Raw genomic sequence first — 56,402 nt, 5'->3', positions numbered from 1 at the left:
GATTGAAAAGATTCAAGACACTGTGCTGCAAAATCTGTTGCTCGAAGACCTGTCACACAGGCTCGGCATGAACAGCGCAGATGATCTGAAGAAAAAGCTGGGATTCAAGGGCCCCCAAGGGGTTGCCCCCGCCCGGCATAAAGCGCTTAAGGGCCGGGGTACACCGCTGCGACTCGCCATCGCCTTGCTGGTACAACACCCACAGTTGGGGCTGAATTTGATCCCCCAACCGGCTCTTAAGCATTTACAGATGGCCGGCATAGACTTGCTGGTCGAATTACTGGATTTGACTCGTGCCCAGAAGATGAACAGCGCACAACTACTTGAGCAATTCAGGGATACGGACGAATTTTCCGCCCTGAGAAAACTGGCCCAATGGGAGCATCAAGTGGCGGATGAAAACCTGGAGCAAGAGTTCAAAAAATCCCTGGTATGGCTGAATAATCAATACATTGAGCAGCGCTATCAGGAATTAAGTCTGAAACAGACCCATACTAAAGAAGAGAAAATACAGCTTAAGAAGCTAATCGCGGCCATGAAAAGCCGCCAATGAGCTCTCTCAATTTATGGGTCCGGTCGCCGGACTAGCACAGGGATGCGCACATGGCTATAATTGACGATTTGTGCGGCAAGAGCCCAAGGCCGCTGCCCATCGTTGTAACAGTTACCCAACTTGGATGATATCTATGGATCAAACTCCGCAGTCGCAACTTAAACTGTTGCTCGCCAAAGGCAAAGAGCAAGGTTACCTAACCTATGCAGAAGTGAATGACCACTTGCCTGCAGATATGGTCGATTCCGACCAGATCGAAGATATTATCCAGATGATAAATGACATGGGTATCCGAGTGTTTGAAGAAGCACCGGATGTCGATGACATTATGATGTCGGAAGACAGCACGGATGAAGATGCCGCCGAGGAAGCCGCCGCCGCCCTGGCCTCAGTCGAGAGCGAGCTGGGCCGCACCACAGACCCAGTGCGTATGTATATGCGCGAAATGGGTACAGTGGAACTGCTGACCCGCGAAGGCGAAATTCAGATCGCCAAGCGTATCGAAGAAGGCATCAATACGGTACAGAGCTCTGTCGCCGAGTACCCACAGGCGATCGCCATGATCCTCGAACAGTTTGATCAGTTCGAGGCCGAAGAGATCCGCCTATCCGACATTATCTCTGGATTTGTCAATCCCGACGAAGACGATGTAGGCCCAAGCGCCACCCATATTGGTTCTGAATTGTCCGATGATGATCTGGATGATGAAGATGATATGGACGATGATGACGAAGATGACGACAGCGATTCCGAAGATGAAGGCTCCAAAGGCCCGGATCCGGAAGAAGCCCGTGAGCGTTTCGGCCAACTGCGTGCCGTCTATGAAAACTCACTGAAGCTCATCGAACTCAAGGGGCGCGATCACCCCGAGTCAGTCGCGGCTCTGTTCCACATCGGCGAAATTTTCAAAGAGTTCCGTCTGGTGCCCAAACAGTTTGACCGTCTGGTCAAGAGCATGCGCAGCATGATGGACAAAGTGCGGGTTCAGGAACGCCTGATCCTCAAGCTTTGTGTTGAACAGGCCAAAATGCCGAAGAAGAACTTTGTTAAGCTCTTCACCGGCAACGAAACAGATATCAGCTGGTTCAACGCCGAGATGAACTCCGGCAAGCCATACGCCGAAGGCCTGAAAATGGTCGAGGAAGACGTGCTGCGTTGCCGCGCCAAGCTGGAAGCCATCGAAGCCGAAACCGGCCTGTCTATCGCCTCAATCAAAGACATCAACCGCCGCATGAGCATAGGTGAAGCCAAGGCTCGCCGTGCCAAGAAGGAAATGGTTGAAGCCAACTTACGTCTGGTTATTTCTATCGCCAAGAAATACACCAACCGTGGCCTGCAGTTCCTGGATCTGATCCAGGAAGGCAACATAGGTCTGATGAAGGCAGTAGACAAGTTTGAATACCGTCGTGGCTATAAGTTTTCTACCTATGCTACCTGGTGGATCCGTCAGGCCATTACCCGCTCCATCGCGGACCAGGCCCGTACCATACGTATCCCGGTACACATGATAGAAACCATCAACAAGCTCAACCGTATCTCGCGGCAGATGCTGCAGGAAATGGGACGCGAGCCTTCTCCGGAAGAGCTGGCCGAGCGGATGATGATGCCGGAAGATAAGATCCGCAAAGTGCTGAAAATCGCCAAAGAGCCTATCTCCATGGAGACCCCTATCGGGGACGATGAAGATTCGCATCTGGGGGATTTCATCGAGGATACTACCCTCGAGTTGCCACTGGACAGCGCCACCAGCGAAAGCCTCAAGAGCGCCACTCATGAAGTGCTGGCAGGCCTGACAGCCCGTGAAGCCAAGGTCCTCAGAATGCGTTTTGGTATCGACATGAACACTGACCACACCCTGGAAGAAGTGGGCAAGCAGTTCGACGTTACCCGTGAACGTATTCGTCAGATTGAGGCCAAGGCACTGCGTAAGCTGCGTCACCCGAGCCGCTCGGAAATCCTCAAGTCCTTCCTGGACGAGTAAGCAAGCTTTTGTACAAAAACCCCGCTACGCGGGGTTTTTTATTGCCGTTATGCCTCAAGTCTGATTAACAGATAACCACTTGAAAGCAATGACATCAATAATGCGCAAAACACGGGTGACAAGCACGATTAAACTTCGTATACTCTGTCCCGCTTCTGGTGATGACGATTGCCTTAAGCTGGCCCCTTAGCTCAGTTGGTTAGAGCACACGACTCATAATCGTTAGGTCCCCAGTTCGAGTCTGGGAGGGGCCACCACTTTTTCGAAGGCTTAGCTAACTCAATTTAGCTAAGCCTTTGTGCTTTCTGGGATACTGGGTGCTGTAGTATTCAAACTCGCATTAGAAAAGATCTTGCTAACTCATCATCTCGTCTCTCCTTGGGTATTTCTCACAAAATGATTAACTTATTTCTTCCTTGCCATAGGATAAGGGCATATCATTGCAACCATTAAGTCCAATAAAAGACATAGGAAGTGTTAAAAATGAATAAGTTATCGATTGGTTGCGCAATCATTTTTTCTTTATTAGTTTCAGGCTGTACTGTTCGTGTCGCAGATCTAACAGTAGGCAGCACGAAGAATGTTAATTTAAATTCTGGCCAATTAGTAAAAGGTGAGCGAGTAACAGGGGAAGACTCCTATGGTGTGTTCCTATTTCCATTTGGCATCCCTAATGTTAAAACCGCTATGGATCGTGCTATTGAGACAAACAAGTGTGCAGTTGGCCTAACTGATGTTGTTGTAACTCAGCTTAATCACTCGTTTATTATCGGCACTATCGGTTTAAGGGTTGAGGGCGATTTACTGATAGATCAAAGTAAAGAAGGTTGTAAGAAATCTATCTAACTTTCTGAAAGTCCCCCTTGAACTTAGAAAATACTGCATAGCCAATACTTAGTATTGGCTTTCTTCTTTGATGTAAACATATCCTTTTTATAGAGTAAGAAAACTTGCGTTAAAGGTGTCCGAAAACTCCTCTAGCTATGTCAAATACGAAGTCGAGCTATGGCGTGAACACTACAACCACGTTCGCCCACATAGTTCGCTGAACTATATGCCGCCTGTTAAGTATGCCAAGCAGGCAGCATAAGCTGGAAAATCTCATCAAGAGATTGGTACTAATCTCGGGGAAAGGTCAGAGCTTATAATTACGTATATACAGTAAGACTTACACTGCGACAGTGGCAAAGTATCGCCAGCTATGCTTGTGAGTCGGAATACGCTGAAAACCTGCTATAGAGAGCCCATATGGAACAGAAATGGAGCTTGTTTATCCCCTCGCTGAGTGCAAACCGTCAATTGGGGATTAGAAAGCCAGGTCCAACTGCTGCAAAGCTTCCTCTGCCGGTGAGTGGCTGTCATCTTGGCTGACCAGCCCGGCAGCCACCCCCAGCAGACGGATGCCACGGCCGTTGGCTCTTTGCAATGCCTGGGTCAGCAAGTCATCCAGCAGGCGCACAGATAACTCACTCGAGCGGGTTTCTATAGTGGTCTGTTTAAAGTCACTGAACTTGAGTTTGACCACCAGCTTATGAATTTGCCTGTCTTTGGCTCCGCGCTCCAGACGGCGGGCCAACTCCTGCACCAACTGTGGCATTACCTGGCGACACTGGGCCAGGGTATGAATATCCTCTGCCAGCGTGGTTTCTACCCCAACAGACTTGCGCTCTCGGTTGATGGTCAGTTCACGCTCGTCTATCCCCTGAGCCCTTTCATAAAGCAAGGTACCAAACTTTCCAAACCGCTGTTGCAACTTGGTCAGCGGCACCTTTTGCACATCCGCGCAGGTATGCAGCCCCATATCGGCCAGCTTCTGGGCGGTGACCTTACCGACGCCGGGGATCTTGATAAGCGGCAGGTTTTTTACAAACTCGGGCAGTGCCTGTGGCGTGACCACATACTGGCCGTTGGGCTTGTTGAGATCCGATGCCACCTTGGCGAGAAACTTGACCGGGGCGATACCTGCCGAAGCCGTCAGGCCGGTTTCCGCCAGGATATCGGCGCGAATAGCCTCGGCAATTAGGGTGGCCGAGCCTTGGTATAACGAGCTATCGGATACATCCAGGTAGGCTTCATCCAGCGACAGAGGTTCAATCAGTGAGGTATAGCGGGCGAAGATGGCCCGGATCTCTGCCGAGACTTCCTTATAGACAGACATGCGCCCGGGGATCAGCAGCAGATCCGGGCAAAGCTTTAACGCATAGGCCGAGGCCATGGCAGAACGAACGCCGAATTTACGCGCCTCATAATTGCAGGTGCTTATCACCCCGCGTCTGTCACTGCTGCCGCCGACGGCCAGAGGTCGGCCACGATATTCTGGAAAATCACGCATCTCCACCGCGGCAAAATAGCAGTCCATGTCGATATGTATGATCTTTCTCAAGCTTGCTTTCCGGATCTCAAAGGGCTCGGTCGAGCCGGACACAAACAGAGTACTGTATAAAAAAACAGTTAACAAGCCAGGATAACGAAAAAGCAGATCAATCGAGAGCAAAAAAGGAGAGCCAGGGCTCTCCTTAATGGATTTAAAGCTCGTCTTAATCGATGCGGAACTGACCTATGTTACGCCCCAGAGCCGTGGCCAACTGTTGGAATGCCTGCATCTGATGTGACAGCTCTTCGCTGGCGCTCAGGGATTCATCGGAGCGGCCACGGACATTTTCAATGTTGCAGGCCACTTCTTCGGCCACCACAGCCTGCTGGCCTATAGCCGCAGTGATCTCCATGGTTTGCAGCTGGATGGCATCCACTGCCGCAGTTATTTCTGTCAGTGCCCTCTCCACTTCCAGAGTCAGACTTTGGCCCTGGTTGGCCTCCATGACTCCGGCTTCCATCACCTGTTCGGCTTGTTGTGCCTGTTGCTGCAGAGTCTGAATAATGCCCTGAATATTGGTCGTGGAGTCCTGAGTGCGGGATGCCAGGGTACGCACCTCATCGGCCACAACCGCAAAGCCCCTTCCCTGCTCGCCGGCGCGGGCCGCTTCAATGGCGGCGTTGAGTGCCAGCAGATTGGTTTGCTCGGCAATGGCGCGGATCACACTGAGCACCTCGCCTATTTCCTCTGAGCTGCTTCTGAGCGCCCGAATAACCCCGGCGGCTTGGTTGACCTGAGTAGAAAGTGAGTGCATTCCCTGACTGGCCTGCTGCACCACATCTGCGCCGTTTCTTGACTGCAACAGCGCCGTCTCGGCAAACTCGGCGGCTCGTTGGGCGCTGGTCGCCATCTCCTGGCTTGTGTGGGCCATTTCGGTAGCGGCTGTGGCCACTGAGGCAATTTCCTGTTTCTGGGCGCTGACAGAGGCCAGTGCGTTGTCACACACTTCAGCCGCGGCGGCAACCCCATTATCCACCCGACCACTGAGTTCACGGGTTTCCAGCAACAGACTCTGCACCTTGGCGGCAAAACGGTTGAATGCCGCGCCGAGACGCCCAAGTTCATCGGCGCGGTTGATTTCAATGCGGCGTGACAAGTCGCCCTCACCCTCGGCGATATCTTCCATGGTGTGCAGCAGGCTATTGAGATTACGCCGAAACGGCAACATCATCAGGAAAACGGTTAACGCCACCAGTAAAATAATCCCCACTGAGACCAGGCTGGTTTGCCAAAGGCTTTGCTTCACCGGTGCCTGAAACACTTCATTGGGCAACATGAACCCCAAATACCAGCGCACTTTGGGATAGTCACCGCGAATGGCAATGTAGCTCACCCGCTGCAACTCTCCCTGATAAGTGACTTCGGCAATACCGGCATCCCGGGTTTGCATTTCACGTTTCAGTTCACTAAAACCCTGATTGTCGCCGCTGAGATTGTCAATAACGGCCGCATCAGAGCCGGCGGGGAACGTTTGATTAAAACCCGGGAAGTAAACCAGCTTTCCCTGCTCCGTCATCAAAAACGCCTGGCCTTCGCCCCGGTATTTGATTGGCGCCAGCAGGTTTTTACCTATGGTATCGATGAGAATATCCATACCGCCTATGCCTATCAGGCGACCATTGGCATCCTTGACTACTGTCTTGACCGTGGCCGAGATTGAGCCGTCGTTGGCATCCACTGCCGGGTCGCCGACAAACAAACCATTTTTGTCTATCGCCTCCTGCCACCAGGGACGTTTGTTGGTGTAGTAGTCGGGATCGCCATCGTAACGGCCATTGAGATCAAAGTACTCGAAGGTATTGGCCGAGCCGAAGAACACCGACTTGATCTCCTTGTCCTGCTCGGAGAAAAAGTGGAAGTAATCCACCAGCTGTTGATAGCCGGGATCGAGGCTGAGATCTGAGCCACGGCTATGGTATTTGGCAAACCAGTTATTGATGGCAGGGTTAGCAAAGACAGAGTGAATAATCTGCCCCTTGGCGTAGAAGTAATTGCCGATTTCATTGGCCTTGAGGGTGATCAGCGCCGATATGTCCTGATCTATGCGGGCACGGGTATCGTCGCTGCTGCTCTTGACCATCACGACGGCCACTATAGACAACAACAGCGCCAGGGCACCGACGATAGCCAATACAAGTTGCAAACTGAGAGAACGTCTTATCTGCTCCATTGCGAGTCCTATTTGTTATATTTTTATTTAAGGAAACCAGCAATGTATCAGAATCTGTTAACAATTTTGAATACTAAATGACAAGAAACAATATAATTTTCTATGTAAACAATCCCCTGCACCAAACCGAAGCAATTCAGTGCCTTATTGCCCAACTCAAGTGCATTCAAATTTAACTCAGGCTCAATGCAACACCAGATAGCAAAAGAGCCGCAATAGCGGCTCCTGTCGTGACGGCTTTGATACCGTTACATCTTGGACTGGATGTAATTCTGTAACCCAACCTTGTCGATAAGGCCCAGCTGTTTCTCCAGCCAATACATGTGATCGTCTTCGGTTTCTTCCAGCAATAGCTCCAACAACTCCCGGCTCTGATAGTCCTTGAGTTGCTCACACAGGGTGATGGCTTCTCTCAAGTTGGCGGCAACCTTATATTCATATTGCAAGTCGTTGTGCAGCATCTCCTGCACATTCTTGCCTATGGTGAGGGCGTCGCGACTGGCAACATCCGGAGTGCCTTCCAGAAACAGGATCCGTGCAATCAACTTGGCGGCATGCTCTCTTTCATCGTCCGACTCATGCTTGATCCGCTCATAGAGCTCATTCAGCCCCCAGTCTTCATACATATGAGCATGCACAAAGTACTGATCCATTGCCGACAGTTCCCCGGTCAGCAGCTTGTTGAGCACATCTATGACTTGCTGATGGCCTTTCATACCTGTCTCCTTATTCTTTCTCAATCTGTGACTGCAGATAGTTCGCCAGTCCGGTCAGGCTTATCAGCTCAAACTGAGCTTCCAGCCAATCCAGGTGTTCCTCTTCATCTTCCAGCAGATCCTCGAGGATATCGCGACTGACATAATCACGCTCAGTCTCACACAGGGCAATGGCATCTCGCAGCACTGTCAGTTGCTCTTCCAGCATCTGTTTGTCACAGGCCAGCATCTCTTCGCTGTGTTCACCTATGCGTAACTTGTCCAACTGTTGCAAGTTGGGCAGGCCTTCGAGAAACAACACCCGCTCGATAAGCTTGTCGGCGTGCTTCATATCCTGAATCGATTTCTTGTAGGCTTTGTGGTTGAGTCCTTCCAGGCCCCAGTTCTTGAACATGCGGGCATGAAGGAAGTACTGATTGATGGCTGTCAGCTCACAGGTCAACACCTTGTTGAGCTGGGACACCACTTTGGGATGACCTTTCATTATCTCGTCCTTTAGCTTTGATTAAACTTGATCCAAGTCAATGTTTCCAGCCTAGCCCAAAGCGGGACGCATTACAAATTAACCTTTAATTTCACAAACTTACAAAAGATAACCATTATCATTTTAACTAAGGTTAGCAAGCTGATTTTAAGCACAAGTGATTAAAAAAGCTCGATATCATCTTCTATCTGTGGCCCCTGGAGCTTGCCTTCTTCCAACAGTTGCCCATAAAACGCCACTTGGTTGCGACCATTGCCTTTAACAAAATACAGTGCGTTGTCGGCCTGATTGAGCAAGGTTCCGGGCTCAACCCGGGGATCTATCCCCACAATGCCCATAGAGATGCGGATCCCGCCCAACCGCTCCTGCTGCAATTTGGCCAGCCTGTGGGTAAACTCCTGACACAGCTTAAGCAAGGCACTGCGGGTACGCGGCGCCGGCAGGATAACAAACTCATCACCGCCAAAACGGAACATGAGATCCTGAGGGTTAAACACCTGCTTCATCAGCGCCGAAACCTGCAACAGGACTTCATCGCCATAGAGGTGGCCGAAGGTATCGTTGATTTTCTTGAAGTAGTCTATATCGAAAATGCAAATCCACAGCTTGAGCTCCTCTTCGGCGTCCATACTCGCCTGTTCCTGCTTGAGTTCACAGGCAATTTCCACCGAACTGTATAACTGTGGCAAAAAGGCTTTACGGTTCAATAGATTGGTAAGGCTGTCGGTTTCACTCTCCACCACTATGTGGAAATAGTTCTCATAGACTTTGGCAAAACCTCTGAGCAAAACCATATCTTGCTCAGTCAATAAAGGCGCGCTGACCAAGAGCACCTTGGTGAGTTTATCGTTGATGATGATGGGAACGGCCAACTCCTGGTGCAGACCGTTGGAGAAACAGATCTCCCTTTGTTGTTCGATACAGAGTTTGACCGATACAGCCAAGGTGGCGCCGTTAACATTGCGCTGGCCATCCAGGCCCCCTTTACGCTTGGTGAGCTTATCCACATCCAGGATACACACCTCATCTATGTTGAGCATTTGCGATACTGTGGACACCAGGCTCTCGGCAAGAGAATCCAACTGCCGCTGCTCGGTCAACTGTACCACTGAATCGAGAATAGCTTCCGGCTCTCTGCTCATCGGCATATCTCCTCTACAGAGCGCTTGTCCATGCCACAGAGTGTAGTACAGCAGGAATTAACGGGCGGAGCGGGCGAAAAAAAGGCCTCCGAAGAGGCCCTTTTTCAAATAATTCTATCTTTGGTTAAACGCTCGCGCCGGGCTTCTTCAGCCGCTTCACGGGCCTTGCGTTTATCGCAGGGCTCATCACAGTCGCAGGCCTTTTCTATGCCCAAGACCCCGAGGCCACCACAGCTGCCCTGTACCGCCTTGCGCTTGATTAAATAACCCACAGACATCAGCAGGAAAAACGCCAGCAGAATCACAAAGGCCGCAATAAAAGTACTCATAAAGGCTCCAATTACTCTAGTGGACGAAGGCTTTAAACGCAGAGCTATAGTATACCTTAAACCCTTGGTCCTGTTTTTCAATCAGCATGATGGCCAGCTTTTCCTTTTCGGCCAGGGCCAGCGAGGCTTCTGTGCCCATCACCATCATGGCAGTGGCAAAACCATCGGCCGTCATACACTCAGGGTGCAAAACAGTGACAGAGGCCAGTCTGTGCTCTACCGGAAAGCCACTGCGAGGGTCGATAATATGAGTGAAGCGCTGTCCGTCCTCCTCATAGTAGTTACGATAGTCGCCCGAGGTAGCCATGGCCATGGTGCCCGGCTCTATCACCTGTTGCACCGCCCGGCCATTATCCGCCGGCTGCTCTATCGCCACCCGCCAGGGTTTGCCATCGCCTTTGCTTCCCTTGACACTGATCTCACCGCCAATCTCCACCAGATAACCTTTGGGCTGATACTTATCCAGCAAACGAGCCACTTTATCGACCCCGAATCCTTTGGCTATGGATGACAAGTCCACATAGACGCTGGACTGACTCTTGCTGAGCAGGTCCCCTTCTATCTGAATGGCATCTATCCCCATCCGCGCCTTGGCTTCGGCTATCTGCTCGGCAGAAGGCACTTCCAGAGGCCGTTTGTCCGGGCCAAAACCCCACAGGTTGACCAAGGGCCCCAGGGTGATATCGAGTGCGCCGTCAGTGAGCTGATATAACCTGATACCTTCACGGATATTGGTAATGGTATCGGCTGAAACTGTCAAACTCTGGCCTTGCTTGAGCTGATTGAAACGCGAAAGCTCGGAGTCGGGTCTGTAGGTCGACATCTGATCGTTCACCTGCTCCAGTGCCATATCGATTTCAGCCTGCAACAACTGGGCATCCGGCAAACCTTTGCTGTTAACCACCTTAATATGATAAGTGGTGCCCATGGTGCTGCCGGAGAGCGCAATCACTTCATCCTGACTGCTGCAACCAGAAACAAAAAAGGCCAATCCCATAAGGACCAGCCAATTTGCCAGCGTTGTAAACTTAGCGGTCTTGAACTGCATACTATGAATTTCCCTTACAAACTGGCACTGCCAAAAGGCAGTGCCAGGGAATGAACTAATGCTTAGCCACCGAAGTCATCCAGAAGGATGTTTTCATCTTCAACGCCAAGATCTTTCAGCATAGCAATTACCGCTGCGTTCATCATTGGAGGTCCACACATGTAGAACTCACAATCTTCAGGGGCGTCGTGCGACTTGAGGTAGTTCTCATAAAGCACGTTGTGAATGAAGCCTGTGTAGCCATCCCAGTTATCCTCAGGCTGAGGATCTGACAGGGCCACATGCCAGACAAAGTTATCATTCTCAGCCGCCAGGCCATCGAAATCTTCAACATAGAACATTTCGCGCTTGGAACGGGCACCGTACCAGAAACTCATCTTACGCTTGGACTTAAGACGCTTGAGCTGGTCGAAGATATGAGAACGCATAGGCGCCATACCTGCACCACCACCGATAAAGACCATTTCAGCATCGGTATCTTTGGCAAAGAACTCACCGAATGGGCCGGAGATAGTGACTTTATCACCTGGCTTGAGACTCCAGATGTAAGACGACATCTTACCACAAGGCAGGCTCAAATTCCGTGGTGGAGGCGTAGCAATCCGCACGTTCAGCATGATAATGCCAAACTCTTCTGGATAGTTGGCCATAGAGTATGCACGAATGGTTTCTTCATCAACCTTGGATTCCAGGTTGAAGAAACCAAAGTGTTCCCAGTCACCACGATACTCTGCTGGAATATCGAAGTCTTTATACTTCACATGGTGAGCCGGGGCTTCAATCTGAATATAACCACCGGCACGGAAAGGTACTGACTCGCCATCAGGGATCTGTAGCTTAAGCTCTTTAATGAAGGTTGCCTTGTTATCGTTGGAGATAACAGTACATTCCCATTTCTTGATGCCGAAGATCTCTTCATCCAGCTCAATTTCCATATCTGACTTGACGTTAACCTGACAAGACAGTCGGCACCCCTTACGGGCATCACCCTTGCTGATATGATCCAGTTCGGTTGGCAGAATATCGCCGCCACCGGACTTAACGTTGACACGACACTGACCACAAGAGCCACCGCCACCACAGGCAGATGACACGAAAATACCGTTGTTGGCCAAAACGCCCAGCAACTTGCCACCGGCAGCAGTAGTAATCGCCTTCTCTGGGTCACCGTTGATGCCAATAGTAATATCACCGCTGGAGACCAACTTGGATTTGGCGAACAGGATCACCAATACCAGGATCAGAACTATCGCGGTAAACATACTCACACCGAGGTAAACCTCGAGTGGAGTAGACTTAAAAATACCAAGAATATCCATTAACTTATCCTTAGAGGTTCAATTTCGGAAGCCGCTTGGTGTCCCTTAAAGGGACACACCAGAGAACGACATGAAACCTAAGGCCATCAGACCCGCAGTGATAAAGGTAATACCCAGACCACGCAGACCATTAGGCACATCAGCATACTTCAGCTTCTCACGGATACCGGCCAACAGGACGATAGCTAATGCCCAGCCCAAACCGGAACCGAAACCGAACACCAGGCTCTCACCCAGGTTGTAGTCACGTTCAACCATGAAGGATACCGCACCGAAAATCGCACAGTTTACTGTGATCAGCGGCAGGAAGATCCCCAGGGCGTTGTACAGTGGCGGGAAGTACTTATCCAGAGCCATTTCCAGGATCTGAACCAAGGCTGCGATAACACCGATAAAGGTAATGAACTTAAGGAAGCTCAGATCGGCATCCGGTACACCGGCCCAAGCCAATGCACCAGGAGCCAGGATACCCTGATAGATCATCTGGTTAACTGGTACTGAAATAGTCAGTACCACGATAACCGCAACCCCGAGACCCATGGCCGTCTTCACTTTCTTGGAAACGGCCAGGAAGGTACACATCCCCAGGAAGAAGGCCAGTGCCATGTTTTCGATGAAAACAGAGCGAATTAACAAACTGATATAATGTTCCATCGCGCTTACCCTTTTGCTTCTACTTGCTCTGGCTTATAAGTGCGGATTATCCAAATCAGAATACCGATCAGGAAGAAGGCACTTGGCGGCAGCAGTAACAGGCCGTTGGGCTGATACCAGCCACCGTCTGAGATTTTGGAGAGTATCTCAACACCAAACAGCGAACCGTTACCAAAGAGTTCACGGACGAAACCTACGCTCATCAGCACCAGACCATAACCCAGGCCGTTACCTATACCATCCATAAAGCTCATCAGTGGTGGCGTCTTCATCGCATAGGCCTCGGCACGGCCCATCACGATACAGTTGGTAATAATCAAACCAACGAATACCGACAGCTGTTTGGAGATGTCGTAGGCGTATGCCTGCAGCACCTGATCCACCACGATTACCAGCGAGGCAATAATGGTCATCTGCACAATAATCCGCACGCTGGCAGGAATATGGTTACGTATGATGGAGATAAACAGGTTGGAAAACGCTGTTACCGCCGTCAGTGCTATGGTCATCACCAATGCGGTTTCCAGCTTACTGGTTACCGCCAAGGCACTACATACCCCGAGGATCTGCAGCGCAATAGGGTTATTGCTGACTATAGGTCCGGTGAGAACCTGTTTGAGTTCTTTACTGTCGGCCATTAGCTCAATCCTCCATTGCGTGCTTTTTCAATAAAGCGAGCAAAACCTTCATCGCCCAGCCAGAATGTCAGCGAGTGCTGAACACCATTACTGGTAAGGGTCGCGCCGGACAAGGCATCAACACCATGGTCTGTCTCGGCTACGGCTGGGTTTTTAGTCACTGTGATAGCTATGTTGCCCTGCTCGTCAAACAGCTTCTTGCCCTGCCATTTGGCTTTCCAGCTTGGGTTTTCAACTTCGCCGCCCAGTCCAGGGGTTTCACCTTGGTTGTAATAAACCAGGTTCTGGATGGTGTTCATGTCCGGTTCCAGCGCCAGGAAGGCGTACATGGTTGACCACAGGCCATAGCCATGAACCGGCAGGATCACGCTGGTCACTTTACCGGCATCATCACGCACCAGATAAACCACAGCATTTTTGGCAATCCGCTTAACCGAAGCAATGTCATGCTCAGGCACCACAGAGGTGGCTGGATCACGAGAGGCTTTCTGTTGATCATAGGTATCGCCGTTGATATCGGTCACTTCGTCACCGGTTTTCAGCTCGATAACCTTGGCTTCAACATACTTTTTGTAAGTTTCCAGAACCACATCTTTGCTGACCTTGCCGGATTTGGTGTCGATCAGGTTGGCGGCTTCCAGAATAAACTTCTGCTTATCCAGCAGTTTGTTTTCCTGCTGGGTTGGCTTGAGCAGTACTGCTGCGGTCGATACGAAAATCGAGCAGATAAGACACAGGCCAACGACGACAAATAGTGTTCTTCCGAACGAATCCTTATTACTAGCCACGAGCAATCCTCCGCTTGATGTTTGCCTGGACTACAAAATGGTCAAACAGTGGCGCAAACAGGTTGGCAAACAGAATCGCCAGCATCATGCCCTCTGGGAATGCAGGGTTGATAACACGGATAAACACTGCCATGGCACCTATCAGGATACCGTAAGCCCATTTGGCCTGGTTGGTGAAGGAAGCCGACACAGGGTCAGTGGCCATAAACATCATACCGAAGGCAAATCCACCCAGAACCAGGTGCCAGTACCAAGGCATGGCGAACATGGGGTTGGTTTCAGAACCGACCTGGTTCAGCAGCAGTGACACGGCAATCATACCAACCATCACGCCGCCGACGATGCGCCAGGAAGCGATACGGGTATAGATAATAACCAGACCACCGAGCAGGATAGCCAGAGTGGAAACTTCACCGACAGAACCAGGAATAAAGCCGAAGAAGGCATCCCACCAGTTCTGGTTGAAGGCATAGTCCAGAGTACCTGAAGCCGCTTGGCTCAGCGCAGTTGCGCCGGAGAAACCGTCGGCAACCACCCAGGAGTTGTCACCGGACATGTTCAACGGATAGGCAAAGAACAGGAAGGCACGACCGGCCAGTGCTGGGTTGAGGAAGTTACGTCCGGTACCACCGAACACCTCCTTGGCGACAACCACACCGAAGCTGATACCCAGTGCCACCATCCACAATGGGATAGTTGCAGGCAGCGTCAGGGCAAACAGCACTGAGGTCACGAAGAAGCCTTCGTTGACTTCATGGCCACGAACCGAGGCGAACAGCACTTCCCAGATACCACCGACCGCGAAGGTTACGGCATATATAGGCAGGAAGAAACAGGCGCCATACCACATCAAGGTGGCCCAGCCGGAATCGGCTGTCAGCTGAGTACCGAAGAGTTCAAACAGACCCACCTGCCAAACATCGGGAGTACCGAAGCCGGCGGCCAGGGCGATTTGCGCCTGCAGACCCACGTTGTACATCCCGACAAACATGGCGGGGAAAGTACAGGCCCAGACGGTAATCATCATGCGTTTCAGATCCAGGTTATCGCGCACATGGGTCTTGCCCTTGTTCACTTTACCCGGGGTGTAAAAAATGGTCGCTGCGGCTTCATAGAGCGCATACCACTTCTCGTATTTACCGCCCTTTTCAAATTGCGGTTCAATACGCTCAAGAAAATCTTTCAAGCTCATAAGCCTTCCCTCTCGACGGTCTCCAAGCAGTCACGCAGGTATGAACCATAGTCATACTTACCGGGACATACGAAAGTACACAGTGCCAGGTCTTCTTCATCCAGCTCCAACGCACCCAATGCCACGGCGCCATCGGTATCACCGGAGATCAGATCACGCAGCAACATAGTGGGCAGAATATCCAGAGGCATCACCCGCTCATAGTTGCCGATAGGCACCATGGCCCGCTCGGAGCCACCGGTACTGCTGGTCATATTGAACAGACGGGAAGGACTCAAGTGACCCAGGAAAGCACGGGTAATGGAGAACTTATCGGCTCCAGGCATTACCCAACCGAAGAACTCTTTCTCTGTGCCTTCTTCAATCAGGGTCAACTGCTGGAAGTAGCGTCCCATATAAGCATGGGGACCTATTGCAGTACGGCCGTTGAGCACAGAACCTGAGATAACCCGAACTTGGCCATCGGCTTCGTCTTGGGTCAGGGCCTGAGTGCTGGCACCCAACAGAGTGCGTACCAAGCGAGGGTTCTTGGCTTTAGGGCCAGTGATGGCCACAACGCGCTGGTTGTTCAGTTCACCTGTGGTAAACAGCTGACCTATCGCGATGACGTCCTGGTAACCCAGGTACCATACGCTGCGACGGGCAGAGGCAGGCATCAAGAAGTGGATATGAGTTCCAGGCAGACCCGCTGGATGGGGACCGGCAAACTCTTCCACTTGGGCATTACCCGCTGGAATGTCTGCTCCTGGTGCTTTACAGACGAAGACTTTGTCTGTCAGTCGGGCCAGTACTTTCAGGCCGTTGACAAAATCGTCTTTATGCTCAGCGATAACAACTTGAGGATCGCCAGCCAGTGGCTGGGTGTCCATGGCTGTCACGAAGATAGCCGCTGCTGTCGCATCCACTGCCGGCACCTTACTGAAAGGACGGGTGCGCAATGCGGTCCACATACCTGATTCAATCAGATTGTCGCGAACCTGCTGCGGTTCCAGAGTATCCAGAGCCTGGGCATCATACTTGGCAAAAGAGACGGCTTCGTCCCCTTCGATCTCTATGACGACTGACTGCAGAACACGTTTGGCGCCGCGGTTGATTTCTAATATTGTGCCACTGGCCAAAGCCGTATATTTGACGCCAGGATTCTTTTTATCTTCAAAAATCACCTGACCTTTTTGCACTTTATCGCCCACTTTGATCTTCATCGTTGGACGTAAGCCAATATACTCTTCACCCAAAGTAGCTACGTGTTTAATGGCTGGGCCATCATGGATAACTTGCTTTGGTCCGCCTGCTAGAGGCAAATCCAATCCTTTCTTAATTGTAATCATATCCACATGCACTACGTTTTGAAGGAAAGACAATGCGCCGCGTTCCTGCTAACCCCCGACTCTCACACAAAAAATCGAGCGTTGAGCTAGCGCAGATTTATCACAGAAATGCGATCGCAATCACGCTGGTCGCGCGCATTTTACCCCAATTGCAACGCTATCGCCACGAAAATTGTAGTGTTTTAACCTGCTTTCAAAGCGACCAAGAGAGAATCGAGCGGAGTTGAACAAGCGGAGATAGCGGCAAGCGGGCGAAAGGCAGGATTTTGTCCTGACTCATAAAGTTATACTTTTCATTTTTAAAGAATTAATCAACCAAATAGTCGAAAATACTTATTTCACCTCCCCGGCCTTACCGGGGAGGCTCTGCTTCAAAATTTCATCCGGTAGCCCAGCTGTAAACGTCGGCCAACACTTGCCAACAAGCCGGTGTCATCTTCACGTAACAGGCCCGCGTCATCGAGCAGATCCTCGGCGCGAAAATAGAGCTGATGTTTTGAGTTGAAGTCATAACTCAGCAGCAGATCCAGTTGCATGCTGTCCTTTGCCGTCACCTGAGGGGTAAGGCTTGCCACTTCTGAACGATATATGCCCTGAGCCCTGGCCTTAAAGCCGTCCCACTCCAACCCAACATGAAGACTCAAGGCATGCTCGGGCAACCAGGGCAACTGCTTATCGGCCATCAGGCAAGGTCCGCTCAGCATAAGACAACCCGAGTGCTGCGCCTTGGCTTGGGTGTAATGGTACTTGAGTCCCATGGGCCAATTGACAGTGCCTGAGTCAAGGCTGTAGTCGAGCGCCAGTTCGGCGCCTTTGACATCCACTTCCCCGAGATTGTATTGATTGAGGCGCAGCGCTGGGTCGCAGAAGCTATTTGCCGTGCAATCAAAATGCAGATTGTCGAAGTCTCGCTGGTAAAGGCTCAGTGCACTTTTCAGCCTACCTGACTCAAAGCGGCCACCGAGTTCATATTGCCAGGCTTGCTGGGAGCGTTGCCCCTGGTTGCCGGGGCTCGCCGCCGCCCAGGCTCTGCCGGCACTGATGAACAGGCTCAGTGCCTCCCCTCGCCAACTGAGCTTGGCCGTGGGTAACCATTCACTTTCGGAGAAATCCGCGGCTGAAAGCGGCACGGTTTCGCTACTGCGCTCCAAGCTGACATCTTCATAGCCGACGCCGAGTTCCAGAGTCACGGCCGACCAGTTGAGCTCAGCCGTCACCGCCGAGCTCCAGACACTGGCCTTGTCATCAATCCTGACACTCAGACTCTGCGCGGTATCACTCAGCAGTCCATCCTGCCACAGCCAACTCCCCAGGCCGGGTGTCAGCTCGGCCTTGTCTCTGTGCCAGCGGGCACTGTAACTCACCTTGTGGCGACCATAGTGAGTAATGGCCTGAGTCTGGAGCCCCATAGCCTCGAAGTCATCATCACGGCGAAAGTCGACCAATGAAACCGCGCCGATAGCAGCGGCATCCAAGGCCGCCAGTTGCTCAAGCGCGTCACCTTGAATAAAGGCGCCATCGGCAAAACTCATCTGCAACTGCGAGCTGTGATGGCTATGGTAGTAAAGCTCGGTAAACACCCGGGAACCGGCAGTAGGCTCAACGCGGTGTGACAGCTGATATCTGTGGCTGCGGCTCTTGAGTCTATCCTGCGTGGCAGCGCCATACACCAACTCAGGATTCAGTTGCCAATCGGCAGCCGTCAGCCCCATTCCCGGCAAAAACTGCCGCTGCTGTGAATACTGATACTTGAATTCAGTATGTTGCCGACTGCGGGCACCCGGCAAGCTGTTGGCCGCTATCTTGAATAGGACCTTGGTCTGACTGTCGTCTTGCCCCTGCTCGGCGCTTCTCGGCTCCTGCCAGGGTTGCTGGCGCCTGTGGCTCGCCTGCAGCAATACCTTATAGTCATCGGCATCAATCAAACCGCGGCCCTCGGCGCCCCAACCTTTATCCTCATTGCCCTGAAGCCGCACACTCTTGCCCGGAGTATCATGCAACCCCAGGCTTTGCGTTTCCAAAACACCAAAACTGCCGCTACCGCCATAGAGCAAGCTACCGGCGGCATTGGCCGAACTGGCAACCAGGGTATCGGGATCCGGCAGTTGCCACAGATAAGGCGCAGAATAAGGTGCCGGCGCCAGATTGACCCTGTCTTCGATAATCGCCATTCCGGAATGGCCGCTGCCACCGGCGCCGCGGATACTGAAACTGCCAGGCAGGGTTGGGATAAGCTCGCCACCGGCGGTCAATTGCCGCTCGGCCGAGTCATAGTACATGGCATTGATTGCTGCGGGCTCAAAAGCCGGATGATCAGCAGCCAAAGGTTCGGAAGCATGCGCCCACGGCCCGGCCAAACTCCCGCTCACCAAACCGGCCACGGCACTCACCTTAAGCAAGCCACGCCTCTGACTCATATCCCAATCCCCTATCAGCAGTTACCGCATATTTGATGTTATATTTTTGTAAACTAACTGATTTGCGGACAAAAAAAAAGCGACTTGAGTAAATATCAAGCCGCTTGATTGAGCGAGGTAAGCCGGGCGGGATTAGAGCTGCTTCAGCAGTTCCTCACTCAACTTGAGATCGTCGTTGCGGTTAACGCTGACACCGGCGGCAATAATATTGCGGGCAATATCCTGCGCCTGCTCCAGAGAATGCATCTGATAGGTACCGCACTGGTATTCGTTCAGCTCAGGAATAGCCTTTTGATCTTGTACCTTGAGCACATCTTCCATGGCTGCCAACCAAGCATCGGCAACCCGGCCTTCTGCCGGTGTCCCGATAAGGCTCATATAAAAGCCGGTGCGGCAACCCATGGGTGAAATATCTATGATCTCCACTCCGTCACCATTGAGATGATCGCGCATAAAGCCGGCAAACAGGTGTTCCAGAGTATGAATGCCACGCTCGCTGAGAATATCCTTGTTGGGCGCGCAAAAACGCAGGTCAAATACCGTAATGGTATCGCCCTTTGGTGTGCTCATGGTCTTGGCCACCCGCACTGCCGGTGCCTCCATCTTGGTATGGTCCACGGTAAAGCTGTCTAACAATGGCATGGGTATTCTCCCTTGGATGGCAAGCTGGCTTGCACTGTTAAATGGTTTCGCGTCTCAAAGCGCTATTATTACAGCGCCAAAACACAAATGCAGCCCCTGTAGGCGGTTTATCAAGCCAGGACTTTTAACCACGGCACTTGGGCGACTCAGGCACGGCGCTTTGAGCATCCCATTCGGCCTGAGTATAAGTATGCATGGACAGAGCATGCACGCCATTGGCCAGTTCTTCCGCCAAGGCCTGGTTCACTTCTCTATGGCGAGCCAGCAGACGCTTGCCATCAAAGGCTTCACTGACAATGATCACCTTGAAGTGCGTCTCTGAATTAGGCGGCACATGGTGATTGTGGCTCTCGTTGATGACTTCTATATGACTCGGTGTCAGGGCAAGGCGCAACTTCTGCTCTATGGTCTGGGCAACGGACATGGTAAAACCTGATATAAGCTGTTGGGATTGGCGGCAGGTTACTGCGTCGGCGAACAAAGATCAATCCGACAATTTTCAACCACCAGGGGGATGAAAACCCGGTTTGAGCCGCCGATAGGTGAGATTGAGCCTGGGCTCTGTGAGTTTCAACCTTCTTGGCAATGCATGTTGCCACTCCTGCTGCATCGGCCAGCGCATCAACAAGAGATCGCCCGGGTTAAGCCTCAGCCGCAGCTTCTCGCCGCTTTGCTTGTGTCTCAAATCAAAATCGCGCCCGGCGCCCAGACTGATTGAAGCGATATCAGCCCCCTCAGCCAGCTCAGGTTCATCGTCGCTGTGCCACCCCATGGCGTCGCGGCCATCGGCATAACGGTTTACCAGCACGCCGTTGCTGCCAAGCTGCCAATCCCGATCCAGCTTTTGCCTTAGCCGTAACAGATATTTGGGCCAGGGAAGCGCCCGGACCAATAACCCTGAGTAGCGATAATCACAGCCGGGATCGCCAAACCACACCTGAGTACGGGGAATGGCGTGACGCTTACCGAATATCTCAAGCTCGGGGCGAGTCAGGGGATAATGCTCCGCCTCGCGCCAAATGGCATCCTGCTGGGCTGGATTGAGATAACCGCGCACCAGCAACATAGGCGGCTGCTCAAACCGCTGCACGCCTGTTGCCGACTCAGCAGATGACCCAGGCTCAAGCGCAAACAGCGACTGCTGTATCTCTTTTGAACTCATATTTGAACTCATATTTGAACTCATGGCATTGTTTCTCTGTGGCTTATTGCCCGGCTTAAGCCTTCTCTATTACATAATGACCAAGGCAGATTTTCGCAAATATCGCCTTGAGCGCCAGTATTTGCGATAATCCGCGCAAATTCGTCCTTTAAGCCCAGTTATATGACCAGCCAGTTCTCAGCCGCTGATATTCAGCTCACTCTGCACCGCTATCCCGAAGAGCAGGAATCCAACCTCCAGGCCTGGGATGCCGCCGATGAACACCTGCTCAAACAGCTCGCCGAGGAAGAGGCGCCTCAATCTGTGCTTATTATCAACGACAGCTTTGGAGCCCTGCTGTGCGCCATTCGCCAAGGTTACCCAGATGCAAAGGTTCACTGGAGCTCGGATGCCCGCACTTCCCACCTTGGCGCTCGACAGAATCTTGAGAAAAACCATCTCAGCGATGCCGACATTCACTGGCTAAACAGTCGGGAAATGCCTGCTTGTGTACCCGATACCATATTGCTGAAGCTGCCCAAGAACCTCAACTTTTTTGCCTGGCAGCTGACCCTGCTGGCCAATATGCTTCCCGCCGGTACCCGGGTATTGATTGGCGCCAAGGCCAAATCCATCAATCAAGCCTTGTTGGCCCTGATTGGCAAACATCTGGGCCAGGCCAGCGCCAGTCTGGCATGGAAAAAGACCCGGGTGATAACCGCCTTCGCCGATGGCCAGGCACGCGAATTGCCTGCCCCCAGCGAGTGGCCCCTTGGCGAATTCGGCCTCAATATCTGTAATCTCAGCAATGTATTTGCCGCCGGCAAACTGGATATCGGCGCCCGTTTGATGTTGGCCAACCTCCCCGAAGGTGAGTTTAGCTCTGTGGTGGACCTGGGCTGCGGCAATGGCGTTTTGGGGCTGGCAGCGGCCAAACGTTATCCCGAGGCGAGCATTCACTTTGTCGATGACTCAGAGATGGCCGTGGAAAGTGCCAGGCTCAACTGGCAGGGCAATGGCTTTGAAGCCGAACGCGGCCACTTTTATTGGGACGACTGTCTGAGTCATTTGAGCGCTGGCGTCGCACCGGATCTGGTGCTCTGTAACCCACCGTTTCATCAGGGAGAGGCCATCACAGATCATATTGCCTGGCAGATGTTCCTCGATGCCAGACGGCGTCTGGTGAACGGCGGCATACTGCATGTGGTCGGCAACCGTCACCTGGGCTACCACATCAAGCTCAAGCGCCTGTTCGGCAACTGTAAGACCATAGCCTCCAATGGTAAGTTTGTGATCCTGCAAGCCTCCAAATAAAAGGCCAACAAGAGTAAACCTTGTTGACCCATTCCGGCCCCCATTGGGAACCCGGAAAAAACAGGCCGGGAGAAACCCCGGCCTGTGTAGTTAAATTTTGTAATTTCAGGCGGCAACTTGGCCGCGTCTGTAACGCAAACCGCCAAGCAGTACCAGACTTGCGAGCGCCACCACTGACAGGCTGCCACCGGCATCGACTATCACGGTCGCGCCATCATCTCTGTCCCATTCGCGACTCTCCAGCGGCAAGGCATAGAGGCTATTGCTTTCATAAGAACTTATGGTCGCCACTATGTCACTGTAACCGGGTTCATAGAGGTCGATCAGCACATCATAATGATCGCTGGGGTAGCCGCTCTCCAACGTGGTGAGCACTTCAAAGTCATCCTGGGTACTGTCTCCCTGAATGTAGAACACCTCAGTGCTGTAGTAATGCTCCCAGTCACCGCCGTTGCGGCTCAGATAAAGCTCGGCATAAACGGGCACAGACTCGGCCGGATCATTACCGTAAACATCGGCATCAAAGCGCACCGCAAAGCTGCGATAAAAGCCATCAGAGTCATAATCGTCATAAAGGTAGCTGGCCGCCTCATAAAAGCTGAACTCATGGTAATAGCTGTGGGCCGCCATGGAGACCATCCGCTGCGGCGCGGCTTGGCTCTCGGGCAGTTTCTGTTTCTTGGCAATCATCTGCTCGCGGGTCATGCGCTCACCGGAAACCTGAACTCCGGTAGATTGCCACTCCTGCTGCAGTTGCTTAAGCAACTGCCTGTGTTGTGCCGCCCGTAGCTCGGCGCTTGAGTTATCCTGTTCATCGCTCGGTTGCTGCGCTTTTTGGCCGATGGAGGCTTGTCCGCCGACAGGCTCCTTGGCATAGGCTGCAGGCAGAGCCCCAAACAGAGCCAAAAACAGCGACAGGCTAAATACAGTGTAAGATAATAATTTCATAGTGCTTCTCCACAGGGCGCATCCCGCGCTTATTCGGGTTGTTGGCATTATTAAAAGTCAGCCTGGGTGAACATGAGATGAACGGTTTCTGTCAGCCGATGTTCATCTTGGAAGGAGTACAACTGACCGGGCCTGAGCGAATACCGGGGGAAGGACAGATAGAGAGTGAAGACCCGGCTGGCTATTTCATCCACCGCGGGGATCTTTTACACTGGGCCAAGCGATTCCAAAAGGGCAAAACCATGAAAAGGGGCAGTAAAATCAAGCATCAAGCTTATCACTCAAGCGGAATTATCGCGGCAATCATGCTATTGCTGTCGCTGGCTTTCGCTCAGCCCCTGCATGCCGGCCCCTTTGCCAAGCCGGAACGAACGACTCAGGGCCAGGAGGCCAAGCTGAAAGTCCGCAGCGGCGATGAAGCCGCCAGACTGGTGAAGCAGGCTTATGGCGGCAAAGTACTCAGGGTGCAGTCTGTCAGGGTCAACGGCAACCCGGGTTATCGGGTCAAGCTGCTGCAGGACAGCGGCCGAATTGTCTATGTCTCTGTGGATGCCCGCAGCGGCCGCCTGCAGGCAAACTGACAGGAAATAGCTTATGCGACTGTTATTGGTAGAAGATGATGCCGCCTTACAGGCCAACTTAACACAACATCTGCAAGAGGCAGGTTTCAATCTGGATACGGCGTCAGACGGCGAAGAAGGCCTGTTTCTGGCGGCGGAATATCCCTATGATGCCGCCATTATCGATATCGGCCTGCCCAAACTCAGCGGCATAGCACTGATTGAACAGATGCGTGCCAAGGGACTGGATTACCCTGTGCTGATCCTCACCGCCAGAGATGGCTGGCAAGACAAGGTGGAAGGCCTGGATGCCGGCGGTGATGACTACCTCACCAAACCGTTTCACCCCATGGAACTCACCGCCAGGATCAAGGCTTTAATCCGCCGCAGCGCAGGTAAGGCCAGCCCCTTGCTGCAAAGTGGCCCTGTCACCCTGAATACCAGCAGCGGTGAAGTGCGACTCGGCAAACACAGCGTCAGCCTCAGCGCCTCCGAATACAAATTGCTCGAGTATCTGATGCTGCATCAGGGCGAAGTCACTTCCAAGAGTCTGCTTATCGAGCATATCTATGATCAGGACTTTGATCTGGACTCCAATGTGATTGAGGTATTTATTCGCCGTTTGCGCAAGAAGCTGGATCCCGAGGGCACGCTTGGGCTTATTGAAACCCTGCGTGGTCAGGGGTATCGCCTCAATGCACTTCCTGCCAGAGATAATCCCTGATGAAGCCCTTGCCTGCAAGGCTTTTGCCCGGTTCACTCAAGGGCCGGCTGGTGATCAGCGCCCTGCTGCTGAATCTGGTGCTCTTGCCGCTTATCGGCGTGACCCTGAGCGATGCCTTTCGTGCCCAATTGGCCCACGCGGTAAAAGATGAACTCAGCGCCGCCCTTTATGGAGTATTGGCATTGGCAGAAGTGGAACAGGGCGAGCTGGTTCTGCCGGATCAATTACAGGACAAACAGTTCAACATAGATCAATCCGGGCTCTACGCCCTGGTCAGCAGCCAAGGCAAACTGGTATGGCATTCACCTTCCTTTATCGGTATGCCGCCTCCGGGCAAGCTTCCAAGCCCACCACTCGGAGAAGGCCGCTTTGGCGAAATGCTTCTCCTGGGCAAGCCTCACTTCAGTTACAGCTTCAGCGCCAGCTTTGCCTCGGCCTCGAATAATGGCCGGGATATTCCCTTTACCGTACACATCATCAAAGATCAGACCGGCTTTGAGCAAATCCAGGGCGCCTTCAGCCGCCAGCTCTGGCAATACCTGGGACTTTTGATGCTGTTCCTGTTACTGGTACAAGGAGGCTGGCTCTGGTGGACACTCAAACCACTGGCGCGCTTTCGGGCCGAGCTCGAAGCGGTTGAGCAAGGCAAACGGCAACATCTCGGCAGCGACTATCCCAAGGAGCTGCAACAGGTCGCGACCCAGCTCAATGCCCTGATAAGCAACGAACAGCGCCAACGCCAACGTTATCGCAACGCCTTGTCGGATCTGGCCCATAGCCTGAAAACACCGCTGGCGGTACTGCAAAGCCTCAAGTCTTTGCCGAGCGATGCCCAAGAGCCCATCAGCCAAATCAACGCCAGCATAGGCCACCAGTTGAAACGGGCCCAAAGTGCCGGCAGCGGCGCTTGGCACCAAGGGGTGAACAGCAAAACCGTGGCCGACAAACTGCTGCGAACCCTTGGCAAAATTTATGCGGACAAGGCGCTGGAGTTTGAGGCTGAGCTGGCAAAAAATGCCCTGTTTTACGGCGATGAAGCCGACCTGGCCGAACTCCTCGGCAATCTATTGGATAACGCCTGCAAGGCAGCAAACAGCCAGGTCGTACTCAAAACCTGGGTAAGCGAAAAAGGGCTGAACATCTGCATTGAAGACGATGGCCCGGGCATAACAGAGCAGCAGAAAACCCAGCTGTTCGAGCGCGGTGTCAGAGCCGATAACTACCAACAAGGTCATGGTATAGGGCTAGCGATAGTCAAAGATCTGCTGCAGAGCTACCAAGGCCAGTGGCAAATAGATCAATCTCCCCTAGGCGGCGCCCGCTTCACTCTGTTTTTACCCAGAAGTTGAGATTGGGAATAGTACATTCATTCCCCTTACCGATTTCAAACAAGGCTAATCTTGCCAAATGGCGATAATGCCACCCTTGATGCTGCCAATAAGCACAGCCCAAGTTTCCGGCAATGGATGTTTCTGCCTACCGCTGGGATGGCACGAAGCCCAAATGCAGTGAAGAACAGGATGTCCGAGACGAACTTTCGCACAGACAATTCCGTGACACGGCGAGAGTTGAGCAGCAACATGCTTTCGAGCGCAAACCAGGGATGGTGAGCTGGCCGTTGTGCATGAATGCATTTGTTCCACGACGTTAGGCCACTGGCACAGTGGCTAGCATTGCTTCAAGCCAAAACTCACCAATGAACTTGATCCTAGCGGCTAGCTAAGTTGTGGCCAATCACCTGCGGTGCGCCTTTCGCACAGGCGATCCTGTGACACGCTGCGAGTACGTCCCTGTAAGCTCTGCCTCGCCATCCCTGGCTCGGAAGGTCACAGTTCCGTCTGTGCCTGAAAAATAGGTGTGTGTCTGTAGATCTCTCAAATATTTCAAGCTCTTTAGGACTAACAGAGTTGCACCAACTCCCCCCCCTCGGTGTCGCCGAAAGCCGTTGGCACAAATAACATTGCAGAGAGACGCCCCCTCAGGAAATAATCGCTTCCCAAAGTAGCGTTGATAGCCTATATGCGAAAGCTGTTGGTTATGTTCAATACCATGATGAAAAATCGAACCCAAATGGGACGAAAGCTATCACAATTAGCGAAATAACTATTGACGGAATGCCACTGTCACTTGTTATGTTTCAATGCCTCGTTCCTTAAGCATATTTTTAAAAACTATTTGAGCCCATTTAATTACTATTTCAGAATTCCCAAGTTCATCCTTATCCAGGTAAGAGATGAGGACAGGATATCCTCCGTTGGGACAATACTTTGAATGTTCGAATCCATCCCATTTCAAACCCAACCCACGAACAGGTATGCTGGGGTCTCCGTTAACCCAGTAACTTACTTTTTCAAAATATCCCGAAGATATCAGGGATTCCCCCATGTTTATGGCTTGTTCTACGGATTGAAAACAAACTGGTTGATAGGTAGTTTTATTGGTCGAAGAGCAACCTGGTAACAGGAGGCTTAAAAAAGCGAGGAGCCAAATCCTCATAATATCTTCCTTGAAAAATAACACCGCGATCATCGGTTTGTCCAGTGCGGCGCATTGTTATATGCCTTTTTGTTTACGATATGAAGCATAACTTTTTAAACCAAATGCAACTGTTAAACATAGGCAAAGTAACGGAATGAAATAATACAGCCAATATAATTGTTCAAAAAAGGCATTGATTGGCTTACCAGTGGTACTTTGTTCTACGCTGGAAATCCAGTTATATGCATAGTAAGTGAGATACGCAAACACAAGAGTAATAGCGACCCCAACTTGCCAAAAGGAGCCAGTGAGTTCCCAGAATTGCTCTAAGAGTTCTTCTAATATTGAATTTCTACGTCCCATGTAGACTTCTCCTTTAGCATATACGCCGCCAACAGCGGCCGAGCGTAGCGAGGTCCAGCCCCGAAGGGGCGATGCTGCTTGGCCTTGTTAAAACTTTCACGCCCATTGTTCAAAAAGCTCCCCGGATGACAATGCCTCCATAAACGCCTTTTGCTCATCAGTAACTAGCGCACGAGGCGTATACCCATGTTCATCAGGCTCAGCCAGCAGCCTTGATTGAGCTTCTTTTGCAACTTCGGACAAAGCTCGTTTTTCTTCATCTGTCATTGCTGCGAAATAATCTGGGAGGCTCTCTTGAATTTTTACTGAGTAATCTAGATCGATTACTTCCTCGCCCTCGAACATGAGAAGCCATATATATTCGAACGACAACTCTGCTAGTGTTTTCATGCTCGATATTACCTTTGATTTTTAACGTCTAATTAAGGTGTGAAGCTCGCAATGACCAAGCCGATGCATGGCACTTCAACACAAAAAACAACGCCAAAAATAAAGGATTGACGCCATAGTCGTTTGTTAAGTGTTCTTGCTCCACGATAAATTCTTAATAGTCACCTTCGCTATCTACAACATCTAAGGGAATATCATCGATAGTTTGTCCAGCTTTCCAACCAGTTTTATGCAAAATCTCCTCAGGAGTATCCTCTGGCACCATGAACCAATAGCAGTAAGTCATTTCTCCGCTATTGCCAGTGTTTGCATTAAGCTCAGCTCCCATTTCTTCCCAATCATCATCAGAAATGCCAAGGTATCGAGAAAGATGGCTGTCAGGGATGAGCGTCTGAAGCGGTAGTTATTTGCGCCATTAGGCCGAGGGGCTTTCGACACCGTGTGGGGCGGCAAGGGAGATCCAAGAGGGGATTGCTGTTGATCCCTTCTTGGTCGGGTGTGGGGTGGAACACCACGACCTTAGGCCGCTGGCACAGCGGCTATCATGGCTTTAAGCCAAAACTCACCAATAAACTAGGTCTTAGCTTCTGGCTAAGCAGCTGCCAATCACCTGCGGTGCGCTTTCGCACAGACGAGCCTGTGACCCAACATGAACAAGTCCCTGTTTCGATGGTCACTGTTCCGCCTGTGTCTGGAAATAGGCGTATTCCTGCGATGCCAAAAGACTCAGTTCCACTACCCACTTCCCCCAAGCCGCTGCTTGGAGATCATTTAGCCATCCAAAAGCCTTCAGCTTATGTTCATCAAAGGCCACTTATTCTGAAGCCACTGATGGGGAATTGCATCGCAAGGCCTCAGTTAGCTCACTTGCCAGGCTGGTAACCATACCGGCCTAAAGGAGGCAACCATGAACAAGCTGAAAATCTGGCTGCAGCACAGTGTGCTTATCCTGTGTCTATTTGGCCTGCCAACTACGGCGCTGCAGGCCGCCGAATCCGGCAGTGATATCCGGGAGCCCGAGCTGATGCAACTGCTCTCCCCTATCGCTCTCTATCCGGACACCTTGTTGACCCATATGCTGATCGCCTCAACCTATCCACTGGAACTGGTGCAGGCACAGCGATGGCGCAAACAGCGCAGCCATTGGAGCAATGAACGCCTGATGGCCGAAGCCGAGAACCAGGATTGGGATCCCAGTGTGATGGCGCTTATCGCCTTTCCGGAAGTGTTGAACAAGATGAGCACAGATCTGGACTGGACCGCCCGTTTGGGCGAAGCCTTTATCGCCGATGAAGGCCGGGTGATGGATGGGATTCAAACCCTGAGGCAAGCCGCCTGGGATGCCGACTCATTAAATGACCTTGGTAACCTTAACGCCAGACGCGACGAACGTCAGATAGTGATAGCACCGACCCGCACCGAGGTGATCTATGTCCCTTACTACGACAGTCGCCGTGTCTATGGCCACTGGCACTGGAGCAGCTATCCGCCTATCTATTGGGACCCTTTCCCCGGATATGTACGCTACCACTCCAGTCCGTTTTACTGGCGCAGTGCCGGGGTCAGCATTTCATTTAACTTCTTCTTCAGCGCCTTTCATTGGCATGACAGAGTGATCTGGGTTGATTATCGCCACAAACACTATAATCACTACCGGCCAAGACTGGCCTATAGCCAGGGAGCCCAGCGCTGGAGCCATAACCCACACCACAGACGTGGCGCCCATTATCGTCACCCTGGGCTGCAACAACGCTACAACAAGGCGGTATACAACAAGCCGCACAAGCGTTATGAATCCCAGGCCCGCAGCTTCAACCACAGCCAGAGGCTGCATCAGGACAGAAACAAGCAACAAAAGCAGTTGCAACATGAGCTAAAAAAGCGCAGAGAGCACAATAGCCGCGAATGGCGCGCCGGTGACAAGAGGGAAAAGATGCATAAGGGCGAGCCCCAAAAAGTTCGCCAGCTGTCACAGCAGCCGTCATATAGGAGTGCCAATAACAGTTAGGAGTGCCAATAACAGTGCCAACGCCGCCGACAAAACGATGCGGGTTAAACATCAGGCCAGAGACAGACAGTTGCAACAGGCCTCAAACCGGCACACTAACACTACTTATAGACAAGCTGAAAAGCGCCGGCAACACTCTGATAAACAACAGCAGCCACAGAGACGCTATCAGCCTCAGAGCCAATCAAAGGTGCAGCATCCGCAGCGAACTCAGCCACAGCGCCATCAGGCTGAGCGACGCCAGCCCAACCGTGCTCAGGAGCACAGACAACGTGCAGTGCATCAACAAAGAGAGCGTTGAACAAAGAGAGGGTTGAAAAAGCTGAGTTGAAAAAGCCGGGTTAAAGTAGCACTTGCCCTAAAGTGAAAACGAATGAAAAAGACAGGTCCAGCACTGGCCTGTCTTTTTTGGGTGTAGTTGTATGACTCAGATAAAGCCGCTCAGACGGCTCTGTCGTCGTACAAGTCGATTTGAGTCAGCGCCGCCACTTCTTCGATATAGGCACGCACTCTGGCCGGGAATACCAGCCCCTTGACCATGGTCAGGTTTCTCAGGCCGGGGAACAGGTTGATATCATCAATACTCAACTTATTGCCCCGCTCCGACGGCAATTGCAGCCAGTCGAGACGTGGCCAACACTTAGCCAGGCCCTCAAGATAATCGGCCGTTTGCGCAAGCGCTTGCTCGAAAGACATCTCTATCATGGCGCTCTTGTTTTGGGTAAACCAGGCAATCGCCTCTTGGCTGCCAAATTCAGGCAGACCGAGCAACACACTGCGGGGATAGAGCAAGCGGCTGCTGAAATAACCGGATGCCTCCTGCCATTGGCTGGCCGCATCGGCCTGGATGGCAAGGGTAATGACCGGCTTACCATCCAGATTATCCAGATAGCTGACGATATCCAGGCTCTCGGCCATGAAGCTGCCATCGGCTTTTTGTAAAATGGGCACCATATTGGCACCGACCATAGCTATTCTGGACTCCACATCATGGTTTTGCAGATAGACCCGCTCCACCGGCAACGCCTTAAGCCCCACCAGCATCATAGCCTTGACGCAATAGGGACAATGGTCAAACACAAAAAGCTTCATCAGTACTCCTTAGCTTCCTTGGAACTGTCAGGGCCATCAGCATATCCTCCGAGGCCGGAGCTGGGCAACTCCTGACTGGCCGGCGGCGCAAACAGCAAACGCCAACGCTGCCTGAAACTAAGCCCGGGGCGGCTCACTTCCGCCAACATATCGCGCCACTCGGCAAAGGTGACTGTCACAGGATTAAAGCTGTTGACCGGCTTGGTAATACCATAGCGCACGGTTTCCCGCTCCGGCTCAAAGCTGCCGAATAATCTATCCCAAATGATCAACACCCCGGCGTAGTTCTTATCTATGTACTGAGGATTACGGCCATGGTGCACCCTGTGGTGGGACGGAGTGTTGAATATCCACTCCAAGGGCCCAAGACGTTTGATGGCCTGGGTATGGACAAAAAATTGCAGCCCCAGATTGAGCAGCACCACAAATACCACCCAGTTGGGATCGAAGCCTATGATCACCAAGGGCAGCCAAAACAGCCACATGCCCGCCAATGGGTACATCAGGCTCTGACGAAAGGCGGTGGAAAAATTCATGTTTTCCGAGCTGTGGTGCACTACATGGGCGGCCCACATCCAGCGGCATCTGTGGCTGGCCCGGTGGAACCAGTAATAGCAAAAGTCCTGCCCCAGCATCAGCAGCACAAAGGTCCAGCCATTCATCTCAATGTCGAACAAACGCCAGCCGAATAACCACAAGTACAGTTTGGCCAGCAGTAACCCCGTGAGAATATCGGCGCTCTGGTGCATGCCTGCCAGCACAAAGTTACAGAAAACCTCCGCCGGCCGATAGCGGGCATTCTCAGGCAAACGTCTGAGGCGGTCACCGAAAAACCACTCCAATGCCATACAGATGAAGAACAGCGGCGCCAATACCAGCAGCAGCCATTCAGGGTGTGAAATAAGTAAATTGAAATCCATTTTTATTCCTTTTATTCCAGCTCACCACTTGGCAAAGTGATCTTCTGTCAGGCCGCTCTGCTGCACCAGCTCATGGCGCTTGCCCAGGGAGTCTTTGACCCAACCGGAAAACAGCCCGGTATACTGGCGAAAATTGCTTTTAAGCAACCCCAGGTTGAGCCTCTCGCTGCGGCACCCCAAGGGCGAAAATGCCAACTCCAGGTCGCCGCGCTCAGACCAAACTCGCCATTGGCCGCCGGATGCAGCCCTGCGGTCAAACTCAAAATGCACCGGCGACAACAAATGCCTGGCACCATCGACCCAGAGCACGTTTTCACAAGAGCCGGTCTCGTTGACTCCGGCCGCCAGATTTAGCCCCAACCCCTTACCCTCAATATCGGCATTGATAGAGGCCCAGCGCCAACTGGTTTCCCGGCGCATAAAGCCTGCGGAAAAGTCATAACCTGCTCTGGCATGCAGCAGAGGCTGGGGTTCATGATTGAAGGACAACTGGCCGGAAACCTTGAGGGCATTGTGTTTCTGGGTATAGGTCCAACCGCTGTAACCGGTTGGGCTGCAAAGCGCCATCGGCAAGCTGAGCGGTTCGGGAACCAAGGTCAGCTCCCCCTCAAGTGGCATTCCCTGTAGTTTAAGATCCAGACTCAGTTGCCATTGTCCCTGCTCACGCCGAAAGTGAATGCCGCCCATACGGCTCTCCCCCTGCCATGGCGAACGGCTCAGGTTAAAACCAGCGGGTGGCCGCAGCAGATTCTGCTGATACATGCGACGACTCTGCACATCAAACAGATAACAGAAACCACTGCCAAGATAGGCGATATCCGCCAAGGCAACGCCCAGCATCCATCTAGGACTGTTAAGACCAATAAACTCAAACTGCTTATAACTGCAACGCTGTTTCAGGCGTGAAACCCTGCGGTCCATCTCATTGAACAGCTGAAAGTCTGCCAATCCCAGGCTTTTCGGCGGCCCGTCGAAATGACCAAACAGAGGCTGGCCGTGAACATCTATCAAAGAGTCAGGTGCCGCCTGGGTTGCAACCCCGGATTGAGTCGTCGGCAAAGGCCCGGATTTCAATTCCAACATATTCCCAACAGGTGTTTTTAGAGCAATAACTTGACTCTACCCTGTCGCCGTCGGAGATTGAAGCCTTGAATGTTACAAAAATGAAAAAACCCCGCTATACGGGGCTTTATCCGGTTTACTATGTCATTCAGAAACGGTAACTGAGGCCGACGAATACCCCTTGATAGTCGAAGTTATCCGTCTTCAGATACACGTATTCTGTATTGATGCCCAGATTGTTGCGGAAACGATATTCCCAACCGGCTGCCGCATGCAGGCCGTTTTCAGTGTCATTGAAGCCGGCGCCGTCTTTGGTATATTGATATTCGAGTTTAACCCTGGCAGCACCCAGCTTGGCATAGAAGCTGTTGCGCTCGGTAAAGCCCCAGCGGCCATAAAGGGACACTCTCGCCGCCTCGAAGCTATCCATCTGCAACTCGGTAATGCCGGAGGTAAAGGCATGGACTATCCCGGCGTCGGACCAAAGGTAACCCGCTTCAACACCCCAGTTTGGCGTGAAATGATAGCGATAATAAAGCTCTGTGCCCCAGCTGTCTGAGCTGTCGTTGTCTTCGGTGTTACCGGCATCGGGATTGAAGCGGCTGATGTCATCATCATTCTGCACTCCAAGGCCTATACTGCCCCCGATAACATGTTTGCCTTCAGTGGCGCCGGCGGCCGGTGCCATCAAGGTCGGCATCACCAGTGCTGCTGCCAATATAACGTACTTCATACGATTCCCCCATGATTTGTAAGTGTTTTACGCGCGGATATTGCGCTTCGCTGTCTGAACCCTGACTGAACCAAAGTCTGTTATCTGCCATTGCCAGATGCTGGAAGCCAAACTCAAATCTGGTTATCCTGATGCCACCTTTTTTACAGCTTCGGATTTTTATGAAACGGCTTGCTACCTTGATGCTGGGGTCGGCGCTGCTCTTTGGCTGCGCCAGTCATACCCCCAACTTTATTGCCCTGAGCCCTGAACTGCCTGCGGTCACGCCACAGACTTCGCTGGAGCCTGCTCTGGCGCTGCAAACCCTGGATACCCGCACCGCCAACTTTATTGTGCGATTCAATGAAGATGGCAAAGCCGCACGTCTGGTCAGCCCGGCCGAGCCACCCAGGGCTCAACTGGATCAACTGTTCCGCCAAGGTTTTGCCAAGGCCGGATACCGAATCGATCCCGCCAGTGGGAAAGAGGTACAGTTGCAGCTGATTGAATTGCTCACAGATGTGGATGAATCCAGCTTCGGCTTTGAAGCCAAAACCAATGTCAGCATCAATCTGCTGGCGAAAAACAGCAGCCATACCCTGACCAAGCGTTATAAGGCCAAGGGGCTGCTCAAGGGGCCATTCAGTGCCGACTTCGCCTCGCTGGAACTGGACATGAACAAGCTGATCACCCAGTTGAGCGGCGAAATACTCAACGACCCCGAGCTGCACAGCTTTTTGCAGCAGTAATTTATTGGACCGGTCGGTGACTCACAAGCCGGCCCGTCTGCAACACCACGATAAGGAATCAGGTCATGAGCCGATGGATACTCGCAGCCGTATTGATGCTGACCAGTCAGCTGGCGCTGGCGTTGGATATACAAAAAGACAATCTCTACCCCCAAGTGGAATTTGATACCAGCATGGGCAAAATCGTGGTCGAGCTGGATCGCACCCGGGCGCCCATCACTGTGGACAACTTTCTCACCTATGTGGTGCGCGGCGACTACAACAACACATTGTTTCACCGCATTATTGCCGATTTCGTGGTTCAGGGCGGCGGCCTCAGCCCCAAGTATGAAGAACTGCCTTCAGACAAGCCGATAGTCAATGAGTCGGGCAACGGCCTGTCCAATAGCCTAGGCACTATAGCCATGGCCAGAGAGAATGCCCCCCATTCGGCCACCCGCCAGTTTTACTTCAATGTGGCCGACAACAAAAAGCTCGACCCATCCTCCAGGCGCTGGGGCTATGCCGTATTCGGTGAAGTCAGCCAAGGGCTTGAAGTTCTGCAGAATATGGCGCTGGTAGAGACAGGCACCAACAGCACCTTGGGTTGGCCCGATGTGCCGGTTACCCAGGTTTTGTTGAAGAAAGCCACACTTCTGCCCAGAAATTAACCCCAGGCACGGCTCAGTATCAAAAAGCTGTCTATACTGAACCTGGCAAACATAAGGAGGCGATCTGATGACCCCGGAAGAGTTCATCGATGTGAAAGCGCCCCAACTGGCTCATTACGGCAAAGCATTCTTGAGCGACAAGCTGGAATTTAATGAAGTCAGATTGTATCTGTGGGATACCCTGGAAGAATGGCATCAGCTGAACTTGCAGGGGGAAGCGCAAACGGATGTCGAACGCGTATTTTGGCACTTGTTGTACGCCTTCGATAAATGGCCCGATTGGGTATTGCGCGGTAACCAGTTTTTGCGCCAGCAACTGGACGACTGCTGTGAATACCTGTTCGGTGGTGGCCCCATACCCGAAGGCTGTATCGGCGTCAGGCCCTGAGACAGACGTTAATCTACCCCGCCCGGGTGACACTTTAATGACACGGGCGACCAATCCCCGGCTTTGCCGGGGATTTTTTATTGGGCAAACACCCAAGCACGCCTTGAAGTCGCAGGCGCGGGCTTTTACTCTAAGGCCTTTGACTCTCACCAAGCCGTGCCATGCCTCAATCTTTTTTTGCCAGCACCCGAGACGCCCTGAGTATCTATTTCCACAAGCGGGTATTCATCTTATTGCTGCTTGGTTTTTCCGCCGGCCTGCCGCTGATGCTGGTATTTTCCACCCTGTCTTTCTGGCTCAGGGAAGCCGGGGTAGACAGGGCCGCCATCGGCTATTTCAGTTGGGTAGCCTTGATCTATGCCTTCAAGTGGGCCTGGTCCCCTCTGGTCGATCGCATGCCCCTGCCTTTGTTCAGCCAACTCTTTGGCCGCCGCCGCGGCTGGATGCTGTTCTCCCAGCTATTACTGATAGCCGCCATTTTGGGGATGGCCGGCAGTGACCCCATGGAAGATCTCACCCATCTGGCACTCTTTGCGCTGATGGTGGCCTTTTCCTCCGCCACCCAGGACATAGTGGTCGATGCCTTTCGTATCGAGTCGGCGCCGGAAAAAATGCAGGCGGCACTGGCCGCCGCCTATCAGGTGGGCTATCGCAGCGCGATGATCATAGCCACGGCAGGCTCATTGACTATCGCCGCCTGGGTTTCTCCCACGCCGGAAAGCTATGATCTCCAGAGCTGGCAAACCGCCTATCTGATAATGGCAGGTTTGATGGGCATAGGCATACTGGCAACACTTTTTGCCAAAGAGCCGGCGGTGGACATCAGCTCTATAGGGGAAGAGGAAGCCAACCTCAGAGACAGACTCAAAGCCAACCTGGCACCCAGACTCTCGGTCTGGGCCGCGCCGGCCAACCTGTTTATCCTGCGCCATGGCAAGTTACTGCTCCTGCTGCTGGGGCTTTATTTCTGTTTTAGCCTGGCTGAACCCTTCACCCAGATACTGCAATCCTACTTTCCGAGTCAGGCCCTGAATACAGATGCAGTCACTCTGGCCACTATGGGGCTCATTCTGCTGCTCTGGTTGCTGATCTTCGGCGTCAAAAGTAAAGACAGGGCTATTCAAGAGCAGGAAGCCAAGCAGCTGACCCAGGCCGGCACAGATAGGATGGCCGCCTTTATCTCCTGGCTTTACAGTGTCGTGGCCCTGCCCTTTATCGATTTCTTTCGCCGCTACGGCAAGAGCGCGATTCTGATCCTTATGCTGATCTCCTGCTACCGGATCTCGGATATCGTCATGGGGATCATGGCCAATGTTTTCTATGTGGATATGGGCTTCAGCAAGGAGGAGATCGCCACCTTGAGCAAGGTCTATGGTCTGATCATGACCCTGGTGGGCTCAGCATTCGGCGGGGTGTTGTTGGCACGCTTCGGCACCATAAAAATCCTCTATGTCGGCGCCTTCCTGGTGGCCACTACCAATCTGTTGTTCGCCCTGCAGGCCATGGTGGGCTACAACGTGCCGCTGCTGACCCTGGCGATTTCGGTGGACAACTTCAGCGGCGGTATCGCCACAGCGGCCTTTATCGCCTACCTTTCCAGCCTCACCAGCAGTGGCTACAGTGCCACTCAGTATGCGCTGCTGTCTTCGGTGATGTTACTGTTTCCCAAGTTTATTGCCGGCTTCTCCGGCGCCTGGGTCAACGCCTTTGGCTATGTGAATTTCTTTGTCAGCGCCAGCATCATAGGCTTGCCCGTGCTGCTGCTGATTTGGCTGGTGCAAAAAAACAGCCCGCCGAAGCGGGCCAATACTGCTCAAGATGCGCTCAAGTCGCAGATTAACGACTAGTCGCGGAAGTTATTGAACTGGAACGGCTGGCCCAGCTCGGCATTGCGGGCCAGCGCCATTACGGCCTGCAAGTCGTCACGCTTCTTGCCTGTGACCCGTACCGAGTCGCCCTGGATTTGCGCCTGCACCTTGATCTTGCTGTCTTTGATCTGTTTTACCAGCTTCTTGGCGACATCGGCCTCTATGCCTTGTTTGAACTTGACCTTCAAAGAAAACATCTTGCCGCTGTGAATCGCCTTCTCATCCACTTCCATCGCCTTGGGATCCACATTACGACGGCTCAGTTGGGTTCTTAAAATATCCACCATCTGATTACACTGAAAGTCAGACTCTGCCGACAGGGTCACTACAAAGTCTTTATACTCCACCGCAAATTCCACCCCGCGGAAATCGAAGCGGGTATCCAATTCACGTTTGCTGTTATCCACTGCGTTACGCAGCTCAACGGCATCTACTTCTGACACTATATCGAATGAGGGCATTTCGTCGCCTTTTACTTATCAGTCAAACCAATAGCGCCAGTCTACCCTAAGTTGAAGCCGAGCTGAATAAATCCACGTCTGCTGATGACAGCCAGGCTTTATTTTGACTATGATGTTCGCCAAGCTTTCCAACCCTGCGTGATTTGTGATTAACCGACAGTTGCTGTTTAAAATTGCTTTGTTGATTGCCCTGGCGGTGATCAGCTACCTGGTTTTTTCCAAGCCGAACTATCCACAGAGCATCCCTAATCTGGATAAAGTGGGCCACATAGGTAGTTTCTTTGCCCTCGCCTGGCTGACCTATCTGGCTTTCCGTCCCCGCTGGTACTTGATGTTTGCCACCCTGGCCGGCTATGGCATTCTGATAGAGATGGTGCAATCCCGTCTGCCCTACCGCAGCGCAGATGTGGCCGACTTTGTCGCCGATATGGCCGGAGTCGTACTATTCTACTTCTCACTCTGGGGCTATCGCAGATATTTTCGCGCCGCCATGTTGAGGGAGTAACCGGAATGCAGATAGGGATCCTCGGCGTTGGGGCAATAGGGCAACTGCTGGCGCAGCAACTGACCGCAGCCGGGCTTGAACCTTGGTTATTACCAAGAGCCAACACCCCGTCATTGGCTGAGCAGGGCGAAAAGCAAGTCTATACCCTTGAGCTTGGCGACCAGAGTCTGCAAACATCCTTTCTGTGTCTGGCGCAGGACTCGAGCAAGCTCAAGCAGCTCGAGCTCTTGCTGGTCACGGTCAAAGCCTATCAGGTTGAAGCGGCGCTGGAGCCTTTGCTGCCAAAACTTCACCCGGATTGCCGCATCCTGCTGCTGCACAACGGGCTTGGCCCCCATCAAAGCCTGGCTGCCAAGCTGAATGGCCGGCCGCTGAGCCTGGGCACCACCAGCCAGGGAGCGCTGAAACTCAGCAGCAATCATATTCGCCAAACCGGCAGCGGCCTGACCCAGATAGGTGACTTAATCGGCGCCCCCATGCCAGAGGCGATGAAAACCGTTCTGCTCAATGCCATTCCCGGCAGTCAGTGGAGTGATACCATTCTCGAAGCCCTGTGGCAAAAGCTGGCGGTCAATGCCGTTATCAATCCGCTGACCGCCATTCATAGAGTCAACAACGGTGCCCTGGCCGCTCCCGAGTTTGAGGGAACAATCTGCGCCATTCTCGATGAGCTGTTACAGGTGGCCAAGCAGGAAGGCATAGCGCTGACGTTTGATGCGCTGCACGCCAGAGTCAAGGAAGTGATACGGCTAACCGCCGCCAACTCCTCCTCCATGTATCAGGATCTCAAGCACGGCCGCAAGACGGAAATTGACTATATCAACGGTTACCTGCAGCAGCGCGCCGAGCAATACGGGCTCACACTGCCAATCAACAGCGAACTGCTGGCCCAAATAAAGGCGCTTGAATCAAATCTGCTTTAACCACTGGCCGCAGGCCCAGGCAATAAAGTTGGCCCAGGCGTAGCCAAATACCGCGATCAGAACCGCAAGAGGCACCAATGCCTGGCGATAGGCGCTGGTGACCACAGGCGCCGAAGCCGCCCCGCCAAGATTGCACTGACTGGCAATGGCGAGATAACCGAATGGAAGCCTCAACACTCTCGCCGCCAGCAGCAACAAGAAGACATGCACCAGCAACCAGATAGCCCCGATAACAAAGAACCAGGGCAAAGACCAGAGCATACCGATATCCATCTTCAGCCCCATGATAGCCAACATCAGATATAGACAGGCATTACCGACTCTGTCGGCGCCATAGGCCGCCAGCCGCCGCGCCGGTGTCAGCGACAGGAGCACGCTGGCCGTCGTTAACCAGACCACCAGCCAGATAAAGGGAGTATGCAGGTGATAGGCTCTGGCCATAGGCCAGTGGCGGACAATCAGCTCCGCCGTCCAATCGGCGCCCCAGTGTGCCAAGCCGCCCAGCATCAGCGGCAGGCAAAAGATCAATAACCAGTGATGGCTCTGTGCCAGGCGCCGTTCCGGCAAGGGCGTATCCAGCATAGTCGCCTGCGGCTCGCGGCTTCGAAGCCAGCGATTGATTTTGGCCTCGTGGGGCGCCAGCGCCAGCAGTATTGCCATCCAGATCCCTGAAAGCACCACATTCACAGTAACAAAAACCGCAAAGATACTGTCACCGGCACCGAACAGTTCTTTCATCGCCATCTGATTGGCGGTGCCACCGACCCAATTACCTGCCAGGGTCGCCATGCCACGCCAGAGGCTATCCTCCCCCTGCGGCAGCAAGAGCTCAGGCTGTATGTATCCCACCAACCACAGCGCCAGCGGCCCCCCGACAAAGATCCCCAGGCTGCCGATAAAAAACAGTAGCAGCAGCTTACCTCCACAGCGCCAAATACTGCCGATATCCAGCCCCAGCAGCATCAACACCAGACACATGGGCATAAGGTAATCGACGGCAAACTTGGGCAACTGAGAATCTTTTACCGCAATCAGCCCCATGGTGTTGAGCAGTGATGGCACGAAATAACAGGCCACCATCACTGGCAAGAACCGATAACAGCGACGCCAGAAAGGGCTGTTGAGACCGCTGGTGTAGAATATGCCTCCCAAGATCAGGCAAAGAATGCCAAACAGCTGAAAATCGGTTTGGATCATGCCGGCCGTTGCTCGTCGAACTCGCGTTGATCCAACATAAATTCAAGAAAATTGGCCGGTAAAGGGGCAAGCACTTCCTCGGCCCGGCGGATCACCCAATAGTTACGTTCAAAGTCCCAGCCGGGCAGTTCCAACTCCACCAGATCGCCACGCTCCAATTCGGCATCTATCGCCATAAAGGGCAAGATACTGACCCCATAGCCAGTGGCCGTGGCGCGTTTGATGGCTCCCAGAGTTCCCATGGTGATGGTTTGCGACGGCACAATGCCGACGCTGTGTAGTAACTGCATAGCCCTGACGCGGGCAACCGTCGCGCTTTCATCCAGATACCAGACTTCACGCGACAGGCGCTCGGTATCGACAACCTCTTTAGCCAGAGGATTATCGGCGCCGCAAACAATACAGATCCTGTCTCTGAGCCAAGGCTCACAACAGAGATTGGCCAGCGACGGCTTGGCATCAACAAAGGCCAGGTCCAGTTCCCGTTCAGAAACCATCCTCTCTATGTGGCTTGAATCTTTGATCATCAAGCGAATTCCTGTGGCCGGAAAACATTGATGGAACACAGGCAAGCGCCGCGATAACACATAGTTTCCCGCAGTTTTACTGGCACCGACCGTCAGTGTGCCACATACGCCACTGGCACTGGCGTGAAATAACTGCTGTACCTGCTGCTCTGACGCCAACATCCCGTTGGCGTATGGCAGCAACAACTCCCCCTGCGGGTTGAGCAGCAAACCTGTCGCACTGCGCTCAAACAGGCGGCACCCCAGCGCTGACTCCAACTCTTTCAGCGCCATACTGACGGCCGGAACCGACATATGCAGCTTCCTGGCAGCTCGGGAGATCTGCCCTTCGGCATGTATGCACTTGAATACCAGCAGTTGTTTGAGAGTTATCTTCATCAGGGGAATCGCCGCGGTTTGGGTTGGCGTATTTTAGCAATCCCGTTACCGGGAAAAGTTGATCCAGCCGAGCCTGCGATAAGGCTCGGAAACCAGCTACAAATACTGTGACTCAGAACATGTGTTTCATCGCCAGAGTCACCAGCTTGTCGTCATACTCCGTATAACCTCCTGCGTCGGTAAAATCGCCATCCAGATAGGTGGTTATCAAGCTGAACGTGGTGCTTTTGGAAGCTCGATAGTCCAACCCCAAAGACGCCTGCCAACTGGAAGCATCTGTCACACTGGCTTTATCAGCCAGGCTGGATACCACCTTGCCATTGCCTGAGTTGTCATACAGATATTGCGCCTTGAAACTGTATTGCTGCCAAGGGATCTCCATGCTGGCAAGCAAACTGTTGCCACTGAGATTTTGATATTTCTGCGACTCGGAATGCTGATACATAAACCCCAACTTGGCACCGGCCAAGCGAGCGCCGGCAACGGCTCGCACCGCATCCAAGGCATTGAGACTATCGGCATAGGCCAGCGCCAGATACCAGGCATGCAGTTTCAATTTGGCATCACCCGCTGTCAGGCTCAGTGCATAATTGCCGTTTGAGCCATTTTGCTCCGGCAAGTTATCGGCAAATTGATAGCTCACGCCCAACTGCACTCCATACCATTTGGGTGAGTAATAAGTAGCTGAATCTCCCAGGCGGTCATTCCCAGCGATAATTTTTGCCATATCACTGGAAGTGATATTGAATAAATCCACCTTACCTTCCGTCTTTTTAAACACAGTATCATTACGACCAAATACCAGTGTACCCAATTGGCTTTCGACACCCAGGTAAGTATTACGAGATTTAAACAGCGAAGAAGTATCAAAGTAGCCGCCGTTATTACCAAACTCCATCACATAAACAATATTGATATTATCGTTGAGTTTTTCTTTACCCTTGACACCGATAAAGGAGGCATAGTTTTCCAGATAAGCACCGTTTTCCTTTCTATCTGACAGCAAGCCACTGTCTGAGTGGCTCAGCCCAAGCCAAGCCCGACCATAAAAGTCGGGGGCAGCCTGGCTGACCAGCGGCAACAGTGAGCAGGTAATTCCAGCAATAATCGTTTTTTTCAGGTTCATCATTTTGTCTCTTTATATTTATGAGTTGAAATATGAGTTAGCGCCGAAATATAGTAAAAACTTTTATACCCATTTGAGCATTGACTGGATCACACACTCATAACAGAGGCATCATTTTCAATTTTATTGAAAACGAATTAAGCGAATTCAAAACCATGAATTAAGAAAACTTGAAACCTATTTCAACAATTAATAACTCGACATCAAACTTGAGCCGCCTCACCTTTTTTTACATTTTATTTGCTCATGCTAATAACGAATCCAATAACAAATATTTTAGGGAGCAATATGAAACTCACTTATCTCAGCGGTCTGCTGGCCTGTTGCCTTTTCGGTGCAGCCGGAGTGCAGGCGGCACCTCAGGATCTGGGCAAATTTCACAGCGACAGCCAACAAGGCTGCAAAACCTGCCATGTTTCGCCTAACAAGATTGACGACAGCGAGGCCCATGAAAATCAACAGTGCCGCAGCTGTCACGGAGACTACAGCGACCTGAAGAACCCAGCCCTGGAGATAGATCCCCACGGCTCTCACCTGGGTGATATCGCCTGTACCAGTTGTCACAAGGGGCACGAAGCACCCAAATTTTACTGCAATGAATGCCACTCTTTTGAACATAAACCCATGCCCTTTGCCGATGTCAAAGCCAAACCGGCCTGGGACAAAGAATGGGATCAGCAAAAAATTCAGCAGGCTATCGCCGCGGGACCAAAACAAAGCACAGATGTGGTGGTAATAGGTGCCGGCAGTGCCGGCTATAACGCTGCCATCAGCGCCAAACAGGCCGGGGCCAAGGTGGTATTGCTGGAAAAAGCCCCCTTCTCCGGCGGCAACTCCATGCTGGCGGCCGGTGGCTATAACGCCGTGGGTACCAAACAACAAGCTGCCCACAAGGTGGACGACCAAGTGGCCTGGTATGTGGAAGATACGATGAAAGGCGGTCGCTACGCCAACGATCCCAAGTTGGTGCAAATTCTGGCGCAGCAGTCAGCCGACGGTATCAAATGGCTTGAATCCCTCGGCGCCAATATGGATGACCTCAAACGCTCCGGCGGCGCCCGGGTGGACAGGACACACAGACCATCGGGCGGGCTCAGCGTCGGGCCACATATCATAGATGTACTGCGTAAGGCCGCTGACAAAAATCAGGTGGAAACCCGCCTCAATTCACGGGCAGTGAAACTGGTAGTGAATGACGAGCAGCAGATACTCGGGGTAGTGATCCACGGTAAACACTCTGGCTATTACATGTTGGGCGCCAAATCCGTGGTGCTGGCAACCGGTGGCTATGGCATGAACAAAGAGATGATCGCCTACTATCGCCCAACCTTTAAAGGCATGACCAGTTCCAACAATATTACCGCAACCGGCGATGGCATCGAAATGGCCAAGTCCATAGGCGCCAGCATGACAGATATCGACTGGATCCAGGCACACCCAACCATAGGCAAAGACAGCCGCATCTTAATCTCTGAAACCGTGCGCGGTGTCGGGGCTATCATGGTCAACAAGGATGGCAAACGTTTTATCAACGAGTTGACCACCCGCGACCGGGCATCGGATGCCATTCTCAAGCAACCCGAACAGTTTGCCTGGTTGGTGTTCGACAACCAACTGTACAAAAAAGCCAAAATGGTACGCGGCTATGATCACCTTAAGATGTTGAAAAAAGCCGATAATGTAGCCGAGTTGGCCAAACTCACCGGCATGCAACCCAAGGCACTGGAGCAAACAGTGAGTAGTTACAACCGCTCTTTCAAAGTCGGCAAAGACAGTGAATTCAACCGTGAAAATATGCCGCTTGATCTGACTCAGGCTCCCTTCTATGCGGTGAAAGTTGCTCCAGGCATTCATCACACCATGGGTGGGGTCGCCATAGATGAGAAAGCCGAGGTACTGAACCTGCAAAGCTGGCCCATCAAAGGCCTGTATGCCGCCGGAGAGGTGACGGGTGGGGTACATGGCTACAACCGTCTGGGCGGGAATGCGGTGGCCGATACGGTTATCTTCGGTCGTATCGCGGGTAAGAATGCTGCCGACAACGCGTTGGCCAAATAGGCTCCCTGCAAAGAGTGCCCTCGGCACTCAGAGCCGGCTCGCTCCCGGGCCGGCTCACTCCCCAACACACTAAGGACACACAGATATGAAGCATAAGTTCAAGAGCTAGTTACTGCTGTTGGCCCTGGGCTGTACCCTGAGCTTCGGCAGTTGGGCAGAGACATTGAAAGTGATCACTTCCGGCGGTTTTGCCGGCACCCTGACCGCGATGGAGAAGCAGATAGAACAGGATACCGGGCTGGATTTGATCATCTCCTATGGCTCGTCATCCGGTGGTGCCCATGACTCCATTCCGGAGCGGCTCAAACGCAACGAAGCGTTCGATGTGTTGATCCTGTCCCAAAGCTCACTCAACAAGCTGACAGAAAAGGGCTATGTGCGCAGTGACAGCCACAGGGTTCTAGTGCGTTCCCGCATAGGCATGTGCGTTAAAGCGGGCACAGCCAAGCCGGACATCAGCACAGAGGAAGCTTTTATCAAGGTGCTGCAACAAGCCGATTCAATAGGTTACTCGGCCAGCGCCAGTGGCACTTATCTGGCCAGCAAACTCTGGCCCGAGATGAGGCTGTGGCAGATGATAGAACCCAAGAGCAAAAGGGTTTTGAGTGAAAGGGTCGCCACCGTGGTCGCCAGAGGAGAATTACAGATAGGTTTTCAGCAGATAAGTGAAATACTGCCTATCGCAGGCGCCGAATTTGTCGGGCCGATCCCGGACAAATTCCAGAAGGTAACCACCTTCTCAAGTGGTATCACCCAAAGCAGCCTGCAACCTGAAGCAGCCAAACGTCTTATTGACTACCTGGCCTCGGATAAACCTTATGTACTCAGCAGCATACGCCACTCAGAGCTGGATCCTGTGGCAGCAGAGTAAATCATCCCCAAAGCACCAATACCGCGGCCAGGGCAATCAGTACCAGGCCGCCCATATCCTTGACCTTGACCCGCTGCTTGAGCCAAAGGCTGGAGATCAGCATCATAAAGAAAACTTCCACCTGCCCGAGCGTTTTCACATAAGGCACGGCCGTGAGCGACATGGCGCTGAACCAACCTATGGAGCCCAGACAGCTGCTGATACTGATGGCCAGGGTCAACCTGGGCCTGTGCCAGAGTTTTTTAAGGGTTTCTTTATCTTTGATAAGAAGCCAGGCTAGCAGCAACAAGGTCTGCAGCAGAATAACCAACAAGAGTACCCAGGCGGCGCGGTGAGGAAATGGCAAGCCCAGCACCAGGCTTGCTTCCCGAACCCAGAGCGAAGTCAGCGCAAAGGCGCTGCCGCACCCCAACCCCAGCAACAGTGTCTTGAAGGACAATCCTTGCGCCCGAGAATGCTTGCCCGATGAACCGCAAGCCATGACTGAAACGAAAAACGCCCGCGATTGCGGGCGTTTGAGGCTAACACGCTAGCCAGGTGATTCGCTATTCCACCAAAGGCGCAGCTTGCAACAGCTTATGCAAGGTTAACCAAGCGCTTGGCTCAGCGACTGGTATCCAGCGCCGGGAAAGACTTCACCAGATCATCAACAGCCTTCATCTGGCTCAGATATCCTTCCAGTTGCTGCAGTGGCAAGGCACAAGGGCCATCACACTTGGCATTATCCGGGTCCGGGTGCGCCTCAATAAACAGTCCGGCCAGTCCCAGCGCCATACCGCTGCGGGCCAGTTCGGTTGCCTGGGCACGACGACCACCGGCAGAATCTTCACGGCCGCCAGGGCGCTGCAGCGCATGGGTGGCATCGAAGATCACCGGGTAGCCGGATTGCTTCATCTCATCCATGCCCAGCATGTCTACCACCAGGTTGTTATAACCAAAGCAGCTGCCACGCTCACAGAGAATGATCTCATCATTACCCGCTTCGTTGAATTTCTTGATGATATGCCGCATCTCATGGGGCGCCAGGAACTGAGGCTTTTTCACATTGATGATAGCCCCTGTCTTGGCCATGGCCACCACCAGATCTGTCTGGCGCGCCAGGAAGGCCGGCAACTGGATGATGTCGACCACTTCGGCCACAGGCGCGCACTGGTAAGGCTCATGCACATCGGTAATCAATGGCAGCTTAAAGGTGTCCTTGATCTCCTGGAAGATTTTCAAACCTTCTTCCATGCCGGGGCCACGATAGGAGTTGACGGATGAGCGGTTGGCCTTGTCGAAGGAGGCCTTGAACACATAAGGGATCCCCAGCTTCTGAGTGACTTCCGCGTAGGTTTCGGCAATGGTCATCGCCAAGTCCCGCGACTCGAGTACGTTCATGCCACCGAACAGCACAAAGGGCTTGTCATTGGCTATCTCGATAGCCCCCAGATGTATGGTTTTATTACTCATCGCAACTTCTCTCTTGAATGCCGCTCATGCGGCGTTAACTTAAATCAGCCGGCCACGGCCTGCAGCAACTGGCCACAGAGCCAAGCCATATAAGTGCCTAAAGCATAGCCGAATACCGCCAGCAGTACACCTACGGGTGCCAGTGCCGGATGGAAAGCCGCAGCCACTACGGGCGCAGACGCCGCGCCGCCAACGTTGGCCTGGCTGCCCACCGCCATGTAAAACAGCGGCGCACGGATAAGCTTGGCCACCAGCAGCATCAATCCCGAATGCACCAGCATCCAGATAATGCCCACCAGGAAGTAAATCGGCGTATCCAGTATCTGGGATACATCCATATGCAAACCGATTGTGGCCACCAGTATGTAGAGGTAGGCCGAGGCTATCTTGGAGGCTCCGGCCGCTTCCAAATGACGTGCCGGGCTGAATGACAGCAGCAAACCTATGGTGGTCACTATCACCACCAGCCAGAAGAATCCGGAGGTCAGACTGTATTGCTCGGTCCAGGGATAGTTGGTCGCAAACCAGGGAGCCAGCAGGTCGGCGCCGACATGGGCCAGACCGGTAATACCAAAGCCCACAGCCACTATCAGCATGATGTCGCGCAGGCTGGGAATGCGGGCGTTTTCGGCATGATATTGCTCCACCTTGGCCTTGAGGCTTTCAATGGCGCTGGTATCTGCACCTGTCTTGGCATCTATCTCCTTGGCCCTGGATGCCATAAACAGCAGCACGGCCATCCAGATGTTGGCGACTATCACATCGACAGTGACCATCACGGAGAAGATATTACCACCCACTTCATAAATCTCTTTCATCGCCGCCTGGTTGGCACCGCCGCCAATCCAGCTGCCGGCGAGTGTCGTCATGCCGCGCCAGACTGCGTCCGGGCCGTGGCCAGCGGTCAATGTCGGGTCGATTGCCGACATGATAAGCAGGGCAATCGGGCCACCTATGACAATGCCCATGGTGCCGGTCAAAAACATCACTACCGCCTTGGGACCCAGCCCCAGAATGGCTTTGAGGTCGACGCTGAGGATCAACAATACCAAACAGGCAGGCAGCAGATAACGGGACGCCACATAGTAAAGTTTGGAGGTACTGCCATCGACAATCCCAAAGGTATTGAGCAAGGATGGCAGGAAGTAACACAGCAACAAGGCCGGGATGAAACGGTAAAACTTTTGCCAGAAAGGATGGCTGCTGCTGTTGGTGTAAAAAACGAAGCCGAGAATGGCGGCCAGAATGCCGAGCGCGGTGGCGTCATTGGTCACCAACGCAGTCATTTCAGTGGCCGCCTGTGAGGTACTGCTCATAGGTCCTATCTCCCTTGCGATTGCAATTTATTGTTTTATTTTAATATTTATATTTTTCTCACTGCCCTCACGGGCAGGTTCAATGGAAGGTTTGAGGGTCGTCTCCCAATTCTCTGAGTTGCATCTTCACCAGCTCGACCACAGGGTCGTGCGGGCTGTTGTCGACAAAATACTGCAGATCGGCGCTGGCGACATGAATCGCCCCCAGTTGTTGGGCAATAAAGGCGCGCTCCCTATGCAGGCTGAGATCGTCGGCATGCCATTCAAGCAGCAAATTGCAGCACTCCATCGCGACTTCAAATTCATGGGCGACTATGGCACCAGCCTTGAGTTCATGCAGCATGCGGGTCATCAGCCTTTGGGTGCCAACCGGCTTGAGGTAAGACGCCTTCAGCGGCGCACTGTTGCCAAGCTCGCCGCGAACCAGGGCATGCAAGCGCTCTTTGCTGAGACGCTCCCCCCGAAGCGGGTCGAGATAGATGAGTTCACCGGCCACGTGGCAGGCCAGCACTGTGGTGCCCGGCAACAGTACAGGGTCGAATTTCAAGTCCAGCTGTTTGCCAAGCAACATAAGCACAGTTGCCAATGTGGTGCTGTTCCCCTGGCGGCTGAGAATACACTGGCCGAGATCGGCCGCCTGCCGGGAAAAATAATCTTCTCTGGGGGCAAACCCCAGATCCTTGTAAAACCAGTCCAGCAGCGCCTGAAAGCGCCGCTGCTGATCGACCAGATAATGGCTGAGCACTGAGCCGGACAGTTCCAGCCAGGCCCAGTTGGCCTGTTTGGCCAGGCCAAAGCCCAGATGTTGGCAAAGCTCAAATGCCGACTCGGGCAGAGAGAGTTCGTCTTGCTTAAGAGAATATTGTTGCATTACCCCAGAATTACCGCTTGTTTGAAGTGTGCCAGTTTTGCCGCATAAACCACCCAGCCCAGAGCACCGAGGAAGGCGAAGATCCGGAAGATCAGATTACGGTTGGACTTGAGCGCCATCACGCCCAGCAGTATGTAAGCGACCACTGCGCCTATCTTCTCCGTCATCCAGGGATCGACGAAGGGATACTGCTTGATCATAAAACACAGAGTCAATCCGGACAGCAGCAGGAAAGTATCGATCACATGCGGACCTACCTTCAGCAGTTTCTTGTCCATAATGGCTGACTGACGCAGCTTAAGCACGAAACGCACAATGAACAGCAATACGCTGACGGCGATCAGGGTCATGTGCAGGTGTTTAACTGCCGGATACAGGCTGTAAAAAGTTTCCATCGGATAGCTATCTGTAGGTGAACAAAGGCGACAGTGTACCCTATCGCAGTGCTCAGCACCAAGGCCAAGCCGCTGTCGAAAAGGCGGAATGATGACAGGAAATGGGGACGATATCGGCGGTTTTCAAGCCCGGGAGATAACCCCGGGCACAGACACTCAACCGGGCCAAAAACCCAGGGTGCATCTATCATTGGAGCCAAAGTCGCGCACTGTGGCCACCTGCTGATAACCTAGCTCGGCAAGTTTTTCCCTGAGGTTCACGGCCTGGGCATAACCATGCTCCAGCAGCAGATAACCGCCCGGCAGCAAATGCTCCCTGGCATGGGCTGCGATATGGAATAGGTCGGCAAAGCCCTGATCGGCGGCGGTCAAGGCGCTGCGGGGTTCGAAGCGCACATCGCCCATCTCCAGATGCTCATCATCCTCCTCGATATAGGGAGGGTTGGAAACAATCAGCTGGAACTTACGTCCCTGAACCGCCGAAAACCAGTCGCTCTGAAGGATCTCCACCTGCGGCAGTTTCAAATTATCCCGGTTGGCGCAGGCCAGCTCCACCGCGGCCTCGACCTTATCAACAGCAGTCACCTGCCAGCCTTGTCGCTCATGGGCCAGTGCCAGCGCGATAGCGCCGGTACCTGTGCCGAGATCCAGCACGGCGATATCATCTGAAAGCGGCAGGTTGAGCGCGGTTTCCACCAGAATTTCGGTGTCCGGGCGCGGAATAAGAGTGGATTCGTTGACAATAAAAGGCAGTGACCAGAACTCGCGCTCACCAACAATATGGGCCACGGGCACGCCTTGGCTGCGACGCTGCACCATCTGGGTGAACTGCTTGTGCTGCTCGGCCGACAAACTTCTTTCGGGCCAGGTATAGATAAAACTGCGGCTCTTGCCCAAGCAATGCAGCAACAGGGCTTCGGCATCTGCATGGGCAGACTCGGACGATGCGGCCAGCATAGAAGAGGCCCATTGCAGGGCCTCGGCAATATTGAGTTTAGTCACAGACAGTCCTTTTATTCGTCGGACAGAGCCGCCAGCATGTCGGCCTGATGTTCTTGCATCAAGGGCTCAAGCAGCTGCTCCAGGTCTCCTTCTATCACCTCGTTGAGACGATACAGTGTCAGGTTGATCCTGTGGTCGCTCACCCTTCCCTGAGGGAAATTATAGGTGCGGATCCGCTCGGAGCGGTCACCGCTGCCCACCAAAGAGCGACGGGTAGATTCTTCGGCGCTGCGGCGCTTTTCGTCTTCGGCCGCCTGCAAACGGGCTGCCAGCACGCTCAAGGCCTGAGCCTTATTCTTGTGCTGTGAGCGCTGATCCTGGCATTCAACCACCAAGCCTGTGGGCAAGTGGGTAATACGAATCGCCGAGTCGGTTTTGTTAACGTGCTGACCACCGGCACCGGAAGAGCGGAAGGTGTCGATACGCAGCTCGGCCGGGTTAATTTCCACCGCCTGTGCCTCGGGCACTTCGTGCATAACGGCCACGGTACAGGCCGAGGTATGCACCCGCCCCTGGGATTCGGTTTCCGGCACCCTTTGTACCCTGTGACCACCGGACTCAAACTTGAGTTTGCCGTAGACACCGTCACCGCTGACCTTGGCAATCACCTCTTTGAAACCGCCATGCTCGCCCTCACTGGCGCTCATGACCTCGACCTGCCAGCGCTGGCTCTCGGCATAACGGCTGTACATACGGAATAGATCGCCGGCAAAGATAGCGGCTTCATCACCGCCGGCACCGGCACGGATTTCCAGAAAGGCGTTGCTGGCATCATTGGGATCTTTGGGCAACAGCAGAATTTGCAACTCGCCTTCCAGTTGCTCCAGTTGAGCACGGGCCGCCTTGCTCTCTTCCTGAGCCATCTCTTTCAGCTCAGGATCTTCCTCGGCCAACATCTCCTGTGCGGTTTGCAGATCCGCCTGCGCCTGCTGGTAGGCCTTAAAGCCTTTGACCACATCTTCAAGCTGAGCATATTCCCGTGACAGGGCTCTGAACCTGTCTTGATCCGCTATGACATCTGCGTCACTGAGCAGGGCCAATACTTCTTCATTACGCTCAAGCAAGCCTTCCAGCTTGCGGATAACGGATTCCTTCATTTAGCTCGCTAACCTTAGTGTTTATCCAAGCCGAGCGCGGTTCTCAATTGACCCAAAGCATTGAGATCCCCCTGACGACTGGCTGCAGTCAGGGCCTGGGTCGGTGCATGGATCAGTCTGTTGGTCAGACGGTTGGCCAGTTCCAGCAGCACCTGCTCTGTGTCTGCTCCCTGCGCCAACTTGTTCATTGCCCGTTCAACCAGCTCATCTTTAATCGCCATGCTCTGGGTACGATATTCGCGAATGCTGTCGACCGATTCCAGTGAACGAACCCACTCCATAAACTGGTGTGAATGCTCTTCGGCAATGACTTCCGCTTGCTCGGCGGCCTCTCTACGGGAGGCCATATTCTGTTCGATTATGCTTTGCAGATCATCGACCGTGTATAGGAAAGCATCGTCCAAATCACCGACTTCTGCCTCAATATCACGGGGAACCGCTATATCAACCAATAACATAGGTTGATGGCGGCGCTGCTTAAGCGCTTTTTCTACCATGCCCTTGCCCAGGATGGGCAGCGGACTGGCGGTAGAGGATATCACGATATCGGCCTTGGGGAGAAAATCTGGTATCTGCTCCAGGGTAATCGCCTGGGCATTGAACTCTTCACACATGGCTTCGGCGCGGGAAATGGTGCGGTTGGCCACCACCATGCTGGTGACGCCGTTTTCCTTCAGGTGGCGGGCAACCAGTTCTATGGTTTCACCGGCGCCAATGAGCAGCACCTTGGTCGCAGCCAGAGAAGAGAAGATGTGTTTGGCCATGCTGACGGCGGCAAAGGCAACCGAAACTGCCGCTGTGCCGATTTCCGTTTCGGTGCGCACCTTCTTGGCCACGGCAAAAGTATTTTGAAACAGACGATCCAGTGTCAGTGCCACTGTGCCGGATTCCTTGGCCTTGGCAAACGCCTGTTTGACCTGACCGAGTATCTGCGGTTCGCCCAGCACCAGAGAGTCGAGCCCGGATGCAACCCGCATCAGGTGTTGCACCGCGGGTTGACCACAGTGTTGGTACAGGCAAGGGGCCACCTCTTCATGGCTCAGGCCATGATAGTCTTCCAACCAACGCACTACCTGCTCGGCATTTTCTGTGTTGCAGTAAAGCTCGGTGCGGTTACAGGTGGAAACGATGACGGCTTCCCCGCTCTGAGTCTCCTTGGCCAGGCTGCGCATGGCTTCATGGATCTTGTCCGGGGCAAAGGCAACTTTCTCACGCAGGTCAACAGTGGCGGTTTTATGGTTTATACCAATTGCTACAAGGCTCATCTGAACTCGTTCTGGACTCTTGGCGTCGCTGTAGGATGCGGCCATTCTACTGAATTGGCCACCTTAAAAACAGAATACGCTTAACAAAACCGAATAAAGGTCTAACTTCTCAACCAATTTATCAATTAAGCTGAACAGGCGCTGGCAAAAGCCATAAGGGCGACACCACAGGGGTCGGCGCTTATTGGTATTCTGCCAAAGCCCTCGTATCATAGGCGGCCAACACAGTGAACAACAGATGATTATTTTGAAGTACTTCACAAAAACCTGTTTTACACCTCTGTCGGCCCTGCGTCTGCTGTTGCCCCTGCTGCTCCTTGGCCTGCTCAGCGCCTGTAGCAGCCTGCCCGATGCCCGCTGGCAGGCGACTCAAGTCAAGCACGCAGAGCAAGCCAAGGCCTGGGAGCTGAAAGGCAAGCTGGCGGTAAAAACTCCCGAGGAAAAATTCAGCACCAATCTCTATTGGCTGCACACCCCAACGACAGAAGAGCTGAGACTCACCACCATGTTGGGCACCAGTGTGATGCTGCTGAAAAGCGGCCCGGACGGCGCCTTACTGGAGTTGGATGGTGAAGTCTATCGCGACCGAGACCCGCAGCGTTTACTCGATGGCCTCAGCCGTTGGAGCATCCCCCTTAACGCCCTGCCCCGCTGGGTACTTGGCCTCAGTGCCGCCGACACTGAACTCGTGCTCACAAACAATGACGGTAAACCCCAAAGCCTGGAAGATGGCAGTGTCAGCCCTCCGTGGCAGGTGAAGTATCTCAGCTGGCAGCAACAAAGCGGTGCCGATATTCCGCGCCTTCTTAAACTCAATCGCGGCGCGCTCGAACTCAAGATCCAGTTAACCGAGTGGCAGGCACTCGAAGCCCAGAGCACACTCACCACCAAGGAAAGCCAGCAGCCATGAGTTCTCTAGACCAAACATCCAACCCCAATAGTCTTTCGCTTGGCTGGCCGGCCCCGGCCAAGCTTAATCTGTTTTTGCACGTCAATGGTCGCCGGGAAGATGGCTACCATGAACTGCAGACCCTGTTTCAGTTTCTCGACCATGGTGACCTGTTGGACTTTAAAGTTACCGCCAATGGCGAGCTCAAACTGCACTCCAATCTCGGCGCTGCTGTCCCGGATAGCGATAACTTAATTCTCAAGGCCGCAAAATCATTGCAGCAAGCCAGTGGTTGTGAACTGGGGGCCGAGATCTGGCTCGACAAGAAACTGCCCATGGGCGGCGGTCTGGGGGGCGGCTCGTCGGACGCGGCCACCACTCTGGTGGCCCTCAACGCCCTGTGGCAAACCGGCCTGAGTGAAACTGAACTTGAGCAAATTGGTTTAAAACTCGGCGCTGATGTTCCTGTTTTCATTAAGGGTTTGGCGGCCTTTGCCGAAGGGGTCGGCGAAAAACTTCAGCCGGTGGAACCGGCCGAACCTTGGTACCTGGTGCTGGTTCCCGAGGCCCATGTTTCCACTGAAAAAGTGTTCCATGATCCTGATTTACCAAGAGATACTCCCAAGCTCTCTCTGGAGCAACTGCTGAGTGCCCCTTGGCAAAACGACTGTCAGGCGCTGGTATGTCGCCATTACCCTCAAGTTGCCAAGGCCTTGGGCTGGCTGCTAGAATATGCGCCGTCCAGAATGACCGGAACCGGTGCCTGCGTGTTCGGGGAGTTCGAAAAACAGCAACAAGCTCTCGATTGTCTGGCACAGCTGCCACCATCTTTCAAAGGCTTTGTTGCCAAAGGGATAAATAGATCGCCGCTTCAGAGTCGACTGGCTCGCCTCTGAACAGTTTCTTCCGGGATGAAGCGGTCCGCCGTTTTTTGTCCCAGCCACTAAAATAAAGCAAACGCCTGAGGTTCTTACAGTGCCCGACATCAAGCTCTTTGCTGGGAACGCTACCCCCAGTCTCGCCAAAAAGATAGCCGACCGTCTTTTTTGTAAACTCGGAGACGCAGAGGTAGGCCGTTTCAGCGATGGTGAAATCAGTGTCCAGATAAACGAAAATGTACGTGGTGCTGATGTGTTTATCATTCAGTCCACCTGCGCACCAACCAACGACAACCTGATGGAGTTGATCGTAATGGTTGATGCCCTGCGCCGCGCTTCAGCCGGCCGTATCACAGCCGTTATCCCTTACTTTGGTTATGCCCGTCAGGACCGTCGTGTCCGCAGCGCCCGTGTACCCATTACCGCCAAAGTGGTTGCCGATTTCCTCTCCAGCGTAGGTGTCGACAGAGTACTGACCTGTGACCTGCACGCCGAGCAGATCCAGGGCTTCTTCGATGTACCGGTAGACAACGTCTTCGGTAGCCCAGTGCTGCTGGAAGATATGCTGGCCAAGAAACTGGATAACCCGGTTGTTGTTTCCCCCGATATCGGTGGTGTTGTTCGCGCCCGCGCCGTAGCCAAGCTGCTCGACGACTCAGATCTGGCGATCATCGACAAGCGTCGCCCACAGGCCAACGTGGCTCAGGTAATGCACATCATAGGTGACGTTCAAGGCCGTGACTGCATCATAGTTGATGACATGATCGACACAGGTGGCACTCTGTGTAAAGCTGCTGAAGCCCTTAAAGAACACGGCGCCAATCGCGTCTTTGCTTATGCGACCCACCCGGTATTTTCCGGTAATGCCGCCAGCAACATAGTAAACTCAGTGATTGACGAAGTCATAGTGACTGACACTGTGCCCTTGAGCCCAGAAATGCTCAAGACAGGCAAAGTGAGCCAGCTGACCATGTCAGCGGTACTGGCCGAGGCTATCCGCCGCGTCAGCAATGAAGAATCTATCTCTGCCATGTTCCAGCACTAAGCTAACATGTTAAACAAGAAACGCACCTTAGGGTGCGTTTTTTTATGCTTGATATCTGGGTTGCCATAACGTTACCCATCAGCTGCGGTGTGCTCTCGCACAGGCGATCCTGTGACACGGCGTGAATACGTCCCTGTAGCCTCGACGAAAACATCCTTGTTTTCGACGGTCACAGTTCCGCCTGTGCCTGGAATATAGGCGTATGTCTGTAGGAATATAAACAATTTCAAGCAACGCTATTCTTACAAAATTGCACTAATCTCCCCCTCGGAGTCGCCGAAAGCTGTTGGTAACGCTCAATACCATGATGAAAAATCGAATTCGATGGGGCAAAAGCTATCACAATTAGCGAAATAATTACTGACGGAATGCCCCAGTCACTTGTTATGTGAATCTACCGATAAATTACTTACCTTGCATGTATGAATCAACCTCACGCTGAATGCGCTTAATTTCTTGAATTGGGAGTTCATAAATTTGCCCATAACAACTACCGGGACCAGGGTGTTCTGTTGCAAATAGTATACCGTTGTCTTCTACATTAATCGGAGTAATCAATGTGATGGAATTACTACTTACGTACCAAGCAATAATCGCATCCATGTTGATGAAGCTGTCTTCTGTGATTGCTAATTTTTTCATTTTAAATTAATCCTCAATAACTAAATTCAGATATATTCACATAGACATAATGATTCCCTGTGCAGGTGTCGGCCTCCGTGTTTTCTCGTGGATTAGTTAAACCAGAGCCACACTGTTTGTTGATCCAATAGGCAAACAATCACAGGAGGCCGACATGTCTAAAGCTAACACACTTTTTATCGGGTTGGACGTACACAAGGAGACCACTGACGTGGCCTGGGTTTCTGATAAGTCTGCTGAGACTGTGCATTACCATGGCACAATCCCAACCAACCTGCGTTCATTCGATAAACTCATTAAGAATCAAACAGCCAAGACCAGCAAGCTCTGTGTTATCTATGAGGCTGGTCCCTGTGGCTTCT

At 52.8% G+C, this 56,402-nt stretch carries 58 protein-coding genes, 1 tRNA gene and 2 pseudogenes (1 of these 61 running past the window's edge); 23 read left to right on the top strand and 38 right to left on the bottom strand.

Going from position 1 to position 56,402, the window contains the following annotated elements; all coding sequences use genetic code 11:
- From dnaG to N512_RS24005, 5 genes are all read left to right on the top strand, one after another.
- Window positions 1-553, top strand: partial view of a DNA primase gene (gene dnaG, locus N512_RS0106150; protein ID WP_028779754.1) — the 3' end only. The gene continues 1,175 nt to the left of window position 1, outside the view; only the last 553 of its 1,728 coding nucleotides appear in the window; its start codon lies off the left edge, out of view; the stop codon is at window positions 551-553.
- A 133-nt stretch (window positions 554-686) separates the two neighbouring features.
- Entirely contained in the window at window positions 687-2,534 is a 1,848-nt protein-coding gene (rpoD, locus tag N512_RS0106145; RefSeq protein WP_101059504.1) for an RNA polymerase sigma factor RpoD, read from the top strand.
- A gap of 180 nt (window positions 2,535-2,714) precedes the next feature.
- Window positions 2,715-2,791: transfer RNA gene (locus N512_RS0106140), tRNA-Ile, on the top strand.
- Window positions 2,792-3,017: 226 nt separating this feature from the next.
- Complete coding sequence (locus N512_RS0106135; protein ID WP_037474364.1) at window positions 3,018-3,380, top strand: hypothetical protein; 363 nt, start codon at window positions 3,018-3,020, stop codon at window positions 3,378-3,380.
- A 115-nt stretch (window positions 3,381-3,495) separates the two neighbouring features.
- On the top strand, window positions 3,496-3,624 hold the full coding sequence (locus tag N512_RS24005; protein WP_081737098.1) for an integrase core domain-containing protein: 129 nt from the start codon (window positions 3,496-3,498) through the stop codon (window positions 3,622-3,624).
- A gap of 216 nt (window positions 3,625-3,840) precedes the next feature.
- Here N512_RS24005 and dinB read toward each other — a convergent pair whose 3' ends face one another.
- The 17 genes from dinB to N512_RS0106050 form a co-directional block, all read right to left on the bottom strand.
- Window positions 3,841-4,917 carry a DNA polymerase IV gene (dinB, locus tag N512_RS0106130; protein ID WP_028779751.1) on the bottom strand — a complete coding sequence of 359 codons (1,077 nt, stop codon included), beginning with the start codon at window positions 4,915-4,917 and terminating at the stop codon, window positions 3,841-3,843.
- A 154-nt stretch (window positions 4,918-5,071) separates the two neighbouring features.
- Complete coding sequence (locus tag N512_RS0106125; RefSeq protein WP_028779750.1) at window positions 5,072-7,078, bottom strand: methyl-accepting chemotaxis protein; 2,007 nt, start codon at window positions 7,076-7,078, stop codon at window positions 5,072-5,074.
- 248 nt (window positions 7,079-7,326) lie between these two features.
- Window positions 7,327-7,794 (bottom strand): bacterioferritin, encoded by a 468-nt coding sequence (bfr, locus tag N512_RS0106120; protein WP_025011865.1) that lies wholly within the window; start codon window positions 7,792-7,794, stop codon window positions 7,327-7,329.
- 10 nt (window positions 7,795-7,804) lie between these two features.
- Window positions 7,805-8,278: a bacterioferritin gene (gene bfr, locus N512_RS0106115; RefSeq protein WP_025011866.1), complete on the bottom strand. Its 474-nt coding sequence runs from the start codon at window positions 8,276-8,278 to the stop codon at window positions 7,805-7,807.
- Between the two features lie 161 nt (window positions 8,279-8,439).
- Window positions 8,440-9,420 carry a GGDEF domain-containing protein gene (locus tag N512_RS0106110; protein WP_028779749.1) on the bottom strand — a complete coding sequence of 327 codons (981 nt, stop codon included), beginning with the start codon at window positions 9,418-9,420 and terminating at the stop codon, window positions 8,440-8,442.
- A 104-nt stretch (window positions 9,421-9,524) separates the two neighbouring features.
- Window positions 9,525-9,749, bottom strand: coding sequence for a (Na+)-NQR maturation NqrM (gene nqrM, locus N512_RS0106105; RefSeq protein WP_025011868.1), 225 nt, complete (start codon window positions 9,747-9,749; stop codon window positions 9,525-9,527).
- Window positions 9,750-9,765: 16 nt separating this feature from the next.
- The gene (locus N512_RS0106100) at window positions 9,766-10,797 is read right to left on the bottom strand and encodes an FAD:protein FMN transferase (RefSeq protein ID WP_037474362.1); all 1,032 of its coding nucleotides are present in this window, start codon (window positions 10,795-10,797) and stop codon (window positions 9,766-9,768) included.
- Window positions 10,798-10,859: 62 nt separating this feature from the next.
- Window positions 10,860-12,116: an NADH:ubiquinone reductase (Na(+)-transporting) subunit F gene (gene nqrF / locus N512_RS0106095; protein WP_025011870.1), complete on the bottom strand. Its 1,257-nt coding sequence runs from the start codon at window positions 12,114-12,116 to the stop codon at window positions 10,860-10,862.
- Window positions 12,117-12,161: 45 nt separating this feature from the next.
- Entirely contained in the window at window positions 12,162-12,770 is a 609-nt protein-coding gene (gene nqrE, locus N512_RS0106090; protein WP_025011871.1) for an NADH:ubiquinone reductase (Na(+)-transporting) subunit E, read from the bottom strand.
- Window positions 12,771-12,775: 5 nt separating this feature from the next.
- Window positions 12,776-13,408 (bottom strand): NADH:ubiquinone reductase (Na(+)-transporting) subunit D, encoded by a 633-nt coding sequence (locus N512_RS0106085; RefSeq protein ID WP_025011872.1) that lies wholly within the window; start codon window positions 13,406-13,408, stop codon window positions 12,776-12,778.
- Entirely contained in the window at window positions 13,408-14,196 is a 789-nt protein-coding gene (locus N512_RS0106080; protein WP_025011873.1) for a Na(+)-translocating NADH-quinone reductase subunit C, read from the bottom strand. Before N512_RS0106080 ends, N512_RS0106085 begins: the two co-directional genes overlap by 1 nt.
- On the bottom strand, window positions 14,189-15,388 hold the full coding sequence (locus N512_RS0106075; RefSeq protein ID WP_028779747.1) for an NADH:ubiquinone reductase (Na(+)-transporting) subunit B: 1,200 nt from the start codon (window positions 15,386-15,388) through the stop codon (window positions 14,189-14,191). Before N512_RS0106075 ends, N512_RS0106080 begins: the two co-directional genes overlap by 8 nt.
- On the bottom strand, window positions 15,385-16,716 hold the full coding sequence (locus tag N512_RS0106070) for a Na(+)-translocating NADH-quinone reductase subunit A (RefSeq protein ID WP_028779746.1): 1,332 nt from the start codon (window positions 16,714-16,716) through the stop codon (window positions 15,385-15,387). Before N512_RS0106070 ends, N512_RS0106075 begins: the two co-directional genes overlap by 4 nt.
- Window positions 16,717-17,087: 371 nt before the next feature.
- A complete protein-coding gene (locus tag N512_RS0106065) occupies window positions 17,088-19,133 on the bottom strand; it encodes a TonB-dependent receptor domain-containing protein (protein WP_028779745.1) in 2,046 nt (681 codons plus the stop codon).
- Between the two features lie 132 nt (window positions 19,134-19,265).
- A complete protein-coding gene (luxS, locus tag N512_RS0106060) occupies window positions 19,266-19,775 on the bottom strand; it encodes an S-ribosylhomocysteine lyase (protein WP_025011876.1) in 510 nt (169 codons plus the stop codon).
- A 124-nt stretch (window positions 19,776-19,899) separates the two neighbouring features.
- Window positions 19,900-20,199 carry a BolA family protein gene (locus N512_RS0106055; protein WP_028779744.1) on the bottom strand — a complete coding sequence of 100 codons (300 nt, stop codon included), beginning with the start codon at window positions 20,197-20,199 and terminating at the stop codon, window positions 19,900-19,902.
- A 75-nt stretch (window positions 20,200-20,274) separates the two neighbouring features.
- Window positions 20,275-20,937, bottom strand: a complete 663-nt coding sequence (locus N512_RS0106050) for an alpha-ketoglutarate-dependent dioxygenase AlkB family protein (RefSeq protein ID WP_156029100.1) — start codon at window positions 20,935-20,937, stop codon at window positions 20,275-20,277.
- A gap of 162 nt (window positions 20,938-21,099) precedes the next feature.
- On the opposite strand from N512_RS0106050, the gene N512_RS0106045 reads away from it, so the two are divergent.
- Window positions 21,100-22,230, top strand: a complete 1,131-nt coding sequence (locus N512_RS0106045; protein ID WP_028779742.1) for a methyltransferase — start codon at window positions 21,100-21,102, stop codon at window positions 22,228-22,230.
- A 105-nt stretch (window positions 22,231-22,335) separates the two neighbouring features.
- On the opposite strand, the gene N512_RS0106040 is transcribed toward N512_RS0106045, so the two are convergent.
- Window positions 22,336-23,178 carry a choice-of-anchor H family protein gene (locus tag N512_RS0106040; RefSeq protein WP_051472687.1) on the bottom strand — a complete coding sequence of 281 codons (843 nt, stop codon included), beginning with the start codon at window positions 23,176-23,178 and terminating at the stop codon, window positions 22,336-22,338.
- A gap of 38 nt (window positions 23,179-23,216) precedes the next feature.
- Between N512_RS0106040 and N512_RS24640 the strand changes: the two genes are divergently transcribed.
- From N512_RS24640 to N512_RS0106025, 3 genes are read left to right on the top strand one after another with little or no spacing between them, the layout of a single operon-like run.
- Window positions 23,217-23,759, top strand: coding sequence for a PepSY domain-containing protein (locus N512_RS24640; protein WP_231473527.1), 543 nt, complete (start codon window positions 23,217-23,219; stop codon window positions 23,757-23,759).
- Window positions 23,760-23,772: 13 nt separating this feature from the next.
- Window positions 23,773-24,462 (top strand): response regulator transcription factor, encoded by a 690-nt coding sequence (locus N512_RS0106030; RefSeq protein ID WP_028779740.1) that lies wholly within the window; start codon window positions 23,773-23,775, stop codon window positions 24,460-24,462.
- Entirely contained in the window at window positions 24,462-25,811 is a 1,350-nt protein-coding gene (locus N512_RS0106025) for an ATP-binding protein (protein WP_028779739.1), read from the top strand. Before N512_RS0106030 ends, N512_RS0106025 begins: the two co-directional genes overlap by 1 nt.
- A gap of 781 nt (window positions 25,812-26,592) precedes the next feature.
- Here N512_RS0106025 and N512_RS0106020 read toward each other — a convergent pair.
- From N512_RS0106020 to N512_RS0106010, 3 genes are all read right to left on the bottom strand, one after another.
- Window positions 26,593-26,958, bottom strand: coding sequence for a hypothetical protein (locus N512_RS0106020; RefSeq protein WP_156029098.1), 366 nt, complete (start codon window positions 26,956-26,958; stop codon window positions 26,593-26,595).
- Between the two features lie 57 nt (window positions 26,959-27,015).
- Complete coding sequence (locus N512_RS0106015) at window positions 27,016-27,303, bottom strand: hypothetical protein (RefSeq protein ID WP_028779737.1); 288 nt, start codon at window positions 27,301-27,303, stop codon at window positions 27,016-27,018.
- A gap of 96 nt (window positions 27,304-27,399) precedes the next feature.
- Complete coding sequence (locus tag N512_RS0106010) at window positions 27,400-27,693, bottom strand: hypothetical protein (RefSeq protein WP_028779736.1); 294 nt, start codon at window positions 27,691-27,693, stop codon at window positions 27,400-27,402.
- A 907-nt stretch (window positions 27,694-28,600) separates the two neighbouring features.
- Here N512_RS0106010 and N512_RS22385 point away from each other — a divergent pair.
- Window positions 28,601-29,701: a DUF3300 domain-containing protein gene (locus N512_RS22385; RefSeq protein WP_051472686.1), complete on the top strand. Its 1,101-nt coding sequence runs from the start codon at window positions 28,601-28,603 to the stop codon at window positions 29,699-29,701.
- Window positions 29,685-30,002 carry a hypothetical protein gene (locus N512_RS23715; RefSeq protein WP_156029095.1) on the top strand — a complete coding sequence of 106 codons (318 nt, stop codon included), beginning with the start codon at window positions 29,685-29,687 and terminating at the stop codon, window positions 30,000-30,002. The genes N512_RS22385 and N512_RS23715 overlap by 17 nt, the downstream gene beginning before the upstream one ends.
- Window positions 30,003-30,142: 140 nt before the next feature.
- Here the strand turns inward: N512_RS23715 and grxB are convergent, their stop codons facing one another.
- The 4 genes from grxB to N512_RS22375 form a co-directional block, all read right to left on the bottom strand.
- Window positions 30,143-30,793, bottom strand: coding sequence for a glutaredoxin 2 (gene grxB / locus N512_RS0105990; RefSeq protein ID WP_028779734.1), 651 nt, complete (start codon window positions 30,791-30,793; stop codon window positions 30,143-30,145).
- Window positions 30,793-31,713, bottom strand: coding sequence for a sterol desaturase family protein (locus N512_RS22380; RefSeq protein WP_051472684.1), 921 nt, complete (start codon window positions 31,711-31,713; stop codon window positions 30,793-30,795). Before N512_RS22380 ends, grxB begins: the two co-directional genes overlap by 1 nt.
- Window positions 31,714-31,734: 21 nt before the next feature.
- Window positions 31,735-32,796 (bottom strand): DUF2804 domain-containing protein, encoded by a 1,062-nt coding sequence (locus tag N512_RS0105980; protein WP_051472683.1) that lies wholly within the window; start codon window positions 32,794-32,796, stop codon window positions 31,735-31,737.
- Window positions 32,797-32,923: 127 nt separating this feature from the next.
- On the bottom strand, window positions 32,924-33,508 hold the full coding sequence (locus N512_RS22375; protein ID WP_051472682.1) for a porin family protein: 585 nt from the start codon (window positions 33,506-33,508) through the stop codon (window positions 32,924-32,926).
- Between the two features lie 161 nt (window positions 33,509-33,669).
- Between N512_RS22375 and N512_RS0105970 the strand changes: the two genes are divergently transcribed.
- The 4 genes from N512_RS0105970 (at window position 33,670) to N512_RS0105955 (ending at window position 37,121) form a co-directional block, all read left to right on the top strand.
- The gene (locus tag N512_RS0105970; protein ID WP_025889928.1) at window positions 33,670-34,236 is read left to right on the top strand and encodes a YajG family lipoprotein; all 567 of its coding nucleotides are present in this window, start codon (window positions 33,670-33,672) and stop codon (window positions 34,234-34,236) included.
- A gap of 65 nt (window positions 34,237-34,301) precedes the next feature.
- Window positions 34,302-34,886, top strand: coding sequence for a peptidylprolyl isomerase (locus N512_RS0105965; protein ID WP_028779732.1), 585 nt, complete (start codon window positions 34,302-34,304; stop codon window positions 34,884-34,886).
- A gap of 67 nt (window positions 34,887-34,953) precedes the next feature.
- Window positions 34,954-35,274: a hypothetical protein gene (locus tag N512_RS0105960; protein ID WP_025011704.1), complete on the top strand. Its 321-nt coding sequence runs from the start codon at window positions 34,954-34,956 to the stop codon at window positions 35,272-35,274.
- Window positions 35,275-35,435: 161 nt separating this feature from the next.
- Window positions 35,436-37,121, top strand: coding sequence for an MFS transporter (locus N512_RS0105955; RefSeq protein ID WP_028779731.1), 1,686 nt, complete (start codon window positions 35,436-35,438; stop codon window positions 37,119-37,121).
- Here N512_RS0105955 and N512_RS0105950 read toward each other — a convergent pair.
- Window positions 37,118-37,603, bottom strand: coding sequence for a YajQ family cyclic di-GMP-binding protein (locus tag N512_RS0105950; RefSeq protein ID WP_028779730.1), 486 nt, complete (start codon window positions 37,601-37,603; stop codon window positions 37,118-37,120). The two genes, N512_RS0105955 and N512_RS0105950, sit on opposite strands and share 4 nt — an antisense overlap.
- A gap of 145 nt (window positions 37,604-37,748) precedes the next feature.
- Between N512_RS0105950 and N512_RS0105945 the strand changes: the two genes are divergently transcribed.
- A complete protein-coding gene (locus tag N512_RS0105945) occupies window positions 37,749-38,108 on the top strand; it encodes a VanZ family protein (RefSeq protein ID WP_028779729.1) in 360 nt (119 codons plus the stop codon).
- Between the two features lie 5 nt (window positions 38,109-38,113).
- Complete coding sequence (locus N512_RS0105940) at window positions 38,114-39,031, top strand: ketopantoate reductase family protein (protein WP_028779728.1); 918 nt, start codon at window positions 38,114-38,116, stop codon at window positions 39,029-39,031.
- On the opposite strand, the gene N512_RS0105935 is transcribed toward N512_RS0105940, so the two are convergent.
- The 3 genes from N512_RS0105935 to N512_RS0105925 form a co-directional block, all read right to left on the bottom strand.
- Window positions 39,017-40,228: a DUF819 family protein gene (locus N512_RS0105935; protein ID WP_028779727.1), complete on the bottom strand. Its 1,212-nt coding sequence runs from the start codon at window positions 40,226-40,228 to the stop codon at window positions 39,017-39,019. The genes N512_RS0105940 and N512_RS0105935 overlap by 15 nt on opposite strands.
- Window positions 40,225-41,133: a LysR family transcriptional regulator gene (locus N512_RS0105930; protein ID WP_025011699.1), complete on the bottom strand. Its 909-nt coding sequence runs from the start codon at window positions 41,131-41,133 to the stop codon at window positions 40,225-40,227. The genes N512_RS0105935 and N512_RS0105930 overlap by 4 nt, the downstream gene beginning before the upstream one ends.
- Window positions 41,134-41,245: 112 nt before the next feature.
- Complete coding sequence (locus tag N512_RS0105925; RefSeq protein WP_028779726.1) at window positions 41,246-42,262, bottom strand: porin; 1,017 nt, start codon at window positions 42,260-42,262, stop codon at window positions 41,246-41,248.
- 285 nt (window positions 42,263-42,547) lie between these two features.
- Between N512_RS0105925 and N512_RS0105920 the strand changes: the two genes are divergently transcribed.
- Both N512_RS0105920 and N512_RS22370 read left to right on the top strand, forming a co-directional pair.
- On the top strand, window positions 42,548-44,317 hold the full coding sequence (locus N512_RS0105920) for a flavocytochrome c (protein ID WP_028779725.1): 1,770 nt from the start codon (window positions 42,548-42,550) through the stop codon (window positions 44,315-44,317).
- A 169-nt stretch (window positions 44,318-44,486) separates the two neighbouring features.
- A complete protein-coding gene (locus N512_RS22370) occupies window positions 44,487-45,188 on the top strand; it encodes a substrate-binding domain-containing protein (protein ID WP_231473534.1) in 702 nt (233 codons plus the stop codon).
- 1 nt (window position 45,189) lies between these two features.
- Here the strand turns inward: N512_RS22370 and N512_RS22365 are convergent.
- From N512_RS22365 to hemA, 8 genes and pseudogenes are all read right to left on the bottom strand, one after another.
- Window positions 45,190-45,633, bottom strand: a pseudogene (locus N512_RS22365) (EamA family transporter); the annotation flags it as partial.
- Window positions 45,634-45,791: 158 nt separating this feature from the next.
- Window positions 45,792-46,640: a 3-deoxy-8-phosphooctulonate synthase gene (gene kdsA, locus N512_RS0105905; protein WP_025011695.1), complete on the bottom strand. Its 849-nt coding sequence runs from the start codon at window positions 46,638-46,640 to the stop codon at window positions 45,792-45,794.
- 44 nt (window positions 46,641-46,684) lie between these two features.
- Window positions 46,685-47,956: a DUF819 family protein gene (locus tag N512_RS0105900; RefSeq protein WP_371872575.1), complete on the bottom strand. Its 1,272-nt coding sequence runs from the start codon at window positions 47,954-47,956 to the stop codon at window positions 46,685-46,687.
- A 79-nt stretch (window positions 47,957-48,035) separates the two neighbouring features.
- Window positions 48,036-48,827: a transglutaminase family protein gene (locus N512_RS0105895; protein WP_028779723.1), complete on the bottom strand. Its 792-nt coding sequence runs from the start codon at window positions 48,825-48,827 to the stop codon at window positions 48,036-48,038.
- Window positions 48,827-49,222, bottom strand: a complete 396-nt coding sequence (locus N512_RS0105890; RefSeq protein ID WP_025889918.1) for a SirB2 family protein — start codon at window positions 49,220-49,222, stop codon at window positions 48,827-48,829. The genes N512_RS0105895 and N512_RS0105890 overlap by 1 nt, the downstream gene beginning before the upstream one ends.
- A 156-nt stretch (window positions 49,223-49,378) precedes the next feature.
- Entirely contained in the window at window positions 49,379-50,224 is an 846-nt protein-coding gene (prmC, locus tag N512_RS0105885; protein ID WP_028779722.1) for a peptide chain release factor N(5)-glutamine methyltransferase, read from the bottom strand.
- Between the two features lie 11 nt (window positions 50,225-50,235).
- A complete protein-coding gene (gene prfA / locus N512_RS0105880) occupies window positions 50,236-51,321 on the bottom strand; it encodes a peptide chain release factor 1 (protein WP_028779721.1) in 1,086 nt (361 codons plus the stop codon).
- Between the two features lie 14 nt (window positions 51,322-51,335).
- Window positions 51,336-52,586, bottom strand: coding sequence for a glutamyl-tRNA reductase (hemA, locus tag N512_RS0105875; RefSeq protein ID WP_028779720.1), 1,251 nt, complete (start codon window positions 52,584-52,586; stop codon window positions 51,336-51,338).
- Between the two features lie 238 nt (window positions 52,587-52,824).
- Here hemA and lolB point away from each other — a divergent pair, with 238 nt between their 5' ends.
- The 3 genes from lolB to N512_RS0105860 all read left to right on the top strand — a co-directional run bounded on the left by lolB (window position 52,825) and on the right by N512_RS0105860 (window position 55,398).
- On the top strand, window positions 52,825-53,496 hold the full coding sequence (lolB, locus tag N512_RS0105870; RefSeq protein WP_028779719.1) for a lipoprotein insertase outer membrane protein LolB: 672 nt from the start codon (window positions 52,825-52,827) through the stop codon (window positions 53,494-53,496).
- The gene (gene ispE / locus N512_RS0105865) at window positions 53,493-54,371 is read left to right on the top strand and encodes a 4-(cytidine 5'-diphospho)-2-C-methyl-D-erythritol kinase (RefSeq protein ID WP_028779718.1); all 879 of its coding nucleotides are present in this window, start codon (window positions 53,493-53,495) and stop codon (window positions 54,369-54,371) included. Before lolB ends, ispE begins: the two co-directional genes overlap by 4 nt.
- A 79-nt stretch (window positions 54,372-54,450) precedes the next feature.
- The gene (locus N512_RS0105860; protein ID WP_028779717.1) at window positions 54,451-55,398 is read left to right on the top strand and encodes a ribose-phosphate pyrophosphokinase; all 948 of its coding nucleotides are present in this window, start codon (window positions 54,451-54,453) and stop codon (window positions 55,396-55,398) included.
- Window positions 55,399-55,803: 405 nt separating this feature from the next.
- On the opposite strand, the gene N512_RS0105855 is transcribed toward N512_RS0105860, so the two are convergent.
- Window positions 55,804-56,040, bottom strand: a complete 237-nt coding sequence (locus N512_RS0105855) for a hypothetical protein (protein ID WP_028779716.1) — start codon at window positions 56,038-56,040, stop codon at window positions 55,804-55,806.
- A 154-nt stretch (window positions 56,041-56,194) separates the two neighbouring features.
- Between N512_RS0105855 and N512_RS24635 the strand changes: the two are divergent.
- Window positions 56,195-56,402: pseudogene (locus N512_RS24635) on the top strand (IS110 family transposase); the annotation flags it as partial.

Origin of the sequence: Shewanella sp. 38A_GOM-205m, assembly GCF_000518445.1 — a bacterium.
Taxonomy (GTDB): domain Bacteria; phylum Pseudomonadota; class Gammaproteobacteria; order Enterobacterales; family Shewanellaceae; genus Shewanella; species Shewanella algae.
This window is presented reverse-complemented; position numbering and strand designations above follow the sequence as displayed.

What these genes read in the sequence shown, in the direction of transcription:
- rpoD (WP_101059504.1), top strand. Translation starts at nt 687, where the DNA reads ATGGATCAAACTCCGCAGTCGCAACTTAAACTGTTGCTCGCCAAAGGC.
- N512_RS0106135 (WP_037474364.1), top strand. Translation starts at nt 3,018, where the DNA reads ATGAATAAGTTATCGATTGGTTGCGCAATCATTTTTTCTTTATTAGTT.
- N512_RS0106125 (WP_028779750.1), bottom strand. Translation starts at nt 7,078, where the DNA reads ATGGAGCAGATAAGACGTTCTCTCAGTTTGCAACTTGTATTGGCTATC.
- bfr (WP_025011865.1), bottom strand. Translation starts at nt 7,794, where the DNA reads ATGAAAGGCCATCAGCAAGTCATAGATGTGCTCAACAAGCTGCTGACC.
- bfr (WP_025011866.1), bottom strand. Translation starts at nt 8,278, where the DNA reads ATGAAAGGTCATCCCAAAGTGGTGTCCCAGCTCAACAAGGTGTTGACC.
- N512_RS0106110 (WP_028779749.1), bottom strand. Translation starts at nt 9,420, where the DNA reads ATGAGCAGAGAGCCGGAAGCTATTCTCGATTCAGTGGTACAGTTGACC.
- nqrM (WP_025011868.1), bottom strand. Translation starts at nt 9,749, where the DNA reads ATGAGTACTTTTATTGCGGCCTTTGTGATTCTGCTGGCGTTTTTCCTG.
- N512_RS0106100 (WP_037474362.1), bottom strand. Translation starts at nt 10,797, where the DNA reads ATGCAGTTCAAGACCGCTAAGTTTACAACGCTGGCAAATTGGCTGGTC.
- nqrF (WP_025011870.1), bottom strand. Translation starts at nt 12,116, where the DNA reads ATGGATATTCTTGGTATTTTTAAGTCTACTCCACTCGAGGTTTACCTC.
- nqrE (WP_025011871.1), bottom strand. Translation starts at nt 12,770, where the DNA reads ATGGAACATTATATCAGTTTGTTAATTCGCTCTGTTTTCATCGAAAAC.
- N512_RS0106085 (WP_025011872.1), bottom strand. Translation starts at nt 13,408, where the DNA reads ATGGCCGACAGTAAAGAACTCAAACAGGTTCTCACCGGACCTATAGTC.
- N512_RS0106075 (WP_028779747.1), bottom strand. Translation starts at nt 15,388, where the DNA reads ATGAGCTTGAAAGATTTTCTTGAGCGTATTGAACCGCAATTTGAAAAG.
- N512_RS0106070 (WP_028779746.1), bottom strand. Translation starts at nt 16,716, where the DNA reads ATGATTACAATTAAGAAAGGATTGGATTTGCCTCTAGCAGGCGGACCA.
- N512_RS0106065 (WP_028779745.1), bottom strand. Translation starts at nt 19,133, where the DNA reads ATGAGTCAGAGGCGTGGCTTGCTTAAGGTGAGTGCCGTGGCCGGTTTG.
- luxS (WP_025011876.1), bottom strand. Translation starts at nt 19,775, where the DNA reads ATGCCATTGTTAGACAGCTTTACCGTGGACCATACCAAGATGGAGGCA.
- N512_RS0106055 (WP_028779744.1), bottom strand. Translation starts at nt 20,199, where the DNA reads ATGTCCGTTGCCCAGACCATAGAGCAGAAGTTGCGCCTTGCCCTGACA.
- N512_RS0106050 (WP_156029100.1), bottom strand. Translation starts at nt 20,937, where the DNA reads ATGAGTTCAAAAGAGATACAGCAGTCGCTGTTTGCGCTTGAGCCTGGG.
- N512_RS0106045 (WP_028779742.1), top strand. Translation starts at nt 21,100, where the DNA reads ATGACCAGCCAGTTCTCAGCCGCTGATATTCAGCTCACTCTGCACCGC.
- N512_RS0106040 (WP_051472687.1), bottom strand. Translation starts at nt 23,178, where the DNA reads ATGAAATTATTATCTTACACTGTATTTAGCCTGTCGCTGTTTTTGGCT.
- N512_RS0106030 (WP_028779740.1), top strand. Translation starts at nt 23,773, where the DNA reads ATGCGACTGTTATTGGTAGAAGATGATGCCGCCTTACAGGCCAACTTA.
- N512_RS0106025 (WP_028779739.1), top strand. Translation starts at nt 24,462, where the DNA reads ATGAAGCCCTTGCCTGCAAGGCTTTTGCCCGGTTCACTCAAGGGCCGG.
- N512_RS0106020 (WP_156029098.1), bottom strand. Translation starts at nt 26,958, where the DNA reads ATGAGGATTTGGCTCCTCGCTTTTTTAAGCCTCCTGTTACCAGGTTGC.
- N512_RS0106015 (WP_028779737.1), bottom strand. Translation starts at nt 27,303, where the DNA reads ATGGGACGTAGAAATTCAATATTAGAAGAACTCTTAGAGCAATTCTGG.
- N512_RS0106010 (WP_028779736.1), bottom strand. Translation starts at nt 27,693, where the DNA reads ATGAAAACACTAGCAGAGTTGTCGTTCGAATATATATGGCTTCTCATG.
- N512_RS22385 (WP_051472686.1), top strand. Translation starts at nt 28,601, where the DNA reads ATGAACAAGCTGAAAATCTGGCTGCAGCACAGTGTGCTTATCCTGTGT.
- grxB (WP_028779734.1), bottom strand. Translation starts at nt 30,793, where the DNA reads ATGAAGCTTTTTGTGTTTGACCATTGTCCCTATTGCGTCAAGGCTATG.
- N512_RS22380 (WP_051472684.1), bottom strand. Translation starts at nt 31,713, where the DNA reads ATGGATTTCAATTTACTTATTTCACACCCTGAATGGCTGCTGCTGGTA.
- N512_RS0105980 (WP_051472683.1), bottom strand. Translation starts at nt 32,796, where the DNA reads ATGTTGGAATTGAAATCCGGGCCTTTGCCGACGACTCAATCCGGGGTT.
- N512_RS22375 (WP_051472682.1), bottom strand. Translation starts at nt 33,508, where the DNA reads ATGAAGTACGTTATATTGGCAGCAGCACTGGTGATGCCGACCTTGATG.
- N512_RS0105970 (WP_025889928.1), top strand. Translation starts at nt 33,670, where the DNA reads ATGAAACGGCTTGCTACCTTGATGCTGGGGTCGGCGCTGCTCTTTGGC.
- N512_RS0105965 (WP_028779732.1), top strand. Translation starts at nt 34,302, where the DNA reads ATGAGCCGATGGATACTCGCAGCCGTATTGATGCTGACCAGTCAGCTG.
- N512_RS0105960 (WP_025011704.1), top strand. Translation starts at nt 34,954, where the DNA reads ATGACCCCGGAAGAGTTCATCGATGTGAAAGCGCCCCAACTGGCTCAT.
- N512_RS0105955 (WP_028779731.1), top strand. Translation starts at nt 35,436, where the DNA reads ATGCCTCAATCTTTTTTTGCCAGCACCCGAGACGCCCTGAGTATCTAT.
- N512_RS0105950 (WP_028779730.1), bottom strand. Translation starts at nt 37,603, where the DNA reads ATGCCCTCATTCGATATAGTGTCAGAAGTAGATGCCGTTGAGCTGCGT.
- N512_RS0105940 (WP_028779728.1), top strand. Translation starts at nt 38,114, where the DNA reads ATGCAGATAGGGATCCTCGGCGTTGGGGCAATAGGGCAACTGCTGGCG.
- N512_RS0105935 (WP_028779727.1), bottom strand. Translation starts at nt 40,228, where the DNA reads ATGATCCAAACCGATTTTCAGCTGTTTGGCATTCTTTGCCTGATCTTG.
- N512_RS0105930 (WP_025011699.1), bottom strand. Translation starts at nt 41,133, where the DNA reads ATGAAGATAACTCTCAAACAACTGCTGGTATTCAAGTGCATACATGCC.
- N512_RS0105925 (WP_028779726.1), bottom strand. Translation starts at nt 42,262, where the DNA reads ATGATGAACCTGAAAAAAACGATTATTGCTGGAATTACCTGCTCACTG.
- N512_RS0105920 (WP_028779725.1), top strand. Translation starts at nt 42,548, where the DNA reads ATGAAACTCACTTATCTCAGCGGTCTGCTGGCCTGTTGCCTTTTCGGT.
- kdsA (WP_025011695.1), bottom strand. Translation starts at nt 46,640, where the DNA reads ATGAGTAATAAAACCATACATCTGGGGGCTATCGAGATAGCCAATGAC.
- N512_RS0105900 (WP_371872575.1), bottom strand. Translation starts at nt 47,956, where the DNA reads ATGAGCAGTACCTCACAGGCGGCCACTGAAATGACTGCGTTGGTGACC.
- N512_RS0105895 (WP_028779723.1), bottom strand. Translation starts at nt 48,827, where the DNA reads ATGCAACAATATTCTCTTAAGCAAGACGAACTCTCTCTGCCCGAGTCG.
- N512_RS0105890 (WP_025889918.1), bottom strand. Translation starts at nt 49,222, where the DNA reads ATGGAAACTTTTTACAGCCTGTATCCGGCAGTTAAACACCTGCACATG.
- prfA (WP_028779721.1), bottom strand. Translation starts at nt 51,321, where the DNA reads ATGAAGGAATCCGTTATCCGCAAGCTGGAAGGCTTGCTTGAGCGTAAT.
- hemA (WP_028779720.1), bottom strand. Translation starts at nt 52,586, where the DNA reads ATGAGCCTTGTAGCAATTGGTATAAACCATAAAACCGCCACTGTTGAC.
- lolB (WP_028779719.1), top strand. Translation starts at nt 52,825, where the DNA reads ATGATTATTTTGAAGTACTTCACAAAAACCTGTTTTACACCTCTGTCG.
- ispE (WP_028779718.1), top strand. Translation starts at nt 53,493, where the DNA reads ATGAGTTCTCTAGACCAAACATCCAACCCCAATAGTCTTTCGCTTGGC.
- N512_RS0105855 (WP_028779716.1), bottom strand. Translation starts at nt 56,040, where the DNA reads ATGAAAAAATTAGCAATCACAGAAGACAGCTTCATCAACATGGATGCG.